This is a genomic window from Flavobacterium notoginsengisoli, from assembly GCF_042686225.1.
GTDB lineage: Bacteria > Bacteroidota > Bacteroidia > Flavobacteriales > Flavobacteriaceae > Flavobacterium > Flavobacterium notoginsengisoli.
In genome coordinates, this window is the sequence record NZ_JBHUOT010000006.1 from 315,727 (window position 1) to 373,397 (window position 57,671).

Sequence of the window (57,671 nt, forward strand, 5' to 3'; positions counted from 1 at the left end):
GAGATTCTAATAAATTTACTACGTAAATTTATTACCTGCAAGTCTGCAAATAAAAAAAGCCTCTTCAAAAGAAGAGGCTTTAGTACTCAGAGCGGGACTTGAACCCGCACGAACATTGCTGTTCACTGGATTTTAAGTCCAGCGTGTCTACCAATTTCACCATCCGAGCATTATATGGTTTTGAGCGAAAAACGGGGCTCGAACCCGCGACCTCGACCTTGGCAAGGTCGCGCTCTACCAACTGAGCTATTTTCGCATTTCAAGTTTTATTAAGAACTCTACAACACTTGATTTGTTTTGTATTGCGAGTGCAAATTTAGGACATTTATTCAATTAAACAAGTGTTTTTCTAAAAAAAATCCACTTATTTTTATAACATTCTGATAACCTAAACTTTAAACTTGAAAAAATTTTGAAATTTATTTTTTGACCAGCATTCTTTTGATTTCATTGAGTTTCATCAATGCTTCAACTGGTGTAATAGCATTAATATCCAGATTTAAAATCTCTTCTTTTATCTCTTCCAACAAAGGATCATCCAAATTAAAGAAACTCATCTGCATTTCATCATTTGCCGATTTAATTCCATTTAGAGCATCACTGGAATGATTCTTCTCCAGCTTCTTTAAAAGTTTCTGCGCTTTAGAAATTACCAATTGAGGCATTCCCGCCATTTTTGCTACGTGAATTCCAAAACTGTGTGCACTTCCGCCTTTTACCAGCTTTCTAACAAAAAGAACCGTATCTTTTAACTCTTTTACCGCCACATTGAAATTCTGAATTCTCGGCATCGATTCTGTCATTTCATTCAGCTCATGATAATGCGTTGCAAAAAGTGTTTTCGCTCTTCCCGGATGCTCATGAATAAATTCAGCAATTGCCCAGGCAATCGAGATTCCATCATACGTACTGGTTCCTCTTCCAATCTCGTCTAACAACACCAAACTTCTGTCTGAAATGTTATTCAAAATTGAAGCTGTTTCATTCATTTCTACCATAAAAGTAGATTCGCCCATCGAAATATTATCTGAAGCTCCTACTCTGGTAAAAATTTTATCTACAATTCCCATCCTAACACTATCAGCAGGAACAAAACTTCCCATTTGAGCCAAAAGTACAATCAAAGCCGTTTGTCTTAAAATAGCCGACTTACCCGACATGTTTGGCCCGGTAATCATAATAATCTGCTGCGCTTCTCTATCCAGAAAAACATCATTGGCAATATAAGGAGTTCCAACCGGTAATTGTTTTTCGATTACAGGATGTCTTCCATTTTTAATATCTAATTCAAAAGTATCATCAATTTCAGGGCATACATATTGATTTTCTACTGCCATTTGTGTAAACGAACACAAACAATCCAATTGCGCAACCAAATATGCATTCATTTGAACAGGCTTGATATAGGTAGAAATCCAGGCTACTAATTGTTCAAAAAGTTCGCTTTCTATTTTATAAATCTTTTCTTCAGCACCCAGAATTTTGGTTTCATATTCTTTCAATTCTTCCGTAATGTATCGCTCAGCATTTACCAAAGTCTGCTTACGAATCCATTCTTCCGGAACTTTATCTTTATGCGTATTTCGAACTTCAATATAATACCCAAAAACATTATTAAATGAAATTTTCAAAGAAGAAATTCCCGTTCTTTCCGACTCTCTTTTTTCAATTCCTTCTAAAAATTCTTTTCCTGAAGTTGAAATCGCACGCAGTTCGTCCAATTCTTCATTTACTCCTGCTGCTATTGCATTTCCTTTAGAGATCGCAACAGGCGCATCCTGATTTAAAGTGTTTTTTATTTTTTCACGAAGTAACTCACATGCATGTAAACTATCCCCAATCACCTTCACTGCTTCCTGCGGACTTTCGAGTGCAATTGTTTTAATTGGAATAATTGCATCCAGAGATTCTTTTAAATAAACCACTTCACGTGGCGATACTTTTCCTGCTGCAATTTTAGAAATCAAACGCTCCAAGTCTGAAATCTGCTTAATCTGATATTGAATATTATGCAGAATTTCAGGATTTGATTTTAGATACGAAACTACTTCATGTCGGCTTTTTACTTTGTTAGCATCTTTTAAAGGCAAAGCCAGCCAGCGTTTTAGCAAACGTCCTCCCATTGGAGAAAGTGTTTTATCTATAACATCTAAAAGCGTAACTGCATTTGGATTATAGCTGTGATACAATTCCAGATTTCGAATCGTAAAACGATCCATCCACACATACGCATCTTCTGCGATACGTTGAATTGCTGTAATATGCTGTACACGATTATGCTGAGTTTCCGACAAGTAATACAAAATAGCTCCGGAAGCAACAATTCCTTCTTTCAATTCCTCAACTCCAAATCCTTTTAATGAATTCGTCTGAAAATGCTTCGTCAGCGTTTCTAATGCATAATCTTCTTTATAAATCCAGTCTTCTAAATAAAAACTATGAAAATCTTCCCCAAAAGCATTTTTAAAATCACTTTTATTATGCTTTGGTACCAAAACCTCACTCGGATTAAAATTCTGCAATAATTTATCAATATATTCAGCGTTTCCTTGTGCAGTCAAAAACTCTCCTGTTGAAACATCTAAAAAAGAAATCCCTATATTTTTATTGGAAAAATAAACAGAAGCCAAAAAGTTGTTTGACTTCGAATGCAACACCTCGTCATTCAAAGAAACTCCCGGAGTCACAAGTTCCGTAACCCCTCTTTTTACAATTGTTTTAGTCATTTTTGGATCTTCAAGCTGATCACAAATCGCCACTCGAAGTCCGGCTTTGACTAATTTTGGCAGATAAGTGTTAACAGAATGATGTGGAAAACCTGCAAGTGCAGTTTCTGTATCAGATCCCGCACCTCTTTTAGTCAATGTTATCCCTAAAATTTTAGAAGCTCTAATGGCGTCTTCTCCAAAGGTTTCATAAAAATCTCCTACTCTGAAAAGCAGACATGCATCAGGATATTTAGCCTTGATTTCGTTGTACTGTTTCATTAAAGGTGTTTCTTTCACCACTTTCTCTTTAGCTGCCAAATTATTATATTTTAAATGAAAAATTAAGACAGCGAATTTAGGATTTTTTGGCGGCATATTGAAAACTTCAAAAATTAAAATATTTTAAGATTTTTTTAGTTTGCAGTTGAAGTTTTTTATATAGCTTTGTTTATCATTTAAAAAAAGACCCTTAAGATGAAAAAAATAATTTTATTCGCTATGTTAGCTGTAGCTGGTATTACAGCTACTAATGCACAAACAACTAAAAAAGCTAAGGCTGCTAAAGTTGCTAAAGTTGAAGGAGCAGGAATGGCTTTTGAAACTGAAACTATTGATTACGGAACTATCGCTCACAACGCTGATGGAAAACGTGAATTTGTTTTTGTAAACAACGGAACTAAACCATTAATCATTACTAACACTCAAGGATCTTGCGGATGTACTGTTCCAACTACTCCAAAAGAGCCAATTGCACCAGGTGCTAAAGGTGTTATCGGCGTAAAATATGCTACTGACAGAGTTGGTGCTTTTACAAAAACGGTAACTGTTACTTCTAATGCTGAAGGACAGCCTACAAAAATCCTTACAATTAAAGGTACTGTTTTACCAGATCCAGTAAAAAGCTAATCTGAAAAAACATTTAAAATAAATCGAAAAAGCTTCCTTATCTTTGGAAGCTTTTTTTATGACTACAATTTAACAACAATGAGAAAACTCGAAAACAGCGAACTGGACCGTAAATCTATTGAAGATTTTAAGAAATCTGAAAAAACACCTTTAATATTAGTTTTAGACGATATTCGAAGTCTTCACAATATTGGTTCTGTTTTTAGAACCGCAGACGCGTTTTTGATTGAAAAGATAATTTTATGCGGTATTACTGCAACTCCTCCAAACAAAGAAATTCATAAAACTGCCTTAGGAGCAACTGAAACTGTAGCCTGGGAGCATCACGAAAATGTACTTGAAGTTATTGAAAACTTAAAGAAGGAAAATGTACTTACCATGGCAATTGAGCAGGTTGAAAGTTCTGTATTTCTTCAGGATTTTAAAATTAAAAAAGACCAAAAATATGCTTTGGTTTTCGGAAATGAAGTATATGGAGTAGCACAAGAAGCCGTAGCAATATGTGATGGCTGTATTGAGATTCCACAGCTTGGAACCAAACACTCCCTCAACATTGCAGTTAGCGCCGGAATTGTAGTTTGGGATTTATTTCAAAAAATAAATTGGCCAAATAATAACTAAAAGGCATTTTCCTTAAAAAATTGTGATTTTAAGATTATTTTTGCGCTTAAAATGTTATAAGTGTAAATATATTTTTTTATTATTATAAAATTGATACTTTTATAAAATGAAAAGTATTAATTTCTTAAAAATATCAATTTTATCTTTTTTCCTGCTTTCGAGTTTTTTGGGAGTCGCCCAACAATATACTACAATTCCGGATCCGAAATTTGAACAGGCTTTAATTGATTTTGGAATTGACACAAACCCTGTTATTGATGGCAGGGTCTTAACGTCAAATGTTACTGGAGTAATTTCTTTAAATGTTTCCAGCAAAGGATGTACAAATTTAACCGGCTTACAAGATTTTACTTCCTTACAAGAATTATACTGTCTTCAGAATGCTTTAACTACTTTAGATATCTCACAAAATACAGCTCTTGTTAAATTAAGCTGTGGCCTTAATATGCTTACCGGTTTAAATACTTCCAGCAACACCGCCTTAAAAGAACTGGATTGCCAAAAGAATAGAATAACCAGTTTGGATCTTTCTAACAATACTGCTTTAACAATACTGTATTGCAATGAAAACCAATTAACCAATTTAGATGTTTCTAAAAGTCCACAACTTAATTTTTTAGAGTGTGAACAAAATCAAATTGTAAACCTGAATGTTTCTGTGAATCCCGCTTTAATTCATTTAAGCTGCAACAATAATCAAATTACAAGTCTCAATATTCGTTCGAGTACACTTCTAACTAATTTAGAAGCTAACCACAATAATTTATCGAGTTTAGATGTTTCTAACAACCCTGCTTTAATCAATATTTATTGTAACAACAATCAAATAACCGAACTAGATTTTACCAAAAATCCAGCAATTCAACGTTTATACTGCGATAATAATCAGCTTACTAAATTAGATTTAAGAAACGGAAAAAACACTTCTCTTTCTATTGGTGCTTTTCAAAGAAATTCTTCCCTTAAATGTATTGACGTTGATAACGAGATTTATTCTATGACGAATTGGTCTACCTACAAAGACGCCACTAGTTCCTACTCAAATGATTGCAATAAAGTCATTTACAGCATACCAGAATTAAACGCAACAGGAGATCAAACCTATTGTCCTGGCTCTGAAATCAAGATAGTGGAAACATTTTCAATTACCCACGACCTAAATGAAACAGGAACATCAGCTGGTTATATTCAAATTTCTTCTGGCTACTCTAGCGGAGATCAGCTTATGCTTTCAAATCCAACCTTGTATCCAACAATTACTACACAATGGGATGCTATTGCTGGAAAACTAACAATTACAAAATCAGACGGAAGCGAGATTTTATACTCAGACTTAGAATTAATTATAAAAGACATTGTGTTTTCAAATTCTTCTCCAACAATATCTGGTGTAAAAACTTTTTCAATAACAATTGGAAAAGCTAATTATTTAGCTTCTACAGGACACTTTTATGTATACATTCCCACGGTTGGTATTAGATGGACAACTGCAAAAGCGGAAGCAGAGACCCTTACATATTATGGGCTTAAAGGGTATTTAGCTACCATCTTATCTGCAGACGAAGCGAAATTAATTGGAGAACAAGCCTCGGGAACAGGATGGATTGGCGGAAGTGATGCCGAAACTGAAGGTGTTTGGAAGTGGGTAACTGGTCCCGAAGCAGGAACAATTTTCTGGAATGGAGGACCAAATGGTTCAACTCCAAATTTTGCTTTTTGGAATACCGGAGAACCCAACAACCAAGGCGATGAAGATTATGCTCATATCACACAGCCCGGCGTAGGAATTAGAGGTTCCTGGAATGATTTATCAAATACAGGATCAACAGTTTCCGGAGATAACTATCAACCAAAAGGATATGTTGTGGAGTTCGGAGGAATGCCTGGAGAAGCTCCGATTAAAATTGCGGCCAGTACTCAAATCACAATTCCGGTTGCAACACCTGCCGCAGACCCAAGTCCGCTTTGTGATTCCGGAAGTTTTACTCTTAGTGCAACAGCAACAGCCGGCGCCACAATTAGGTGGTTTGATGCTCCAACAGGAGGAAATTTACTTGGAACAGGAACTACTTACACTACACCAATCATCAATACAACCACTATATATTATGTTGATGCCGGTTGTGAAGCAAATAGAAAATCTCTAACTGCCATTATTAATATTACTCCAAATACACCAGTTGCTGAAAAAAACACTTATTCTAACTGTGGCCCCGGAACCGTAACCATTAGAGCAACCTCAAATATTGGAAACATTAACTGGTTTTTAACTGAAACTGGTGGAAACAGTATATTTGCAGGAAATACTTTTACAACTCCCACAATTTCATCCAATACAATTTATTATGCTGAAGCTTCAAACAATGGCTGTATTGCCCCAAACAGAACTCCGATAAACATTATTATCTATACCCCTCCTGTTGTTACTGATGAGAATTTAACGCTATGTCAATCTCAGGACCTAATCTTAGATGCCGGAATTTCAGGAATGAATTATGTTTGGTCAAATGGAGCCACAACTCAAACTACCACAGTCAATTCTGCAGGAACTTATACTGTAAAAGTAACAAGCCCGGATCCTCAAAACTGCTCAAGTACAAAGACAATTGTCGTTGAAGAACATAAAATCCCTCAAATCGACCGTATCGTTGTGGAAGGAACAAGAGCTATTGTTTATCCTGTAAAAGAAGAAGACTATTATGAATATTCTGTAGATGGCATAAACTACCAGGATTCTTTTGTTTTTCATGACTTACCGGCTGGACTTCAAACTGCATATGCACGCGAAAAAAGTGGATGCGGACAAGTTAGCAAACCGTTTGTAGTACTTGTTTTTCCTCCATTTTTTACTCCGAACAACGATACATTTAATGATGTCTGGGAAGTAAGCGGCATGGAGAATTACCCTCAGGCAGAAGTCACTATTTTTGACCGTTACGGAAAATTAATTGCGCAATTAAGCAGATCAAAAATGAGCTGGGACGGAACTTTAAATCAAGTTCCACTTCCTGCTTCGGATTATTGGTATGCATTAAAAGTTGATGATACAATGCCTGTTTTAAGAGGACATTTTACTTTAAAACGATAATTTTAATTTGAGAATGTGATAATATGGAAATTAGATAATTCCTTAAAATGGAAAAATTCTAATTAACATATTATCTCATTTTGCTTTTAATTTCATTTAAGATAAAAATATAATCTTCGTGTCTTTTCACAAAATCACGATCAGAGACATCAATGATCAAAACATTTAAATCTGCCTGCGATTTGATGTATTCCAAATAACCATTATTGATTTTTTCTAAATATGAGGCTTCAATGTTTTGCTCGTAATTACGACCGCGTTTTTTAATGTTTTGTAAAAGCCGTTCTGTGTTTTGATATAAATACACATACAAATCAGGCTTTGGCATTTCTTTGTAGATAATATCAAACAGATTTCTGTACAAACGATATTCATCTTCCTGCAAAGTTATCTTAGCAAAAATCAGCGATTTAAAAATATGATAATCGGCTACAATAAAATCTTTAAATAAATCAAACTGAGCCAAATCATCAGATAATTGTTGATAACGATCGGCCAGAAAAGACATTTCCAACGGAAAAGCATACCTGTTCTGATCTTTATAAAACTTAGGCAGAAACGGATTATCTGCAAATCGTTCCAGTACTGTTTTAGCATTAAAATCTTCTGCAATTTTATGTACTAAAGTCGTTTTTCCTGCGCCAATATTCCCTTCAAAAGAAATATAATTAAATTGGTTTAAAGGAATTTCGTCAAGCGGATTTTCTAAATCCTGAATTATACTACAAACACTTTCGTCTGGAGTAACCGCAATTAATTCTGGTATTGTTTTATGCAAAACAGGATGTTTCCAATTTAATTTTAAATCCTGCATTGGAAGCAAAACGAAATTTCTGTTCTGCATTAAGGGATGTGGTACCTGAAGTTTCTCCGAATTGATAATTTCATCATCAAAGGCAATTAAATCAACGTCTATAATTCTGGATTGATACCCTGTTTGATTAGAGCGGATTCGTCCTAATTCTTTTTCAACCTTTAAAACCTGATTGAGTATTTTTTGCGCTGAAGAATTGGTATGCAACAATAATGCACAATTATAAAAAGCATCACTCTCAAAACCCCAGGCAGGAGTTTCGTAAAGTTTGGAAACCTGAATGACAGTACCTACATTTTGATGAATTAAATCAATACAATTTTGGATATTTTCTAGTCTGCTGCCCTGGTTGCTGCCTATCGATAAAACGACTTGATGCTGTAATTTCATAATTAATGCAAATTAACTAAAACTATTTTAGAATTAACCAATATATTTGTGAAACGACGTCTCGGATTGAATTACAACTCCAGAAGTCTATTTTGTAACATTTTGTCCTTTTTTGATACTTATAAAAAAAATATACAAATGAAATTTTTAGGAAATGTACTTGCCACAGTAATTGGAATTTTTGTATTTATGATGCTTTTCTTTTTTGGAGTCGTCTTTATTGCAGCACTTTTTGGTGGAGACGACAAGGTTTCTGTCAAATCAGATTCAGTGATTGAATTGAATTTAAAAGAAATCAAAAACGATTATGCCGGAAAATATAAAGATCCCTGGGTTACTGCTTTCTCTGATAAAAAAGGAATTGGTTTAACAGATGTTATCAATGCTATTGAAGCAGCAAAAAAAGACGACAACATCAAAGGAATTTCGATCTTAAACGATGAATCTTCTCTTGGTCTTGCTCAATACAAAGATTTAAGAAACGCACTTGAAAACTTTAAAAAATCAGGAAAATTTGTCTGGGCTTATGCCAATACTTATTCGCAAAAAGAATATTATTTAACTTCTGTTGCCAACACAATTTATATCAATCCAGCAGGAGATCTGGATTTTAAAGGTCTTTCTTCTGAAGTGATGTTCTTTAAAGATTTTCAGGATAAATCGGGAATTCGAATGGAAGTAATCCGCCACGGAAAATATAAAAGTGCTGTTGAGCCTTTCTTGGAAAACAAAATGAGTGATGCCAACAGAGAGCAAGTTACCGCACTTTTAAACTCCATTTGGACTACGGTTTCTACAGACATTTCAAAAAGCAGAAATATTCCGCTTCCAAAACTAAACGAAATTGCAAATGGTCTTTTAGCCCGAACTCCTGAAATGGCAAAACAACAACACTTAGTTGATATTATTGCTTATGAAGATGTTTATCACGATGCCATCAGGAAAGCTTTAAAAGTAGAAAAAGACGAAGACTATAACAAAATTTCAATTTTAGATTATACACAAAATAACGTTACAACAGCTTTAACAAATACAGCAAGTGACCAAATAGCAATTATTTATGCTCAGGGTCAAATTACAGGTGGCGAAGGTGATGTGAATACGATTGGAGAAGGCTCTATGCGTCGTTCTTTGCAGGAAGCGAGAAAAAATGATGATGTAAAAGCTATTGTTCTGAGAATTGATAGTCCTGGAGGAAGTGCCCTAACTTCTGATTTAATATGGAGAGAAATTGAAATCACTAAAAAAGTAAAACCAATCGTAGTTTCTATGGGAAATTACGCTGCATCGGGAGGTTATTATATTGCCTGCAATGCAAACAAAATATTCGCTGAAAACAATACTATCACAGGATCTATTGGAGTTTTTGGAATTCTTCCAAATTTCAGCCCTTTAGCTAATAAATTAGGAATCAATTCTGAGCAGGTTAAAACCCATGAGAATTCCGCAAATTATAGTCCGTTTGTACCAATTGACGAAAAGTTTAAAGCCTTTACTTTAGAGGGAGTTGAGAAAATTTACAACACTTTTGTAAGCCATGTTGCAGAAGGACGTAAAATGACTTTCGAACAAGTTGACGCTATTGCACAAGGTAGGGTTTGGTCTGGAACTGAAGCTTTAAAATTAGGGTTAGTGGATAAAATTGGCGGTTTAAACGATGCTATTGCAGAAGCTGCTAAGATTGCTAAAATCAAAAAATACAGTACTCAGAATTATCCGGAATACGAAAAAACTTTTAACGATTTAATTTCTGGTCTTCCTTTTGCAAAATCTAAAGAAACTTTTATAAAAGAAGAAATTGGAGAAGAAAACTACATGCTTATCGAGCAGGTTAAGAAATTTCAAAAACAAAAAGGAGTTCAGGCAATAATTCCTTACGGAATCAATATTTATTAATTGAAAGATGAACAAAATAATCCTTTTTTTAACGGTTTTGTTTTTGAGTGTTTTAAATGCTCAAACTAAAAAAGAACTTCCTTTTAAAGAAGCTCCGGCAATTTTAAAAATAAATAATGACCAAATATTTGGTACACTGACGACTCCGGATTTGACCAAAAAATATCCGGTTGCCTTAATCATTGCGGGTTCAGGACCAACAGACAGAAATGGCAATAATGCCATTATGAAAAACAATTCCCTGAAAATGCTGGCAGAAGCTCTTGCAAAAAATGGAATTGCATCACTGCGATACGATAAAAGAGGAATTGGAGAAAGTAAACCTGCAGGAGGAGATTCTGAAAGCAGTCTGGTATTTGAAAACTATATTCAGGATGCCAAAAGCTGGATTAATTTTTTAAGACAAGACAAACGTTTCTCAAAAGTAATTGTAATTGGACACAGCGAAGGTTCTTTAATTGGAATGATTGCCGGTGCTAAAGCGGATAAATTTGTTTCGATTGCCGGCGTGGGTGACACAGCCGATAAAATCATAAAAACTCAAATTGGCGCAAGATCAATGAAACAACTGGAAGATATGACATTTCCGATTATCGACAGTTTAAAAAACGGATTTACAGTAAAAAAAGTTGACCCAATGCTGAATTCACTTTTCAGACCAAGCATTCAGCCTTATTTAATTTCCTGGTTTAAATACAATCCACAAACGGAAATAAAAAAACTCACTATTCCGATTTTGATTTTACAGGGAAATAATGATTTACAGGTTTCTGTTAAAGATGCTGAAAATTTAGCCGAAGCCAATAAAAATGCAGAAAAGATGATTATTGAGAAAATGAATCACATCATGAAAATTGTTGAAGGTGATCAAAGTGCTAATATGGCAAGTTATAACAATGATACACTTCCGATATCGGAAACACTTATTGAAAAGATCGTTTCATTTATTCACAAGTAATAAAATAAAAAAGACTTTAAATCCGTTTGAAACTATTTCAGGCGGATTTTTTTATTCAACAAAACAAGTATTATTCTTACATTTTAAGAAAACTTTATCTTCGCACTCTCCCAAAAAAAACTATTTTTGCATGAGTCGATTTTAAAAAATTAAACCCTCAAATCTAATTATATGCTAAAGAAAGTTTTAAAAATAAGTGCCATTGTAATTGTGGTATTTGTTGCTGCATTATTTGCCATTCCGTATTTCTTTAAAGATCAGATAAAAGCCAAAATTGCCGAAGCGATTAATGAAAGTGTTGATGCTAAAGTAAGTTTTAAAGATGCTGATTTAAGTTTATTTAAGAATTTTCCAAATGCAACTGTCGGAATCGAGAAACTTGTGATTATAAACAAGGCTCCTTTTGAAGGTGATACATTGGTTTCTTTGGGAGAATTAAATTTAAAAATGAGTGTTAAAGAACTTTTCAAAGGAAAAGAAGAGCCTTTAAGTATTCAGGGAATTAGTTCTACAAACGGATTAGTTAATATCATTTTTAATAAAGATGGTGTTGGAAACTTCGACATTGCATTAAAAGACAAAAAAGAAGAAAAGAAAGACGAAGAGAGTAAACCGCTTTCTTTAAAAATTCAAAATTATAAAATCGAAAATTTTACTTTCAGATATATCGATCAGGGTTCTAAAATCAAAATGGTCATTGACAGTTTAAATCACGAAGGAACCGGAGATTTTACCAATTCCAAATTAGATTTGACTACAAAGTCTACGGCTAAAGTTTCTTTGGATATGGATAAAATGAATTACATGAAAAATGTAAAACTGACTTTAGATGCTGTTCTTGGAATTGATTTGGACCAAAGCAAATATACTTTTAAAGAAAACAAAGCTTTAATCAATCAACTTCCTTTAGAATTTGACGGATTTATCCAAATGGCTGAAAACAAACAAATTTATGATTTGAAGTTTAAGACTCCTACTTCATCGTTTACAAATTTCCTAGGCTTAATTCCATCTGCTTATGCTTCAAGTCTAGATGGCGTAAAAACTACCGGAGACTTTACTGTAAATGGTTTTGCAAAAGGAGAATTGACGGAAACAACTGTTCCAAAATTTAATATCGAAATTGCATCCAACAATGCTTCTTTCCAATATCCTAACCTACCAAAATCGGTTCAGAATATTGTAATTGATACTAAAATCATCAACGAGACAGGAATCCTAAATGATACTTACGTCAACTTAGATAAACTTTCATTCAGAATTGACCAAGATGTTTTTAATGCTAAAGCGAATATCAAAAACATCACTGTAAATCCTATTGTAGATGCGGCTTTGAAAGGAACAATCAATTTGGCTAATCTTTCAAAAGCCTATCCAATTAAAATGGATAAACCGCTTGCTGGTATTTTGAAAGCAGATGTAACGACTAATTTTGATATGGCTTCTGTAGAAAAAAGTCAATACCAAAACATCAAAAATGCCGGTACAATGAGTTTATCAGGATTTAAATATACAGATGAAAACAATAAATCTATGAACATCAGCACCGCATTGGTGGAGTTTAATCCGAGCAAAATCAACCTAAAACAGTTTGATGCTACAACCGGAAAAAGCGACATCAGCATTAATGGAGTTTTGGAGAATTTCTATGGTTTTTTGTTTAAAAAACAAGAATTAAGAGGGAATTTCAATATGAGTTCGAATCAATTGGCTGTTGATGATTTTATGACTGCCGGAGAACCTGCAAAAGAAGAAACCAAAACCGCAGCAAAACCAGCTGAAGCAATGAAGATTCCTGCATTCTTAAACTGTACTTTAAATGCAAAAGCAACAACGGTTTTATACGACAATTTAAAACTAAAAGATGTTTCCGGAAGATTGTTGATTAAAGATGAAAAAGCAACTTTAGAAAACTTTAAAACCAATATTTTCGGAGGATCGATAGGTCTTAACGGAGCGGTTTCTACCAAAGAAAAAGTACCGACTTTTGACATGAATCTTGGATTTAATCAGGTTGATATTGCACAGACTTTTACGCAATTGGATATGATGAAAAAGATTGCTCCAATTGCTGGAATTATCAATGGAAAACTAAATTCAACTATTAAGTTAAACGGAAATTTAGATGCCAAAGAATTAACTCCAGATTTAAAATCGATTTCCGGAGATTTGATTGGGCAATTACTTTCAACTACTGTAAATTCGAGCAACTCTACTTTACTTACTGCACTAAGCTCAAACGTTAAGTTTATTGATCTGAATAAAGTAAATCTAAATGATATCAAAGCAGCATTAACTTTTGACAATGGAAAGGTTAATGTAAAACCTTTTGATATCAAATATCAGGATATAAAAGTAACTGTTGGCGGTACTCATGGCTTTGATCAAACTATGAATTACAGTCTAAAATTTGATGTTCCTGCTAAATATTTAGGAACAGAAGCCAACAATTTAATTGCTAAATTATCTCCTGCAGATGCAGCCAAACTGGATAATATTCCGATTAATGCTTCTTTGACAGGGAATTTTTCAAATCCAAAAATCAGTACTGATATGAAAACTGCTGTTAGCAATCTAACAACACAATTGGTTAATCAGCAGAAAGAAAAACTGACACAAAAAGGGACTGCAGCGCTTACGGATTTAATCAACAAAAATACAAAAGCTAAAGACACAACTCAGGCTGCTAAAACAGAAAAAGAACAAAAGACGCAAGAAGTTACTAAGAAAGCCAGTGATTTGCTGAATGGTCTTTTTAAGAAAAAGAATCCTTAAATTTATAAGATGCTATCCCGATAACTATCGGGACTAAGATACTGAGACACTAAGTTTTTTAGAACTAACTTCAATAAAAAATCCTGTTCTTGATTTCTCTTGAACAGGATTTTTCTTTTATTTTATTTTAAAATTCTATTTATCCAGAATGTTACTTATGGCTTTAATAAAATCTGAAATACCTAAAATATTTGTATCCAAAGCCTTGCTACCGTTTCCGTAAGGTTCGTATTTTTTAATATTTGAACCTGAAAACAAACCTAAAGTTGGTGCTTTAGACGCACTTGCCAAATGCATAATTCCACTGTCTGCACCTATAAAAACATCTACGTTTGCCAGAACAGAACCAATTTCGCGAACATCCTTACTGTAAAAAGTGGGGGCCTGAAAATTGATTTGAGAAACATTTTCTACGGGCAAAACTTCAAAAATATTTTCGTTTGGAAATTCTTTTTTTAATTCCGCATAAAAGGGTTCCCACCAATCCGGATTATAGCATTTTTCGCCCGTTGCATAGGTAAAGATTGCGATTGATCTTTTATTAGAATCAATTATATTGTTCAGGATGTTTTTTCCATTTTCAATTTCTTTTCCTGATAATTTTAAATCTATTAAAGCTACAGGTTCTTTTTTTTCTTCTATTCCGAATTGACTTAAATAATGCCTAAAATTATAAACAGGGTATTTTGCAATATGTTCATAATCTGCATGTTCGACAATAACATTTTCAGGCAAATCTCCAAAGAATTTATATTTAGCACTTGAAAACTTAACTCCAAGTCTTCCTGATGACGAATTCTGATCAACATTTATTGCAATGTCGTAGTTCTGTTTTTTGATTAAAGTCCAGACTTTAAAGTATTTGATTAATTCTTTAAAAGGTTTTTTAGGCAGTGGGATAATTTTATCGATATTATCATAATTTTCAAAAACAATTGGAGCAACAAACCCTTTTACAAACACATCAATTTTACAATCCGGGAAAGTTTTAGTCACTTCTTCAATCAAAGGAGTAATTAAAAGCATATTTCCTAAGCGACCATTTGGTCTACAAATTAAAACTTTTTTAATTCTGGTTTTATCAATGGGCTCACTATTATTAATGCCTGAATTGCCAACATTCCTGGTTAATTTCTGCATTAGTGAACGCCTAAAAGCATTAACTTTTTTTTTGCTGCTCATGTGGTATTTGTTTGAGGTATTTGTTTTTTGAAAATTAAACTTGCTTCAACACATCAAAGCTATAATTATTCATCAACTAATTAACACAAAACCACAAAATAAATTGTAAATTTTAAATTAAAATAACTTTATAGCAAAAAAACATAACAATTTGCTAATAAAACCTTACACGTTTATTTCAACAACATATCCTTCTGAGCCTCTTACATTAAATACTGTCCCACTTTCAAATAACAAATATTGTCCTTTAATTCCAGTTAATTTACCGCTAAAAGAAGGCGTTTTATCAAGATTTAAGCTATTTACTTTTGTAGGATAACTTAAAACAGGATATTGCAAATCAAACAAATCATTTTTTTGAGAGTAAAAATATTCTTTAACCTCATCCGGAATTAAACTTTCGATTTTTACTTTTTCTGCAACCAGATCAAAAACCTCAACCGAATTCTGCAACATTTTTCTCCAATTGGTTTTATCAGTATAGTGGTCTTTTAAAGCGACTTCAGTAATTCCTGCCAAATATCGATTAGGAACTTCAACAACAGCAATTGCCTGAGAAGCGCCCTGATCTATCCAGCGCGTTGGAACCTGCGTTTTACGGGTTACACCTACTTTTATTTCACAAGCTGATGCTAAATAAACAATATGTGGCTGAAGCTGTACTTTTGATTCGTAATCTAAATCTCGGTCTGCAATTCCCAGGTGCGCTGTACTTAATTCTGGTCTCATAATCCAATCCCCAACTGCCGGACTAGAGTAAAAACAATCGTAACAAAAACCTTGTCTATATATTTTTTTCTTTTTACCGCAATTCAAACATTGAAATCCAACAAAATTGATTTCGATTTCTTTATCCAGTAATTGATTCACGTTTAGAAAACTATCTTCAAAAACTAAATAATATTGAATTGGACTTCCCAATTCGGTTTGCATTTTTGTCAGGACACCTTGATATTGCATTGCTCTTTTTATTTATATTGCTGATTTAGATGAATCAAAAGAATTAAAGTTTTTAGTGTTAAAATTCGACCTTATTAGTAGAATCTTTGTCTCAAATCGAATTGTTTTTTACAAAAAAATACTATTTTTGATATGACGGCAAAGTTACTATTTGTCGCTCGATATTCAAATTTTAAGTTTTTTGTTTTACATGGATTGTGAGATTTAAAACCTGAAATCAGTAATCTAAAAATCAAATTCATGCCTTTATCCATAATCAATTCGTTTGCCTCCTGGGTTCTTAAACAAAGGATTCATCAAATAGAGCTTTTTTTAAAATACCCAAATGAAGTTCAGGAAGAATTATTGCACAATTTATTGACGGCATCCGAAAATACGATTATTGGAAAAAAATATGAATTTTCGACAATTAGCTCTTATCAGACCTTTGCCGAAAGAGTACCTATTGCTACTTACGAAGAATTACAACCTCTTATCGAGCGTACCCGTTTAGGCGAGCAAAACGTTTTTTGGGAAACTCCTATTAAATGGTTTGCCAAATCCAGCGGTACAACAAACGCTAAGAGTAAATTTATTCCTGTTAGTAATGAAGCTTTGGAAGATTGTCATTATAAAGGAAGTAAAGATTTATTATGTCTTTATTTGAACAATAACGAAGATTCTGAGTTGTTTTTAGGAAAAAGTCTTCGCTTAGGCGGAAGTTCTCAGATTTATGAAAATAACAATACTTTCTTTGGAGATTTATCGGCAATTTTAATTGAAAACATGCCAATCTGGGCGGAATTCAGCAGTACGCCAAGCAGTAAAACTTCGTTAATGAGCGAATGGGAAACTAAAATGACGGCGATTATTAATGAAACTAAAAATGAAAATGTAACCAGTTTTGCAGGAGTTCCGTCCTGGATGCTGGTTTTAATGAATAAAGTTTTAGAAAACACAGGCAAACAAAGTCTATTGGAAATTTGGCCAAATCTTGAAGTTTATTTTCATGGAGGCGTGAGTTTTTCTCCTTACAAAGAGCAATACAAGAAAATTTTACCAAGTAAAGATTTCAAATACTATGAAATTTATAATGCTTCTGAAGGCTTTTTCGCTATTCAGGATTTGAATAATTCCAGTGATTTATTATTGATGCTGGATTACGGAATTTTCTACGAATTTATTCCAATGGATACTTTTGGAACTCCAAATCAAAAAGTAATTCGTTTAGCCGATGTTGAACTGAATAAAAACTACGCGATTGTCATTACGACAAATTCTGGTTTGTGGCGTTATTTAATTGGCGATACCGTTCGTTTTACTTCGTTGAATCCTTATCGAATTAGAGTTACGGGAAGAACCAAACATCATATTAATGTTTTTGGCGAAGAATTAATGGTCGAAAATACTGATCAGGCCATTGCAAAAGCGTGTCAGGTAACTCAAACGGAAGTTATTGATTATACGGTTGCTCCAATTTTTATGCAGGACAAAGAAAAAGGCGCTCACGAATGGATGATCGAATTCAAGAAAAAACCGGCTGATGTTGGTCTTTTCCAAAAAGTTCTGGACGAAACATTACAGACTTTAAACTCCGATTACGAAGCGAAACGCTACAATAATATGACTTTGAATCCGCTGGTAATTAACGTAGCCAGAGAAAATCTTTTTTATGACTGGCTAAAAGAAAGAGATAAATTAGGCGGACAGCATAAAATTCCTAGACTTTCTAACCAAAGAGATTATTTGGAACAGTTGAAAGAAATGCAACCAACCAAAATATAAATTTTATCCAAATCCGAACAAAACCAACCAAAATGAAAAAGAAGTTCAACGAAATGACTAGCGAAGAACTAGTTAAAACACAGAAATCATTAAAGACTGTCACCTATTTATTTGGTGTTATTTTACTTCTTTTATTTGGTCTTAACATCTTTCTTATTGCCAATAAAGGTTTCAGCGCCTCCAATGTAATTCCGATTGCATTGCTTCCTATTTTTATTTTGAATATGAATACTTTGAAGGAAATTAAAAAGGAATTGGAGTCTAGAAATTAGCAGTAACAACTTCTTAAAAAATAATATTCTTGAATTGCCACTAGCTTTAGTTAGTGATTAAAAGAGTATCAAATATTTATGGGCTTTAGTCGAATTTTTACCCTGTGTGTTCATTTTGGCTAAAGCCTATTTTTATCTTTATTATTTTATTCCTCAAGCTAAGGCAGGAGGCTATTCAATGAAAAATTATTTGCCATTCTTTTTTTAAGCTTTAAAAAGAAATTCAATCATTTTTTCTGCAATGTTTAAATGACAACAGCCCTACTCTATTTAGTTAAGTCCGCAATAAACAATTTACCTGGAAATCCTATCTCAAGATTTTTATAGTTTTCTTTCTCCATTTCGCAATAGAAATTAAAGCCTAATTCCAACATTAGGTTTTGCATATAAGTATTTTCATTGTATGCATGTCCTGTCGCATATTGTATATTGTTTTTTTTACAAATGTCCAATGCTAATGATACAAAATCATATTGCAGTCTTTTAAAGCGAAAGTTGATATTCCGAACTCCTCTGCCTATTAAGGAAAAATTTGAGATTGGGAATTGTCCTTTTTTATCAATTCCAACATAAGGATAATTATTCAAGCTATCAAAAAATGTTACTCTGCAGGCACTCATAATTTTGTTACTATCAGCATATGTTGCGATTAGATGTATACTATCGTTGTCAAATTCATCTGTAAATCCTTCAGGATATTTTTGATGGTTTATAATATTTGAACTCAAAGATGCTTCCCAAGCTTCTACACGCAATTTGTAAATTTCATTAAGTCTTGACTTGTCTGTCAAAATTGAAATAGAATAATTGTTTTGGTGTTTCATGTTATCAGATATCAACTTTCTATTATTAATCTAGTTATGTGTTTTTTATTTCATCTGTGCCTTAAAAAGAAACTCAATCATTTTTTTCTGAAATGTTCATTCCTGTCGGTATTTCTGCAATTATAAAATTGAGCGTGAAATTGACCTCTAAAACATAATGTTTATTAAAAGATGCAAACACTCAATTTTAAAATTGAGTGCCTTGAACTTTATTAACTTTTTTTGAGAATCAACAATTATCTATTATTACAACAATAATCTTCTAAAGATAAAATGAGTAATTAATCCCTAATACCCTAAAAATGTTTTAATTGCATCAAAATAAGACACAAAACATTCCTACTTATTAGTTTTCTCGCTAAGATTGATTGGATAGGATGATTTCTAACCTGTTTATTAATTTTGGCTAAAGCCACATTAGCAACTTAATACTTTATTACTTTAGCCAAAGCAGGAAGCTGTTCTATGAAAGTTACTTGTCTTATTTTTTTGTAATATTCAATATTACAAACTTTCATTAGGAAGCTAAAAATAATATCGAGAGTCTTTCTTGTATTAAGTAAAACTTTTTTAAAATGTTAAGATTTAACTTTTCAAAATATCTAGAAAATTCTTCAAGATAAAGTTTGTGCACCTATTGGGTTATACTTCAAAGTTCCATCACCATGTATTTTAGCCAACATTGATAATGGCTGTATAGGATCAATCTTTTTTCCATTTACTTCACTCCATGCTTCATCATAAAACCCTTCACTACTATATACAGCATGAGGCGGATTCCATAAAATTAAATTTTTAATGGTTGATAAATTTTCAATTGAAATATCTTTAATATCATTTGCATTGAGCCCAAGATATTCATGAATATAATAAGTCGATTCTCCTTTGTTTAAATCGTCTACAGCTCTTCTATAGCTGCGATTAATCCTATACTCATTGCGCTTAATTTCTGCCATTACAGCAAAACAGAACTTTGCAAACTCCAAAATATTTTTCGAACTTCCATCCGTCCCAAATTGCTCAAAATCACACATTTCGGCAGCACGTTTATAATTTTTGAAAGAAAGAGAATAAACTGTTTTTTTTCTATCTCTCAAGTCAACTAAAAAACGTTGATTAATGTCATCAATCACGATAGATTTGAAAACATTTTCGAATCCAAAAGTGCCGATTGCTGCTTTGATTATTGCAACAGAAGCACAATTTCCACCTCCTCCAATTTTTTTCAATAATGGTAGTTTAACTCTGCCTTGCTTAAACGAATTCATTACTTGCTCTACATTGAACATATTTGGATTATCTGTTCCAAAATTTAACGATCTGATTATTTCTTTTATTGGTTCCATAGCTTATAATTAATTATGATTTTTTGTTACAAATAATAATTCACAAATTGGCTTTAGATACTATATCTTACGATCCCAAATAAGGAGGATATTTCACAAAAACAGTTTATAAAGCAATTGTTCTATAAATTTCTTCAATTTTAATTCCTGTTAACTCCTTTTGAAAATCTACTATGATTTACTAATACAGTAATAACCTCCTAAAGATAAAATGAGTAATTAATTCCTAATACCCTAAAAATGTTTTAATTATATCAAAATAAGACACAAAACATTCCTACTTATTAGTTCTCTAGATAAGATTGATTGACTTAAAAAATGCTAATTCCACTAAACTCGCATGAGGGATAGCAGTGGAAATCCTTTTTGTCTCGTTTTTTTAACGAGACAAAAAGATTGGAACGGATAGCCCGACCCGCCTTTTTCTGGCGGGGCATGCCCACATAAAAAAACCTCAGCTCTTATTAGAAAGACTGAGGTTTTGTTTTATTTTGATTGTCGAGTTACTTGCGAAGATTTCTCCTTACGTCGAAATGACAAAAATGACGTTAAATTTTATTTTCTACATCATATCAATATATCTATCGTGGTATCCTAAAAGATATAAAACACCATCCAATCCTAAACTTGAGATTGAGGTTGAGGCGCTTTCTTTTACTTTTGGTTTGGCATGAAAAGCAATTCCTAAACCGGCTAAATTTAGCATAGGCAAATCGTTTGCACCGTCACCAACTGCGATTGTCTGATTGATATGAATCCCTTCTTTTTCGGCAATTGCTCTAAGGTGCTCCGCTTTCTTTTGTCCATCAACGATATCTCCGATATATTTACCCGTTAGTTTTCCGTCTTTTATTTCTAATTGATTCGCGTGAACGTAATCTATTCCTAACTCTTTTTGCAGATATTCTCCGAAATAAGTAAATCCTCCCGAAAGAATGGCTGTTTTATAACCGTAATATTTTAAGGCTTTCATTAAACGATGTGCTCCTTGTGTGATTGGCAGATTTACAGCCACTTTTTGTAAAACTTCTTCACTCAAACCTTCTAAAAGAGCCATACGCTTTTTGAAACTTTCGTTGAAATCAATTTCTCCATTCATAGCCGATTCTGTAATTGCTCTTACCTGATCGCCTACTCCGTTCAATTCTGCCAATTCGTCGATTACTTCAGTTTGGATTAATGTAGAATCCATATCGAAGCAAACTAAACGACGGTTTCTTCTGTAAATATTATCTTCCTGAAATGAAATATCGACATTAAGTGTTCTGGAAATTTCCATAAAACTTGCTGTCATAATAATCTTGTTTACAATTTCGCCTGTTACAGACAATTGGATACAAGAACGTGGATACTGCTCTTTTTCGACAATAGAAGTTCTTCCTGTTAATCGTATAATCGAATCGATATTCAGGTTTTGATCTGACATGATTTTGGTTACGGCCGCCAATTGTGAAGCAGCTAGTTTTTCACCCAAAATATTGATAATATAACGTTGTTTCGATTGTGATTTTACCCACTTTTCGTAGTCGTCTATAGAAATTGGAATAAATTTTACTTTAATTTCCAGTTCGTAGGCTTTAAATAAAAGATCTTTTAAAACTGGTGCAGACGAAGATCCTGCAGCAATTTCAAATAAAATTCCTAAAGAAAGTGTATCGTGAATATCAGCCTGGCCAATATCTAAAATATTCGCATCATACGCCGCCAATACAGCTGTTAAACCTGCTGTAACTCCAATTTTATCGTGTCCTGAAACTTTTAATAAAATTATCTCTTTATCTTCTGTCGCCATTTTATCTTTATTGATTTTGAAGCGACAAAAATCGACAATCTCTTGTTGATAAAAAAGAATAATCTTTGTTTTTTTGAAACGAAAAAGCACATTTTAATGTGCTTTTTCAAGTAATTTAACAATTATGTTCTACTATTAAAATAACGTAACTTTAGAATTCTCCCACTGGCGGATTTTTATCAAAACTTACCATCCAGTTTACGCCGAATTTGTCTTTAAACATTCCGAAATAAGATCCCCAGAAAGTGTCATCCATAGCCATTTCTACTTTTCCACCAGCCGAAAGTCCGTTAAAGATTTTATCTGCCTCTTCTCTACTTTCTGTATTTATAGAAATGGAAAAATTATCTCCAAAACCTACATCTCCGTATTTCGGATGACTATCACTTCCCATTAAAATAGTATTTCCAATTGGAAGCGAAACGTGCATGATACGGTTTAAAGCTTCTTCTGAAAGTGGTGCATCTCCTTCTTCTGTCGGAGCATCTTTATATTTTCCTATATAGGGAAAATCCCCGCCAAAAACTGATTTATAAAACAGGAATGCTGCTTCGCAAGTTCCGTTAAACATTAAATATGGATTAATTGCTGCCATGATGTTTTTTTTATTAATTGTTAATTATTAATTTTCCCTTAAACATAGTTCAAGGCCTATTCTCTTTCTTCTATACTAGATGTTCTGCTATTCAGATAATTCCTTGACAATTTTTAAGCTTTTTGGAAAAGCATCTTTGAAATAATCAATATGTTTTTCGATTACATCAACCTCTACATGAAGATCTACAACATCGCCTTTTTGATCCAATCTATAAGTTTCCATTGCACCGCTCCATTTCTCTGTTTCTTCATTTGGCGGAACTTCCTTATGATTTTTAATTTCGCCAAGATGTTTAAAAGCCATATATTCATTTGGAATTTTTCTTTCAATAAGACTATTCATTCCATCTGCTCCGCCTGGTCCTAAAAAATATATTTTATCCCCTTCGTTCCAATTCGATTCCGCGTGACTTCCTTCTGCAAAAGCACTTGTCCACTTTCTGTAAGTCTCGTCATCCCATAAAATCCTCCAAATCTTTTCCTTAGAAGCTTTTATATCAATATTAAAAATTAATTTCTCCATCTCAATTTGGCAATTTATTAAAGTCCATAAATAAAACATTCCAGCGATGACCGTCTAAATCGGCAAAACCACAGCCGTACATCCAGCCTTGACTTTCGGCTGGAGGAGCAAAAACAGTTCCGCCTGCTTCTTCTGCTTTTTTAGCAAGCTCATCTACTTCTTCCCTGCTTTCTGCATCAATCGAAATCAAAACTTCAGAACCGGAGTTCGTGTCAATAATTCCATTTTGAGAAAAACTGGAAAACAACATTTCTTCAAAAAGCATTACCACGAAATTATTTTCGCCCACAACCATACAAGTTGAACTTGGCGTATCGTGTTGTTCATTAAACGAAAATCCAATTTTCCAGAAAAAATCTTTCGCTTTTGCTACATCCTTAACAGGCAGGTTTAACCAAATTTGTTTTGTCATCTTTTTTGTTTTTTTTTTTGAGTTAGTTAGATAGTTATTCTTTTTTTAAACCATAGAATATAAATAAGTTATTTTAAGTTACTCTGCACCTTTGAGACTTTATCACTTTGAACCTGTAAAAAATCAATTGTTTTCTGCATAATTCTTAAAATTATCCAAAATAGCCTGCCAGCCAGCGCGTTGCATTTCTTCCGGATTTTGTGTTTCCGGATCAAAACTTTCTACGATTTCAACTCCGTCTGCTGTTTCGGCAAAAGTAATTTCGACCTTTCTTCCGTCTCCCATCACATACGAAAGTGCTTCGTTTGGTTTTACCAAAGTAAATTCACCACCAAAATCAAAACTCATACTTCCATCTTTTGCAGACATAGTTGATTTGAATTTTCCTCCTTCTCTCAAATCAGCTTCTGCATAAGGAGTATGCCAATCTGGCGAAGCAAAGCTCCATTTTGTAATATGTTCAGGTGTGTTCCAGAAATTCCACACTTTATCCAGAGGCGCATTAACCGTATTTTTAATTGTTATCATATTGTATTTTAATAGTTTACTTTTATTTATTTTTTACATCTCATTTGGAATCTGACTTTCATCCATATAAAAAACTTCCCAATGATGTCCGTCTACATCCAGAAAAGTTCTCTGATACATCCATCCATAGTCTTTTGCTTCAATATAATCTGTTCCTCCTGCTTTTATTGCTTTTTGTATTGTTTCATCCACTTTTTCACGTGAGTCTAGAGAAATCGAAATCAAAACTTCGCTTGCTTTCGAAGCGTCACAAATTTGCTTCTTGGTAAAAGTTTTATAAAACTCTTCTACCAAAAGCATTACAAATATATTTTCGTCAATAACTATGCAAGCGCCCTTTTCGTTGGTGAATTTTGGATTGGTCGGAAAACCAAGTTCATTATAAAAAGCCACTGCCTTGTTTAAATCTTTTACGGCAAGATTTAAGAAGATTTTTGTTTTCATCTTTATAAAATTACGAATTAATTAAAACAAATTTAATTTTTTAAGATTAGTTTAAAATGTCAATAAAAGTCATTTTTAGGGGCATTTAAGACAAAATGCTTATTTTTGCCAGGAAGCTAATTCCTAAATACCACAAAAATCATGAGCAAGAAACTAGGATTAATAGTACCACATGACTACAAATTGTTAAGTATTGCTGCCATTCTCGAAGTGTTTGAAACAGCAAATAAACTGAGTCCTACAACAGAAAAGCCATTCGAAATCATGATTTTTCAATCCAAAGAACAACCTGATCAGGGAAGTTTATTTGGATACGAAAGCCATTCTATTGAAAGTTCAGACACTATTTTAGACCTTATTTTGATTCCGGCCTTTACGACGGACAATATGAGTGAAATGATAAAGAAGAATAAAAATTTTATTCCATGGTTGCAAAAACAGCACAAGGCAGGAGCCGAATTGGCTAGTTTTTGTACAGGAGCATTTTTGTTTGCTGCTTCCGGTTTATTAAATGAAAAACTGGCAACTACGCACGTCGACGCCTGCAGTGCTTTTACCAAAGCTTTCCCAATGGTTAAATTAAAACCCGAAGAAACATTAACCGCCGACGGTAGTCTGTACACAAGCGGCGGATCAACCTCAACTTTTCATTTATTGATTCTTTTGGTTCAGAAATTCTGCGGCAACGAAATGGCTGTCAAAATTGCGAAGATCTTTTCTATCGATTTAAATCGTTACAAACAGAGTTATTTCAGCACTTTTAGACCCAATCATTTACACAATGACACTTTGGTTGCCATGTTACAGCAAAAAATAGAAAGTCAGTACCACACTATCGAAAAACTGGAAGAAATTACCAAAGACATTCCAACAAGCGCCCGAAACATGACACGTCGTTTTAAACAAGTTACGGGAATTCCGCCAATAGAATATCTCCAAAACATACGAGTAGAAAGCTCTAAAAAATATCTGGAACAAACGCAACTGTCGATTTCAGAAATTATCGAAAAAACCGGTTACAACGATCCAAAAGCTTTTAGAAAAGTATTTTATAAAATGGTTGGTATGAAACCTATTGAATATAGAGAGAAATTTAGAGTACAATAATTTTTAGGAGCAGATTCTTATCGTTTTTAAAAGAACCTTTAGTCCTGCTCTCCACTCTATCTTTTGCTCTGAACCCCAGAGCAAAAGGATGCCGTTTCGATCAGGGCTATCAAGCAAATTTAGTTTTTCATAACAACCAAAAATTAGGATTTAATAACCCACATTAAAACTTTTTTATTTGTTTTCAAAAGTTCGTCGATTTCTTTCATGCTTTCGTTGGAAACTGCCGGACATCCCCAGCCTTCTGGCGTTCCTTCTGGGTAAACTTCACTATCCGAAACCGCTTCCCAGGAATGTAAAACAATGGCACGACTTCGGGCATTTGAATTAGTTTTGTCTTTTCCCTGTAAAATATAATTCACTTTAATTCCCCACTGACTTACACCTCGATCCAAAACCACATATTTCCCAACCGAAGAACAATGTGAATCAAATTCGTTGCTTATTTGCGGTTTCTCTTTAGAAGAAGTTCTCCCCCATTGATTATCGCCACAGCCGTGACTTACCAAATAGGATTTCGAAACTTCTTTCTTTTTAAAATCGTAAACAAAAAATCTTTTTAATCCGGAATGCAGTCCTAAATCAATCAAAATAAATTTGTTTTGATTGAGATTGTTTGTTTTGCAGTATTGTTGAGCTTCTTTATAATAATTGGTGTAGTTGATTCCGACTTGGGGTTTCTTTTCTGAAACTTTTTCTGTTTTTTGATTGCTTTCAGATACTGCTGCTTTTTTATTTTCTTTATTACAAGAAAACCCTAAGACAGAAAATAGTATCGGAAAAACTAAACAATTCTTAATTATCATTTTCATCTTGATAAATAACTTGATTATTAAAAAAAGCATTAAACATTTTAAATTCACCTAAGTAAGAATCTTGAAAACTTATATCTTCAAATTTATTATTCAATAGTGATTTAGGAAATTTCGAATACAACAACTTCTTTTCAAGAATGTCTTCTACTTCTAAAACCAAATCTTTCATTCTTCTTGGATCTAAATTTTCCTTTTCCAATTCTTCAATTCTAGCTTTTGAAATCATCATTTGTTCCTTATGAATTATAGTATCAATTACATAATATGGAACCAATATACTTAAATACAAAGTAATTGAACATAATTCCCCATTCTCAACAACATTCAAAAAAAATGTATAACACCTGTCTTGCCAATTCAGTCTCGAAAAATCCTGAAAGTCCTTTAAAACTGAATCTTCATCAAATTCTTCTTTAATACTATTTCTTATTTTCAGATTATCATCCGAATCAAAAAGATTTATTACTGTTTCTAATCTTTTATATTCCACAGTTTCTAGATATTGCTCTTTTTGAGTCCAAGGACATATATTTTTAGGATAATATAAATAAGCTATATTTTTTAAAACTTCGTTTATCATAGGTTGGCTTGAATAAATAATCAAATGTATCTCTTTAAAACAAAGAAAGAAAAATATTACTTAAATTTTATACATAAAAAACCTACTCAAATAAATGAGCAGGTTTTCTATAAATCATATTTAGTTCAAAACTTCTAGCTATTTTAGGTTATTGAGTTCTTTTTGCATTTGATCATGCGACCAACCAGTTTCACAATCAACCATAGGTCTAAGATCCATCTCTAAATAGAAATCAACCACTATTTCTTTCCTATTATAGATATCAATGTAATAAGTATCAATGGGCTTGTAAGGGTAAACTATTACCTCCATATAAAAATAACTGTCTTTAATATTTCTAGTTCTATAAGAATACTCGCCGTCAGATGTCGTCTGAAATTTAAAACAACCCGAGCTAACCGTTGCATTACTTAATGGCTTGCCAGTTTTCACATCATAAACATGTCCACGGATAGTCACACTTTCATTTTTGCTTTTAACTTCACTTTTGCCTAATTTGATTGTATATCCACCATAGTTATATGTTGGTATAATCCTTCTTTTTTCAGAAGAACATCCACCGATAAGGTACAAACAAATAATTAGTATTGAAAAAAAATGATATCCTTTCATCTAAAAATAAACTATTTTAAGTTATTGAGTTCGTTTTGCATTCGTTTTAATGTCTCAACTCCTTCACACTCAATAATTGGTCTTTCATCCATTGCTAAATAGAAATCAATTATCACCTCCTTTCTATTATAAATATCGACATAGTCTGTTTCAACAGCTCGATGAGGATAAACAACTGCAATCATAAAAAAAGCATCACCCTTCAAGTTTCTTGTTCTAAATGAATATTCACCTTCAGATGTCGTTTGAAATTTAAAACAACCCGTTATGAGAGTTGCATTATTTAATGGTTTATTTGTTTTCACATCATAAACATGCCCTCGAACAGTCACACTTTCATTTTCAGTTTTTATTTCATGTTTACCTAATTTTACAATATATCCTCCTTTATTATTTGTTGGCATCATCTTTCTTTTTATACAAGAACATCCAGCTAAAATAAACAAGCAGCTAATTACAATTATAAATTTATATTTTTTCACAATGATTATATTTGTTCTTAATTTATTTGATTATGTTCTTTTGTCATAATCATGATTTTAACTTAAATCTCACAAAGCAAAACATTCAAGACACTCAAATTTAAAACATTGACTCTTAACATCTTGAAAAAAATATCAACTTTTTCTACTATTATCACACTAAACGGAGAATCAATTAATTTAAAATAAAATTTCTAAATTTTAATTTGTTCAATATCTAATCTTAGGTATGATTACGTAATTAACAGCCTGCTTTTTTACCTTTTTGTGTTTTTTTATTTCCATAGTCATCTTCCCCTCTAAGCTCAATACTTAGTGTGTCTGATATCCTTCTCCTATCTGCTAAAGACAGCTTTGCAAACACATCAGTCTGCTCAAGTCCTCCCCAAGCCATATCTTGATAAAACTGTTTATTTAATTTATAACCTTTACTTATTCCATAAGCCTCTAAAGCGTCTCCAACTGATTTAACAAGATTTGTTGCAATTTCTTCGTGATGATTACCATTCCATTCTTTCCTGTCCATATACTTTTGAAATAATACAGGGTAGTCAGTTTCAAAACTTGGCTCGTCACGATAAAAATAAGTTATCAAATAAGCATGTATAGACTCATGCAATATTGTTTTAGCCCAAGACAGCTCTGTAGCATTTGGAAATTGATTAATATCATAAATAGTTTTTATACCTTTTGTAGCGCCATATGTTTCAGGCAAAGTTCTTCCTGAAACCCCATAATTATTAATCCCAGTTTCCATATTCCAATTATAATCAAAAGACGGGTCGTTTCCTACAAATTTAACAATCATATTTCCTGGACCTGCATATATCTTGATTAAATCATCCAATACTTTTTTTAGGCAAGGTGGCAGCTTATCAGTATAGATTTGTTTTTGGATCGAAATTGCTGTAATTGTTGGACTAGTGTTGGTACTTCCAGCACCTCCTCCACCTGCTGCATCCCAAGAATAGTACTCAACTCCACTATAATTGTTATATCCTCCATACATATCATTCCCAAATAAGCTAGTAGGTCCAAACACATCTAAGGCATATACCAAATTGTTTTGAACTACAACCTCTCTTAATCGAATAGCTTTTCCAGTCACAGCAGTAGATTTTGTATTATTATCTTCAACAAAACAACTTACAATAACTCCATCTTTTGCTCTAAACCCGCTAATAAAATTACCCTCTAAGGTATGCGAATACAACTCTCCAGAAAAACTTCCTTTATCAGAATCCTCATCGGGATACATAGTAAACACTACACTCTTAATTTCGTTGTTTACTTTTAAAAGTAATATCCTATCACTTTGAAAACTATTATTTGTTACTAAAGGAATTACGGTTAACAGCTGATCGCTTCCGTTAATTTTTTCCTGAGAAATTTTATCAAGTTCCAGATTCTCTAATCCGTTGTTGGCTGTTTTTCCAAAAGAATTAGTTTTAGAATGGGTCAGGAAATTTTTTGCTTCATCAATCGTTACAGTCTGAATTTTACTTTCTACTTGATTTGATGCATTTTCTTCCTTTTCACAATTAAACATCAATAATGCAACACAAAATAGCATTATTACTTTTACATGGCTTTTAATTTTCCTTTTCATAATCTGAGTTTTTTAATATTTAAACTCGAATATATAAGAAAAAGTTTATAAAAAACATTTTTACTGATTAAATTATAAAAAAAAACCTACACATTTAATTGTGCAGGTTTTTAAGACGCAAAGTTTGTTTTGCTATATTTTTTTTAAGAAGCAATTTCCATACGTTTCAATAAGTTTTTACTTAAAGTATGTTCTGCGTATTCTTTGTCAATTGTCAGACTTGTATCATCAGACGTTGGCAGTTCGTACATAGCATCTGTTAAGATAGCTTCACATAAAGAACGTAATCCACGAGCCCCTAATTTGTATTCTAAAGCTTTATCTACAATAAAATCTAAAGCTTCGTCTGTAATTGTAAATTCAACATCATCCATTAAAAATAATTTCTGATATTGTTTTATTAATGCATTTTTAGGCTGTGTTAAAATCGCACGTAGTGTTTCTTTATCCAAAGGATCCATATGCGTTAAAACTGGCAAACGACCAATAATCTCCGGAATCAAACCAAAGTCTTTAATGTCTTTCGGAATAATGTATTGCAATAAATTGTCTTTATCAATATTATCTACATTTTTAGAAGTTGAATAACCAACTGCCTGACGATTTAAACGTTTTGAAATAATACGCTCTACTCCATCAAAAGCTCCTCCTGCGATAAATAAGATATTCTGTGTATTTACCTCAACAAATTTCTGGTCAGGATGTTTACGTCCTCCTTTTGGTGGTACATTTACAACTGTTCCTTCTAATAATTTCAATAATGCCTGTTGCACACCTTCTCCGGAAACGTCACGTGTTATCGATGGATTATCGCTTTTGCGGGCAATTTTATCAATTTCATCAATAAAAACGATTCCTCTTTCTGCTTTAGCCACATCATAATCTGCAGCCTGAAGCAAGCGAGTTAAGATACTTTCAACATCTTCTCCAACATATCCAGCTTCTGTCAACACTGTTGCATCAACAATAGCTAAAGGAACGTCTAACATTTTTGCAATTGTTTTGGCAACCAATGTTTTTCCTGTTCCCGTTTGACCCACCATGATGATGTTACTTTTTTCGATCTCTACTTCATCGTCTAATTGCTGTTGCATTAAACGTTTGTAATGATTGTAAACCGCAACTGACATCACTTTTTTAGTCTGGTCCTGACCAATTACATATTGATCCAGGAAAGCTCTAATCTCTTTTGGTTTCTTTAAAATTAAATCACCAATATGTTTTGCGCTTCCACTAGATTTTAATTCTTCTAATACAATTCCGTGTGCCTGTTCAATACACTTATCACAAATGTGTGCATTGATTCCGGCGATCAATAAATTAGTTTCTGGCTTTTTTCTTCCACAAAACGAACATTCTAATACTACTTTTGCCATTCTTTATTTAAGTTACTAAGCTGCAAAGATACTAAGATTCTAAGTCTTTTATTTTAATTAAAACTTAAAAACTCAATTCTTTACAGCTTAATATTTATTTTTTGTTTCAGGTTTCAAGTTTTAGGTTTCAAGTTGGTACATTATTTATGGAACCTGAAACCTAAAACTTAAAACAATTTAAACCTTAAAATTATCCTCTTCTTAATACTTCGTCGATCATTCCGTATTCTTTCGCTTCGTCAGCTTTCATCCAGTAATCACGCTCACTGTCTTTGTGTACTCTTTCGAAAGACTGACCAGAATGATGAGAAATAATATTATATAACTCGTCTTTCAGTTTCAACATTTCACGTAAGTTGATTTCCATATCTGTAGCAACCCCTTGTGCTCCTCCAGATGGCTGGTGAATCATTACTCTTGAGTGAGGTAAAGCAGAACGTTTTCCTGCCGCTCCTGCACATAATAAAACTGCTCCCATAGAAGCCGCCATTCCTGTACAAATTGTCGCTACGTCTGGTTTGATGTACTGCATAGTGTCATAAATTCCTAAACCTGCATACACACTTCCTCCTGGAGAGTTTAAGTAAATTTGGATATCTTTTGAAGCATCAGCACTTTCTAAAAATAATAATTGTGCCTGAACTATATTTGCGATTTGATCGTCGATACCAGTTCCTAAAAAGATAATTCTGTCCATCATTAATCTTGAGAACACATCTAATTGAGAAATATTCAACTGACGCTCTTCAATAATATATGGTGTCATGTTTGTTGGAGTCATTGCAGCAACGATTTTATCATAATACATTGCATTTACTCCTTGATGCTTTGTAGCAAATTTTTTGAATTCTTTACCGTAGTTCATATTTTAAGTGTTCTAAGTTTTACGTTTATAATATATCCTTCCATCAAAGGTTGTACCTCTTTCTAAAGGATGTCAATTTGTCTTATTTCTAGCCCAGATAGCAGTGGAAAGCTTTTTGAAATGGCAACTATTTTTTGTTGGTAAAAAAAAGCGACCAACGGAAGCTCTTTTTTTATCTTACAAAAAAAGGCAGCCGTAAAAAAACTTGTAACGAATAGCTGGATTAGCTTCTGAAAAGTAATCAAAAATTAATTAAAACAAAAGAGCGTCAGGAAAAAAATCCTGACGCTCCAATATATATAGTTTCTCTAGAAATTATTCTCCGTAAGACGCAGCAATAAATTCTTCGTAAGTAACCTCTTTAGTCGTTGGATTTGCTTTTTCTTTGAATAAATCTAACAATTTAGCTGCTACAACCTGCTCAGAAAGTCTTTTCACTTCTTCTTGGTTAGATAAAACTCTAGCCACAATTCCTTCTACTTCTTCGTCAGTTGGGTTTGTTTGGCCAAATTGAGCCATTTGCTGTCTGATAGCACCTGAAGTAAATGATTTCAAATCTTCAAATGTAATTTGAATGTTACTTTGAGCCATTGCTTTTCCTTCGATCAATTGGAAACGTAAACCTTTTTCAGATCTTGCGTATTCTACTTCAGCTTCTTCTGCAGAAAGTTTTTTCTCTCCAACAGTTTGCAACCATTTTTTAAGGAATTCTGCTGGTAAATCGAATTTTGTGTTTTCGATCAGGAAATCCTGAACGTCTAATAATAATTTTTGATCTGCTTGCTGTGCAAATTGCGCTTCAGCATCTTCTTTAATTTTAGCTTTTAAATCTTCTAAAGAAGCTACTTTACCTTCACCAAAAAGTTTATCAAATAATTCTTGGTTTAATTCAGCTGGCTCAGAACCGTTAATTGCTTCGATAGTGAAGTTTACTTCGACATCTAAACCATGAACACCTTCGTGACCAACTTTTAGGTAATCCATCAATTGGTGATCGTCTTCAAATAAACCTTTTGTGCTTACTGTAACAACATCTCCAACTTTTTTACCTGTGAATTGTTTTTGAGCTTTTTTGCTGAATGCATCTACAGCAATTGTAGTTGTATTATTGATTCCGTTTGCTTCGCTAGAGAAAGTTCCAGTTAAATCAGATTTTGCATCAGATACTTCTTGTGGAATTGCTTTTCCAAATTGTTTTTGGATACGCTCTACTTGTCCGTCGATTAATTTATCGTCAGCAGTAACGATATATTTTACGATATTATTTTTAGCTTCAAGATCAATTTCGAAGTTTGGCACTAAACCAATTTCGTATTCGAAAGTTAATTCTTCAGCATCCCAGTTAAAATTTTCGTTTACTTTAGCAAGAGGAGTTCCTAAAAGATTTAATCTTTCAGATTGAATATAACGCTCTAAAGCCAAATCAACTACTTTTTTGATCTCTTCCTGCTTAATAGCTTTTCCGTATTGTTTTTCAACAAGATCTTTAGGCACTGCGCCTTTTCTAAATCCTTTTACTTGCGCTAAAGGCATTTTTTCGTTAATTCTTTTTGCTACTTGACCTTTATAATCCATGTGAACAACGTTCATCACAATTGTCTCGTTAACAGCGTCTATTGCTACTCTTTTAATATCCATCTTCTTCTTTAATTTACATAATAAAATTGGGTTGCAAAATTATAAAATTTTTGCAACCCAACCAAGTTTTTAATCTATTGTATTTGAAGCTGTTTTAATCTGCTCTATTTGTTTTTATTTATCGTCTCCCAGTATCTTATAAGTAATAGATTGAAGAAGAGATAAAATAATACTGAAAATTAATGCCGTCCAAAACGAATCAACTGCAAAACCACCCACAATCTTAGTAGATAACAAAATAATAACAGCATTGATTACTAACAAGAATAAGCCAAGCGTAACAAATGTTACCGGCAGTGTTAAAATAACCAAAATTGGCTTTATAAAAACATTCAGCAATCCTAAAACTACAGCAACAATTACAGCTGTACCGAAACTCGCAACGTGCACTCCGGTCAAAATGTTAGACAACAACAAAACAAGGGCAGCAGTAACAAGGAGTCTAAGTAATAATTTCATAATTATCCAGGTTTTAAATTTATTTAAAAATACTAATTTTTTATCAAAAACAGTTATTCTTTTAAAAACTCCGTTGTCAGTTCGAAAAACATTTTTGGATTTTCAGCATGCAACCAATGCCCCGCATTTGGAATGGTTTCTAATGTTAAATTTGGGAAATGCTTACGAATTCCATCTAAATCCGAATCCTGAATATACCCCGAATTTCCTCCTCTGATAAATAATGTTGATTTATCAAAAACCAGATTATCAGGAAGCGGTTTTCCAATCGCATCCAAATTGTTATTAAAGGCATCTAAATAAAACCGGAAAGCCAATTGGCCAGGTTCCTTCCAGTATAAATTTTTCAATAAAAACTGACGTGTCCCAAAATCAGTAACGTATTGCGACACTATTTCTTCAACATCGTTTCGGCTTGGTTTTATCGAAAAATCAACCGCATTTAATCCTGCCAAAATTTCCTGATGATGTTGTTTGTAAAATCTTGGACCAATATCTGCTACAATCAGTTTATCTACTATTTCCGGATGTGTTGTTGCAAAAAGCATGGCTACTTTCCCTCCCATTGAATGTCCGAGAATATCAATTCTTGTCAAATTATTTGCCTGACAATATTCATAGACATCCTGAACCATTGCTTCGTAACTCCATTCGTCTGAATGAAAACTGCGTCCGTGATTTCTTAAATCTAAAAGATGAACCTGAAATCCGGCTTCTACATATTGGCCTGCTAAAGTTTTCCAGTTATCCGACATTCCAAGAAATCCGTGCATGATGACAAAAGGTTTTCCTTCGCCTTCTATTTTTGAGTATAGCATATTTTGTTTTTTTCTAAAGAATTACTTCAATTTATTCAAATACATATTTACCACATTATCCAAACCAAGATAAAGTGCTTCTGAAATCAAAGCATGTCCAATTGAAACTTCCAATAAGCCAGGAATATTTTGTTTAAAAAACTGAATATTATCCAAGCTCAAATCATGTCCTGCATTAATTCCTAAACCTAATTCGTTTGCCAGCTCAGCTGCTTTCACATAAGGATCGATTCCATTCTTGTTTCCTAAATCGTATTGGTGCGCAAAAGCTTCAGTGTATAATTCAATTCTGTCTGTTCCGGTTTTCTTTGCTCCTTCAATCATTTCCAAAATTGGATCAACAAAAATCGAAGTTCTGATTCCGTTTCTTTGAAATTCCCGAATCACTTCTGTCAAATAGGATTGATTATTAATTGTATCCCAACCTGCAGAAGAAGTAATTGCACCTATTGCGTCTGGAACCAATGTAACCTGATCGGGCTTACATTCTAAAACCAAATCAATAAAATTATGCTGTGGATTTCCCTCAATATTATATTCTGTAGTTACAACTGATTTCAAATCACGAGCATCCTGATAACGAATATGACGCTCATCCGGACGCGGATGAATCGTAATTCCCTGCCCTCCAAAACGCTGAATATCTGTCGCAACTTTTAATAAATCAGGAACATTTCCGCCTCTTGCATTTCGAAGCGTTGCAATTTTATTGATATTTACACTTAACTTTGTCATATAAATAGATAATTAATTCTAGTAACACTATATTTGTTAAGACAAAAATACAAAGTAAAACGCAGCAGTTTTCGGTATTTTTTGATTATTTTGCATCAAATATCTTCAATGATTTATGACAGAAATTACAAACTATATCACAAACGATTTCAGAGCGATTGATAGTCAGGAAACGATAGCATCGATTCAGGACTTTTTTATCGATGTAAATTTTTCTCATTTCCCAATTTTAGAGGACGGGATATTTATCGGGAGTATATCTTCTGAAGATGTAGAAACATTTGACACAGATAAAAAAGCAATTGACTACAAATATACTTTAGAACGTTTTTTTGCCAGAAAATCTATGATCTGGCTGGATGTTCTGGAAGTTTTTGCTAAAAACCATACCAACATACTTCCTATTCTTGACGAAAACAATGCTTATATTGGGTATTATGAAATGGAAGATATTATGAAGTTTTTTCAGGAAACACCATTTTTAAAAGAGCCGGGCGCTATTATTATCGTTCAAAAAGGATTACTTGATTATTCTATGAGTGAAGTAACGCAAATTGTAGAAAGTAATAATGGTAAAATTTTAGGTTGTTTTGTATCTGAAGCAGATTTGGAAAATGTTCAGATTACCGTCAAAATAGGTTTGGGAGCCATCAATGAAATTATTCAAACTTACAGAAGATATGGCTATGAAATCATTTCAGAACATCAGGAAGACACTTATATTAATAGTTTAAAAGAACGCTCAGATTACTTAGACAAATATCTCAACATTTAAATTACGAATGTGCCAATGAGAAAATTTGTTAATTAGATAATTTTCACATTTTCAGTTATCTATTTGACACATTGACCAATTATCTAATTTAACAAAGAATGAAAATAGCCATTTACGGACAATATTATCAAAATAGCACAGAACCTATTATAAAAGACATTTTCTCTTTTTTCAATTCCAATAATGTTGAGATGGTAATTGAAGAAAATTTCCTGAAAATGCTTTACGAAAAACAGCTGATAAAGAAAGAATACAAAACATTTCCTTCTAATACTGCTCTGGATAATAGTTTTGAAATGCTAATAAGTATTGGAGGAGACGGAACTATTTTGAGAGCTGCCGCTTTTGTACGTAATTCAGGTGTCCCTTTACTAGGTATAAATGCCGGAAGATTAGGTTTTCTTGCCAAAGTTCAAAAAGAAAACATTGACATTCTTTTACAATATGTTATCGATCAAAACTATACCACTTCTGAGCGCACTTTATTAGGATTAACTTCTGAACCAAAGAATGAAGCTTTTGAAGAACTTAATTTCGCGATGAACGAAGTTACGGTTAGTAGAAAAGATACTACTTCGATGATAACTGTTGAAACGTATTTGAATAATGAATATTTAAACTCATACTGGGCAGACGGATTAATCATTTCTACTCCAACCGGTTCTACAGGATATTCATTAAGCTGTGGCGGACCAATATTAACACCAGATGTAAAAAGTCTGGTAATTACACCTATAGCACCACACAATTTAACCGCCAGACCACTTGTAATTCCTGATGACACCGAAATCACTTTAAGAGTTACAGGAAGGGAAGATCAATATTTGGTTTCTTTAGATTCGAGGATTTCCTCAGTGAAAAACGAATCTATTTTAAAAATAAAAAAAACAGATTACAAAATTAAAATGGTTGAAATTCCAGGCGAAACTTTCCTAAAAACCTTAAGAAATAAATTGCTCTGGGGAGAGGATAAAAGAAATTAAACCCTTTTCTAATTCTTTACTATACGATAATACCGCATTTTCTCGTTCTGCATATAGTGAATCATCATTAAATGGCTCAAAATCATAACGTAAATTGAAAAAAAAGCACATTTAACCAAAGGAACTTTGATTCGTATTGATAATTATTATATTTGCACGCAATTTTGAATTAAATGAAGAAAATTTTTAATTTATTGTTATGTTTTTTCCCCCTTATTACACTAAATGCTCAAATCAATGAGCTTGGTGTTTTTCTTGGCGGAAGCAACTTTGTTGGTGATGTAGGCAAAACAACTTATATCGCCCCGGAAAAACTAGCTTTCGGTGTTCTTTACAAATGGAACAGAAGCCCGAGACATTCATGGCGCTTCTCTTATACACAGTCAGAAGTTAGCGGAAACGATTTTAAATCGGATGAAACAGGACGAAACCAAAGAGGTTATCGTTTTGATAATAATGTTAAAGAACTTTCTGCCGGGCTGGAATTCAATTTTTTTGATTTTAATCTGCATGATTATCGTACAAAAATCACCCCTTATGTATATTCAGGACTAAATTTCTTTATCTTCGACAACTTATATAGGTATACTACAAGCCCAAATATAATTTATTCTGAAAAATCAAGCTCATTTGCTATACCTATAATATTAGGTATAAAATCGAACATAACGCCTCGTTTCGTTTTAGGACTTGAAACAGGTGTACGTTATACCTTTACAGACAATATTGACGGAAGTAATCCTAACACAAGTAGTTCAAACATTTTAAAGTTTGGAAATTTAAATAATAATGACTGGTATGTTTTTTCAGGTGTTACCTTAACATATACCTTTGGAAAAAAACCTTGCTATTGCGCAGAATAAAATGAATTTAATAGAATCAATAGATCACACTAACTTACCAAAACACCTTGCCATTATTATGGACGGTAACGGACGCTGGGCAAAACAACAAGGCTTTTTGCGTGCGTTTGGACATGAAAATGGAACAAAATCTGTAAAAGAAATAATCAAAACTTCGGCTAAACTCGGAATTGAGTATTTAACCCTATATGCTTTTTCTACAGAAAACTGGAACCGCCCAAAACTTGAGGTTCAGGCATTGATGAAAATATTGATTAATTCATTAAAGAAAGAACTTATTACCCTTCAGGAAAACAATATTCGCCTTAACGCAATTGGAAATCTTGACAAATTACCCAAAACAGCCCAAAAAGAACTTTTGGATGTTATGGAAAAAACAAAAAACAATTCCCGATTAACACTGACTCTTGCTTTAAGCTATGGTTCCAGAGAGGAGCTGGTAAATGCCGTAAAGGCAATTAGTGATAAAGTTAAAAATAATATAATTTCAATCGACACTATTGACGATTCAATTATAAATGAGCATCTTTACACGCAAAATTTACCAGACGTAGATTTATTAATACGAACCAGTGGAGAACATAGAATAAGTAATTTTTTGCTGTGGCAGATTGCCTATGCAGAATTGTATTTTACTAATGTCTTGTGGCCAGACTTTAAAGACCAGGATTTATATGAGGCTATTATTAGTTATCAAAAAAGAGAACGTAGATTTGGAAAGACCAGTGAACAAATTAAATAATTTTTTAGTGTTGCAAAAAAAAATACAAATAGTCCTTACCCTTTTACTTTTGGGTAGTTTTTCACAAATTAAAGCACAAGAAAGAGTTCCTTTTGATCAAGGGAAAAAATATATTCTAGCCAAAGTTTCCGTAGTTGGTAAAATAAGTTTCAATGAACAAACTGTTGTAACCTTTTCAGGTCTTCAAAAAGGTCAGGAAATTACTGTTCCCGGAGAAGAAATTAGTAGTGCAATTAAAAAATTAGGTAAACTGGGACTATTTGATGAAATCGCTTTCTACGTAAATAAAGTAGAAAATGACAGTATTTACCTTGATTTAGATATTATTGAACTCCCTAAATTAAACGAAGTAAAGATCGTTGGGGTAAAGAAGGGTAAAATCGAAGGACTTATTAAGGATAATAATCTGACTAAAAACAAAATAGTCAATGAAAACTTAATCACAACAACTAAAAATTATATTGAAAATAAATATAAAAAAGACGGTTTTTACAACACAAAAGTTACCATTACCACTACTCCTGATACTATAGCAGGAAACCAGGTAAATATGCTTGTAAGAGTAGATAAAGGAGATAAAGTTAAAATCAGCAACATTGACTTTATCGGCAACAAACAACTCACAAGCAGTCAATTGCGCGCTGCAATGAAAGACACTAAACAAAAGAACTTTATCCGTGTTTTTAAAGCCTCTAAGTTTATTCCGGAAAAATACAAAACAGATTTAGAAAAAGTAGTCGCAGCCTATAAAGAAAAAGGATACCGTGATGCCCGTATTATTTACGATTCTGTCAAATACAACAAGCAAAAAAACATGCTTGCCATTAAGATTAATGTAGAAGAAGGTAATAAATATTACTTTGGTAACATTAAATTCTTAGGTAATACGGTTTATTCAGACCGCCTTTTAAACAGCTATTTAGGAATCAAAAAAGGAGAAACCTATAATGGCGTTTTATTAGAAAAAAGAATTGCCGACAAATCTAAACCTGACGCAGAAGACATCACCAATTTATACCAAAACAATGGGTATTTATTCTCAAATATTAATGCTGTAGAGGTTAGAACTGTAAATGACACAATTGATTTTGAAATCAGAGTTACAGAAGGCCCAATTGCATACTTCAACAAAATTACTGTTGTTGGAAATGACAAAACAAATGATCATGTTATTTATCGTGAGTTAAGAACAAAACCAGGAGAAAAATACAGTAAAGAGCAGCTAGTAAGAACAATTCGTGAGATTGGACAGTTAGGATTCTTTGATCCTGAAGCAATTGATCCAAAATTCAAAAATGTTGATGCTGCAGCGGGAACTGTTGATATCGAATATAATGTTGTAGAAAAAGGATCCAGCCAGGTTGAACTTCAGGGAGGTTACGGTGGTGGAGGTTTCATCGGAACGTTGGGACTTTCTTTTAACAACTTCTCAGCCAGAAAACTATTTGATAAAGAAGCATACAAGCCTTTACCAATGGGAGATGGACAAAAAGTTTCCTTACGTTTACAAGGAAGTACTTATTTCCAAACCTATAGTTTATCGTTCTCAGAACCTTGGTTCGGAGGGAAAAAACCGGTACAATTTAGTTCATCTATTTCATATAGTAAGCAATTTCTCAATAATTTCGTCACCAGAACTGTTGATAGAAGCAGAAGTTTTAATATTTTTACAGTACAAGTTGGTTTAGCAAAAAGATTAACTGTACCTGATGATTACTTTGTGCTTTCACAATCTGTAAGTTATCAGCATTATGATTTGAACAATTACAACACAGGATTATTTACTTTTGGTAATGGTGCGTCAAGAAACTTAGCATATACTATTGGAATTTCAAGAAGTAATAAAGGAGTTAACCCGATATTCCCGACTTATGGTTCTGAATTCAGTATTTCTGCGAAAATTACACCTCCTTACTCTTTGTTCAATGGAATTGATTATGCTGATTTAGGTAATCAGGAAGAATATAAATTAAGAGCTACTGCTGATGCAACAAATGGTGATGCAAATGGCCAAATGATTAAAAAGGGAGATTATCTTGATTCAAATGGAAACAAAGTAAGCACTTATCAGGAAGCTGCTGCTGATCCGGCAAAAGTGGATCAAAAGAAATACAACTGGTTAGAATATTATAAAATTAAATTTAAGGGAGACTGGTATACTAAAGTTTATGGAAAATTAGTATTAAGAACCCTGACAGAATTTGGTTTCTTAGGAGCTTATAATCAAGATAGAGGTGTAATTCCATTTGAGCGTTTTTACTTAGGTGGAGATGGTATGGCAAACTACTCAATGGATGGTAGAGAGACTATTCAGTTGAGAGGTTATCCTAACAACTCATTAACTCCGGTAAACACAAATGGAGATCCAATTGGAGCAACAATTTATAATAAATTCTCTATGGAATTACGTTATCCAATTACATTAAAACAATCAGCATCTATTTTTGTATTATCATTCTTAGAAGCAGGTTCATCATATCCAACGTTCAAAGACTACAATCCATTTGACCTGAGTCGTTCTGCCGGTATAGGAGTTCGTGTATTTATGCCTGCCTTTGGAATGTTAGGATTTGATTATGGATACGGCTTTGATGCGCTTCCTGGACAAACAAAAGCTAATGGATGGGAGCCTCACTTTATTATTGGACAACAATTTTAGAGAAATAACGTTTGGTTAAAAATCATCAAATAAAGTTATGTTATGAGAAAACAATTTTTATTTATATTTTTAGCCTTGATTGTAGCAAATACAAGTCAGGCACAAGGTAAGACGACTAGAATTGGCTACATCGATATGGAATATATTTTAGAAAATGTTTCCGATTACAAAGAAGCTAAATCACAATTAGAGCAAAAAGCTCAAAAGTGGAAACAAGAAGTTGAAGCAAAAAAATTAAATATAAATTCACTGAAGGAAAGCTTAAAAACAGAAAAAGCTTTGCTAACTAAAGAATTAATTGAGGAAAGAGAAACTGAAATTAAGTTTCAAGAACAGGAAATGATGGATTACCAGCAGAAACAATTTGGTGCTGATGGTAATTTAATGAGACAAAAAGCAGCTTTAGCAAAGCCAATTCAGGATCAGGTTTTTACTGCCGTTCAGGATATCGCAGAAGCTAAAAATTATGATTTTATTTTTGACAAATCATCCGATTTAACGATGCTTTTCAGTAATAAAAGATTTGACATCAGTGATCAGGTTTTAAGAGTTTTAAATCGTACAGAAAAACGTGAACAACTGACGAAAAAACAATTAAAAGAGCAGGAAGCGAAAGAAAATCTTGAAAATGCTATAGACGAAAATCCGGCAATGGCAGATCGTCAAAAAGCTCTTGATGAGAAAAAAGCGGCCAGAGAAAAATTAATTCAGGATCGAAAATTAGAACAAGAGGCCAAAAGAAAGGAATATGATGACAGGAGAAATGCCCTAGCAGCCGAAAGAGAAGCTAAAAAAAATGGCACGGTTTCTGGAACAGCTAAAGCAACAACAGAAACTCCGGCACCAACTGAGGCAGCAAAAACAAGCACAACAGCTAAACCTGCTGCAACCGGAACAGAACAAACTCCAACTGCTGAGCCAACGATGACAAAAGCAGAGGAAAGACAAATGCTTTATGAGCAGCGTAAAAAAGAGTTAGAAGAAAAAAGAAAGAAAATTTTAGAAGAAAGAGAAGCGGCTAAAAAAGCAAAAGAAGCCGAAACGCAAAAAACAAATACGACCAATAATTAATTAATATTTTAAAAATGATGAAACAAATCAAAACTTTACTAATTGCTGCAATTCTAATTTTAGGAGCAAGTAACACAATGAACGCACAAGCGAAGGTAGCTCATGTTGATGTAAGCGAGATCATGTCGAAAATGCCTGCTATGCTGGATGCTCAAAATCAACTGCAAAAATTAAGTGGTACATATGATGCTGAATACAAAAAAATGGTTGATGAATATCAGGTAAAAATCAAAAAGTATGAAACAGAAGCTGCTACAGTAACTGATGCTGTTAACGGTGAGCGTTCTAAAGAAGTTCAGGATATGCAAAAAAGAATTGTTGATTACAGAGACAATGCACAAAAAGAACTACAACAAAAAGAAACAGATATCGTAAAACCTTTAATGGAAAAAGTTAGAGCTTCTATCCAAAAAGTTGGAAAAGCTAAAGGTTTCCAATATATCTTAGATGGTTCTACTTTATTATTAGCTGATGGTCCAAACATCACTGCTGACGTTAAAAAAGATTTAGGATTCTAAGAAATTCAAAACTTAAAAAGAAAGCTGTTCAATTCTACAAATTGAGCAGTTTTTTTTTACAAAAAATTAAAACTAATCCTTGGTATAATTTCAGGAATTGAATTAACTTAGAGTATCAAATTTTATCTAAAAAATAGTAATTTTGCTTTATGACAAACAATAATCCTATAGGCGTTTTTGATTCTGGTATTGGCGGAACATCCATCTGGAGCGCTATTCATGACTTACTTCCAAATGAAAAAACTATTTATCTGGCCGACAGCAAAAATGCTCCGTATGGTCAGAAAACCAAGGATGAAATTGTTGCATTAAGCAAAAAAAATGTAGAGTTTTTACTGGAGAATAATTGCAAGTTAATTGTTGTTGCCTGCAATACCGCTACAACAAATGCTATACGAGAACTTCGTGTAGATTATGACATCCCATTTGTAGGGATAGAACCTGCTATTAAACCTGCTGCCAATAATTCTCAAACACAAGTAATCGGAATTTTGGCTACAAAAGGAACTTTAAACAGTGAATTATTTAACAAGACTGCCGAAATGTTTCAAAACACCAAAATAATTGAACAAGTTGGTTATGGATTGGTACAACTGATCGAAGATGGAAATCTATATTCACCGGAAATGACACAACTTTTGGAGTCTTATCTAAAGCCAATGGTTGAAGCCAATATCGATTATCTTGTTTTAGGGTGTAGTCATTATCCGTATTTAATTCCTCAAATAAAAAAAATTATTCCGGATCATATTAAGATTATTGATTCTGGTGAAGCTGTAGCCAGACAAACAAAAAACCTACTTCAGGACAAAGTAGGCTTTTCAGAAATCACGCAAAATGATCCAATATTTTATGTCAACTCAGATCCAAAAGTACTTGAGTCCATCTTAGAATATAAATATCCTGTTATTAAAAAAGACTTTTAAGACTTATTCAAATTTTCGTTTCACGAACCAAATTCCGTCCAACGATAAGTTGAGTGATATTTTATGATAGTTTTCTTTTATTAAATCACTTGCGATTCTTCCTTTCTGACCGTAAGAATACGAAATATTCAGAGACGAAAAAGTATTATCTATCGGCAGATTTAATCCAATAGAAAATGATGCATTATTAACACGATGAGCATCAACTTCAAGATAGCCTGTATCATAACTTAGTCCTGCAGCGTAACCTACCCTATCCCAATATTTTCGGGGATTCTTTTTGGAACTATAAGTAAGTCCAAATGCAAAACGATCCTGATTGACAAAATCACCATATAACTCAGATTGTTTTGTATTATCCCACAAACTTCTTTCATAATCTAAAGTCAGATTCAGATTATTCCTGAATCTTTTACTTATTCCAATCCCCATCTCCAGAGGCATGTAATAATCATCTGTATCCGAAGATTTCTCAGATTCAATAGAAGACTGAACCTCATCTGCAATTGCTGTCACAGATTGTATTTTAGAGGCATTAATTCTTGAAGGAACCTTAAACGTTGTTCCGATTGTAAAAGTAGAATCGATTCTATATTGAGCCCCTAATGTTGCACGCACTCCGTTATAATCTGTTTTTTTATGAATTGTTGTAATAGAGTTTCCAATTAAAAAGGAACGATCGTCAACCGTATTTCCAAACAACACTGTTGCAGTAGCTCCTACAGTAAGTTTTTTTCCTATTAAGTACCCATATGAAAAGTCTAAACTATTTAGTCCTCCGGATCCCTCCGCTGTTACATAATAATATTCCTGACCATCTTGTATTGGCAGTTTTAAGTTTGAGATTTTAAATGTCGAGCTGGAATACGGTCGCAGCGAAAGGCTAAATGCTGATTTTTTAGTAACCGGAAATGCAAATGCCAGGTGTGAAAACTGAAAATTATTTCGACTCTCTTTACGGGAACTACTCTGATATGTCGTAGAAATTGCCTTTCCACCTATATCAAATAAAAAATGATTTTGATACATAAATCCTAATGAAGCCGGATTTAAATTATTTATAAAAGTATCTGAAGGAAGAGCAATTCCTGAAGAACCAATTGAAGACAGATAACCAAAATCTGAATCATATAAACTTCCAACGCCATATAAAGAATACGGCGAACTTGAAATACTTTGAGAAAACGAAGTCAACGACATCAAAATGAAGCAGCTCCATAAAACAATTTTATTTTTCATTAATATGAGATGTAATAAATTTTAAGCTGAATTTTATTGTTTAAGTGCTTTTGATCACCTAAAACTAATCTGTTTACTGATTGAGCAATTCCCGGTAAAGTCAATATTAAAGAAGATCTGGAATCTGATTGTTTCAGCATTTCTTTTTGAAGAAAACTTCCAATCGGAATTGAGTATCCAACATTTTCATTGAATTCATCACTTTTTTGACTCAATTTTCCATAAACCGACGAACCGGCAGAGTTTAAAAGTGATCCGCTAATCCTGTTTAAATTATCTCCTACGTATACGGTGAGGGAATCTGCTAAAGGATATTTTTCAGAATAAGAATTATTTACCGGTTTTAAGATTAATTCCGCATCTACAATCGCGCCATTCGTCGCTATATTCTTAAATTGCTTTATGTTAGGAAAATCAATCCGACAAGCCACTCCGGTCCCTGACTGAATAAATCCCTGATTGCTAGTTAGTAAACTGGATAATCTCTCGGTCGAAGCAGGAAGACTTTGCAAAATAGTACCTGTTTTATCCAGTGAAATAGAATTAAACTGCTTGGAAGTATCTAAAATGGAAAAATCTACTATTAATGATGCCGCCTCATTATCTGCCTGATATTTGGAATAATACAATCTAACCTTACTGGACGAAACACTAAACCCAATTACATTGGAAGAGGTTGAATTCTCCGGAACTAAAACAAATCCTTTTAAATATTCTGTAAAACTATCAAAGTCGGTAACTTCTCTTTTTTTGATTTTTTGAAAAAGAGCCTCACCAAAGACTTTATCCATCTGAATATTTATCGAATCTTTTTGTTTAGGTCTTGGCTGAAAAGATATTGATCCCAGACTCTCCGGACTATATGTCAGAGTCGAATTATTATAAAAATTATTATCCTCTTTGTTCGGCTTAACTTTTTGAGTCAATCTATGAATATTAAATGTCTGAACCCTTGTGGTATCCCCATAGTAATATCTGTCATACTTCAGAATCATAGAGATTGAATCAAAAACATAATTAATAGATTCTGTATCAGACCCAACACTATTCAAAGCATAAGTATCTGCTGAAAGCTGAAAATAACTATCCGATTTTACTTTTCCGAAAACAGGGTCATCATAATTTCCAATAAGAATTCTTCCGCGGCTTGAAGTTGCAAGTGAATCAAAATTAATAGTTGACATAGTAACAGTAGCCGTATCAATCAAAATCACCTTATTACTTAAAGCCAGATAATCTGAACCTACATTAAATTCTCCGGTATCCGTATCCGTACCACATGAAAACAGGCTTAATACAAAAAGCAAGATCAATATATACTTGTGCATAATTTATTTTTTGAACAAATATAAAATGCAAGCTATCGCGCTACACTATAACATATACTATCGCGCTTTTTTAAGCTACAAATTCAACAAAATGATCTATAACACCAATTGCATACTTAAAATTGATTTCAGCCTTAAAAATGGCAATTTAGTCTATCAAAACACGTCATATATATATCTTCTTTTTTTTAAGAGAGCTATCCAATTACTTTTGGAACCAATAAAATAAATAATGATAGTACGGTTTTTAATTTGTTCTCTTTTTTCGGTTTCGCTTTTAAGTATCAGAGCACAGGAAAATTTTGCTGCTTCTGCAAATATTAAAACAGAGCCAACTGATAAAGTAAATTTTAATGAAACTGAAATTGCTGTTTCTTATAAAAAAAATCTGGGGAATAAATATAAAATAGCCAACACATTAGAGTACTCAAACCTGAAAGTGAATTACGAACTGAATCAATTTGATTTTTATCAGGATCAGGACAAATTCAATCAGATTCAGAACAGATTTGAATTTTCGCATCAGGTTTTAGAAAAAACAAAATGGCAGTTTTCTATTATTCCAACAGCAAATTTTCAACAAAATTTGGGTTTATCAGACATTACTGTTTTAGGAGATCTAACAATTAGCCAACAATTGAATTCAAAAATAAACATTGTTATCGGAGCGGGAAGAACATCCGTTTTTGGCGCCCCAAAATTTACTCCCGTAGCAGCTTTTGATTATAAATTCAGTGACAAGACAAATTTAAGAATCGGGTTTCCTTATTCTAAAATTACGTATTCGAACAATGAAAGAAATGAATTTAAACTAACCAATAGTTTTAATGGAAATTTTTATCATTTAGACATGTCAACAACCGCTGAAAAAGCAGTTTTATCGCAAATGACATCTGCATTTGAATATGAACGTAATGTCAGCAGTAATTGGTTTTTAAATTTCAAAGCAGGTTATGACTTTGATAAGAAATACAAATTAGTAAACAGCGCTAATCATGAACTATATGACTATAACACAGGAAATGGTTACGTATTAGGAATAGGGATCAAATACAAACAATAAATAAATTAAATACACTATGATTAATCTAAAAAAAGGAATTTTATTCACAGCGCTTTTTTCGAGCCTTTTTTTTCTAAGCTGTAGCAATGATGAAGATGATGAATTAATGGGGAACTGGATTAAAAAATCAGCCTTTGATGGCCCGGCAAGATCTAGTGCTACAAGTTTCGTTATTGGAGATTTCGCATATGTTGTTGGCGGTTACACAGGCGACGAATATTTAAAAGATTTATGGATTTATAATTCTACCGGAGATTATTGGGAACAAAAAGCCGATTTTACAGGTGTAGGAAGAAGTTCTGCTTCTAGCTTTGCATTAAACGAAAAAGGATATGTTGGTCTTGGTTATGACGGAACAAATAAACTGAAAGATTTTTATCAGTATGATCCTTCAGGCAACAGCTGGACACAAAAAGCAGATTTCGGAGGAACTGCACGCTACGCAGCAGTAGGTTTTCAGGTTGGAGGTAAAGCTTATTTTGGTACCGGATATGATGGGAATTATTTAAAAGATTTTTATCAATACGATGATCAGGCCAATACCTGGACTCTTGTAAATGGTTTTAGTGGAAACAAAAGACGTAATGCTACTGTTTTCGTAATCGCAGACAAAGCTTATTTAGTAACAGGTATCAATAATGGTACTTATCAGGAAGATTTCTGGGAGTTTGACCCTTCAACAGATACCTGGACAAGAAAAAGAGATATCGATAAAGATACTGATGATGATTACTCATATAATGATGATTATGCAATTGTACGTTCAAATGCTTCCAGTTTCTCTATGAATGGATTAGGATATGTTGTAGGAGGTGAAAGTACAAAAACCGTTTGGGAATATAATCCTTCAACTGATTTATGGGAAGAAAGAACCCCAATGGAAGGCGCAACAAGAACTGATGCTGTTGCTTTTTCAATCAATAACAGAGGTTTTTATATGTTAGGCCGAATTGGTTCTTCTTACTTTGATGATGCGTGGGAGTTTAGACCATTAGAAGAACAAAGTGATGATGATAATTAATATCCAAAAACACTTTCGGAATAACATCCGGAAGTGTTTCCTGCTTTTTATATTCCTTATATTTTTTATTTCCTGCACCAAAAAAGAAGCTCTGACATCGACTTCTTTTAAAACAAATTCAGGATGGGGATATACAATCGCTTACAAAGAAAAAATCTTAATTAAGCAAACCATTATTCCCGTAATAAGCGAAAACAAAAGTTTTGCTACAGAAGGAGATGCTTTAAAAGTAGCCGAACTTGTAAAAGAGAAACTCAAACAAAACTTATCTCCAACGGTAACCAAAAAAGATTTAATTTTATTAAAAATAAAATTATAAATGCAGTTAGACACCTTAAAAAATACCGGCTACAACAAAATTCTGTTTCATTGCGCAATATGGGTTTTCTTTATTTTAACTTCTTTAATTCAGTTTTATGAAAGCCCTTTTAAAATGAGTAATGATTTTTATATCCAGTGGGTTACAGGAATTGTATTGTTTTATCTGAATTATTTTTATCTGGTTCCTAACTATCTTTTACAAAAAAAATACTGGTTGTATTTTTTGTTTGCTTTTGGTCTTATCGCCATTTTTATGGTTGTCAGAATAAATTTTTTTATTCCTGAATTTAGACATTTAAGACCCGAAAATATAATGCCTCAGCGAATGATCCCGCAAGGGCCGCATTTTTTTCCGGGGGAGCATCACACGCCTCAAAGAATTGAAATGAGACAGCCAATTTTCTTTAAACTTGGTCCATCATTTTTCTATATTCTTATAATAACAATTAGCGCTATTATAAGAACATTGACTGAGTTTTATAATAATCAACAGAATAAACTGATTGCCGAAACACACAGAACAAATACAGAATTAATATACCTGCGAAAACAAACCAATCCGCATTTTTTATTCAATTCTTTAAATAGTATTTATTCTTTAGCACATAAAAAATCTGATTTGGTCCCTGATGCCATCGTAACGTTATCTGAGCTCATGCGCTATATGCTTTATGAGACCGATAACAAAACGGTGGCTTTAGAAAAAGAGGTAAACTATATTCAGAATTATATTGAGCTTCAAAAACTGCGATTAAACAATATCGAAGACATTGTAATCAATGTACATGGCGACACAAAAAACAAATTTATTGAGCCTTTGTTATTGATTTCTTTTGTTGAAAATGCCTTTAAATACGGAACCGATTATAAAGGCGCTGCTCATGTAAAAATTAAAATCCTGATTACCGACAACAACCTTGATTTTTGGATTGAAAATACTATCGAAAATTACGTAAAAGACCCTGAAAACTCCGGAATCGGATTGGTAAATATTCAAAGCCGTCTTGATTTACTGTACCCAAATGCACACGAATTAGCCATTACTCAGGATAATAAATATTACAAAGTTCATTTAAATTTAAAATTGGATGAGATTAAAACCGGCACACATTAACTACAATATCATTTTTTAAAGCACAATTTTATTTTATGAACTAGTATTTTATGATAATTTTAAAACATAATTCACTGGTTTAAAATTACTTTTGAACACCAAAACAAATTATAAAACTTAATTCTCAAAAAATGAAATGTGTAATTATTGACGACGAACCTTTAGCAGTAGAATTATTGCAGGATTTTGTCAAGAAAGTGGAATCGCTGGAATTAATAAGTTCTTTTAACAATGCGATTGATGCTGTTTCGTTTATTAATCAGAATAATGTTGATTTAATTTTTCTGGATATTGAGATGCCACATTTTTCCGGAATTGATTTTATAAATACTATAGAAAAGAAGCCTTTGGTTATTTTCACAACTGCTTATTCAGATTATGCTGTAGAAGGTTTTAATCTTGGTGCCGTAGATTATTTGGTAAAACCGATACCATTTCATCGTTTTTTGAAAGCCGTGGTAAGAGCGCAACAAGTTTTACAACCTGCAATAGCAAATCAGCCCGTTTCTGAAAATACAACTACTCCGGAAATTCAACAAGATTTTATGTTTGTAAGGGCAGAATATGAAAATGTGAAGTTAAACTTTGCCGACATTCTCTTTATTGAAGGTTTAAAAGATTATGTAAAAATTTACACTACCGATAATAAATTTACCCTAACATTGATTAGTTTGATCAAATTAGAAAACCTGCTTTCCAGCAAAGGTTTTGCAAGAATTCACAGATCATATATCATTAATATCAAACATGTAAAATCTATTCAAAAAAATAAGGTTTTAATAAGTGATAAAAGAATTCCAATCAGCGAAAGCTATAAAAACACTTTTTTTGAGAAAATCAACCTGTAATTTTTTCAAATTTCAAAAAAATAAAATTCCAAATTCCAAAAGTGTCAAACCCTGGAATTTGGAATTTTATTTTTGTTCTTCTTCTTCTTTAAACCAACTCGAATACATTACGTAATTATTCGAAATACGTTCAATTTCGCCTGCAAAATCAGACTGATCAATATCTTTTACTTTTTTGGCAGGAACGCCCGCATAAATGCTTCCGGAAGTTACAACTGTATTTTGAGTTACCACTGCTCCGGCAGCTATAATAGCATTACTTTCTACTACACAATTATCCATTACAATTGATCCCATTCCAATAAGAACATTATCGTGAATCGTACAACCATGCACAATTGCGTTGTGTCCTATTGAGACATTATTTCCAATGATTGTTGGATGTTTTTGATAAGTACAGTGAATAATTGCACCATCCTGGATGTTTACTTTGTTCCCTATTTTAATAAAATGTACATCTCCTCTAATCACTGTATTAAACCAGACACTACAAGAATCACCAAAAGTAACATCTCCTACAATGGTAGCATTTTCAGCAACATAACAATCCTCTGGAATCAAAGGTGTTTTTCCGTTTACAGACTTAATAAGCATAAAAATAAAATTTTAGTTAACCGCAGGACAATTACAGTCGTAACGTTCTTTTCTACAGAATAAATCAATCCCCAACGTAATCTGATGGTAACCGCCAGTATCAAATTTCACATCTCCCATTACCTGAGAATAAGTATAAGCAAACATAAAGTTCTTGAAATTAACACCTACTATTGGAGTAAAAAATTGCAGTTTTTGAGAAGCGACACCACTTCCTGCAAGATACTGTGCTCCGTCAAAACCTCTTCTGTATGACAAAGCTGCCCAAAGTCTTCCAAAATCCATGCTTTTGTAAGCTTTCAAATTCAAATCGATTGTTTTCTCTTTGGTTTTATCAAAATATTGAAAAAGTATAGAAGGTTCCCAGGTAATATTTTCTCTTTTTCCAAAAACATATCCAACACTCAATAAAAACTTTCGCAGGTTATCACTCTCATATTCTGTATATAACTCTCTTCTTGTCTCTAATAAACCCTGTACTGTTGCATGGGCATAAAAGTCCATAAAGTTATAAGAAGCTCCAATATCCATATTAAAATAAGAGTCTTTCTGAATAGAGCCGAAAACAATAGGATCAAAAGTTCCTCCAAATTTTGTCTCATCCAACTGACTTTGAATCAAACCACCGCTAATACCAAAAGAAAGCTGATTTAAATCAATTTCATCTCTTGAAAACATAATATGATGTGCATAGGTAAGTTTAACGCCCTTTTGAGAATGGTATCCGTTTTTATCATTAAAAACAATAATACCTGCTCCGGAGCGCTCTCCTACTCTTCCATTAAAACTTAATGTTTGTAATGTTGGTGCATCTTCTTGTCCAAACCATTGCTTTCTTGCAGTCAGCCTAATTTTGGCACAATTGGCCGCACCAGCCATTGAGGGGTGAATTAAATAGTAATTATCTGATAAATAATCTGAATAAACAGGTATTCCCTCTTGTGAATAAGAAAAAAAAGAAGAAATAAGAAAAAATAATAAAACCCTGATTTTTAATTTCATAAAGACAATTTTGTATCTATATAATTTTCACTCCTGCAATTTAATACGATTTCTTTGAAAAGAGTCTTAATTATTTTATTAAAAAATCAAATATAGTTATTAGTAGAAAATAACTTTAGTAAATTTGCAAAAAATATACTGTCATGACAAAAATCACTATAAAAGAAACTCAAAACCCAACAATTTTAAAGTTCGAGTTTGAGGATTTTATTACTCAAAATCAAAACTTTGAGTTTAAAAATATCGACGAGGCACAAGCTTCTCCGCTGGCTCAGCAACTATTCTATTTACCTTTTGTTAAGACCGTTTATATATCCGGAAATTTTATTGCGATTGAAAGATACAGCATTGTAGACTGGGATGATGTTAAAGATGCTGTTGCAGAACAAATTAGTTCTTTTGTTGAAAAAGGAGGCGTTATCATTAAAGTTGACGAAACTAAAGCAAAAAAACAGCCTATTACAGTTTATGGAGAAACTACTCCAAATCCTTCTGCCCTAAAATTTGTTGTTAGCAGAATGTTGACTCGTAATGCTGTTGAGTACAAAAATATCGATCAGACAGCTTCTTCTCCATTAGCACAGGAATTATTTAAGTTCCCTTATGTAAAAGAAATCTTTATCGACGAAAACTACATTTCGGTAACAAAATATGAAATTAATGACTGGTCTGAAATTACTTTAGAGTTAAGAACTTTCATTAAGCAATTTATTGAAAATGGGGGTACAGTTTTAGACGAAAGCCTGATCCAGACCACAACAAAAAATGAAGTGACAAAAGACGAAGCATTTGACAAATTAGATGTTACTTCACAACAAATCATTAATATTTTAGAAGAATATGTAAAACCCGCAGTAGCTGCTGACGGAGGAAACATTGCTTTTGAATCTTATAATGAAGAAGATAAAACGGTAAAAGTACTTTTACAAGGAGCTTGCAGCGGATGTCCTTCTTCTACATTTACTTTAAAAAGCGGTATCGAGAACATGCTGAAAAGTATGCTGAACGATGAAGCCATAAAAGTAGAAGCTTCTAATGCATAATTATCACGATTAAAGAATAAGTAAAGCGTCTCTTTTGAGGCGCTTTTTTATTGTTAAATATTAATTGTCAATTATTTACCATCAAAAAAACTAGTAATTCTATAAAATTAGTTAATATTGTATTATTAACCAATTAATTAAAAACCATGGGATTATCTTCATTTTTTAAAAATTTATTTGGCTCGACCAAAGAATCCGTAACTGAATTGGCAAATAATGCCGAAAGCACTTTTGAACAAGCAAAAGAAGCCGCTGCTCCATATATCGAAAAAGCAGAAACTTTTGCAGAAGAAACTATTGATAAAGTAAAAGAAGTTTCGGAACCTTATATTGACAAGGCTGCAGATTATGCCAACCAGGCAAAAGAAACAGTAAGCGAATATGCAGACAAAGCATCTGACGCAATAAGCGACGTAATTGATACCGTTAAAGAAAAAACAGCTTCTCTAACAAATGATACTGATACTCCGAAAACTATTTCTGAAACGGTTGCTGACGTAAGCGAAAAATCTGCCGCAGCAGTAGAAGAATTTGGCGATGAAGCTGCTGACAAGGCATAATGTATATTTTCTCATAAAGTAAATATTTTTATATTTGCAGTACCAATACACCTTCTCTTTTGAGAAGGTTTTTTTATCTTTAAAATACAAATATGAGCCCAGAACAATTAAGCAGTTATGCCAATGCAATTATAAACATATTAGTAGACTATTCACCCAAATTAATATCTGCTTTTATTGTTTTATTTGTTGGTCTGTATGCAATAAGATTAATAAACAGATCAATCAGAAAAATAATGGTGAAACGAAATTTAGATCCTACATTGACTAAATTTCTTGCCGATATTTTATTATGGGCACTCCGAATTTTATTATTTGTAACCTTTATTTCAAATCTCGGAATTCCAACTACTTCTTTTGTAACTATTTTAGGAGCAATGGGACTTGCAATTGGTCTATCCTTACAAGGTTCACTTTCTAATTTTGCCGGGGGTATGCTGATAATTGTTTTTAAACCTTTTAAAGTTGGCGATACAATCGAAGCACAAGGCGTTGTTGCTACAGTTTTAGAAATCCAGATTTTTGTTACTAAAATGTTGACAGGAAATAATCAGACTGTTTTTGTACCGAATGGCGCTTTATCAAACGGGACAATCATCAATTATTCTATGCAGGGAGAAAGAAGAGCCGATTTGACTTTTTCTGTTTCCTATGACTCTGATATCAAAAAAGCAAAAGAAGTTCTTTTGGACGTTTTGCATAAAAACCCAAAAGTGCTTGAAAATCCTGCACCTGAGGTTTTTGTAAAAAATTTATCGGCAAGTTCTGTAGATTTTGCGGTTCGTCCCTGGGCAAAAAATGCCCATTATGGATCCGTTTTTTCTGAAACGCTGGAGAATTGTAAAGCTGCACTGGACGAAGCCGGAATTGACGTGCAGCCGTATACTATACAAAAATAATATTACTCCTTTTTAGAAGGAGCAGTTATCATAAAATCTTTTAAATAATAAGGCTCAAAATAAGCGACATCTACAGTGTCGCTTTTTTGGTACTTGTCAAAACTAATTTTGCTCATAGCTTGTGCCGAAGGATATTTTACATCTTCTAAAAACACAAAATTTTCTTTTGTTAAAACAGCTTTACATTTGTCGGCACAATCACCAACAAAGTAAAGTTTATCATTGTATTCCTGAAATGAATTTTCGTCTATAATTTCAGCTTTAATAGCTCTTTCTATCGTCAAATCTGAATTAAAAACTTCACTGTAAACTTCCATACGGCGGGCATCTAACATCGGAATAATTTTTCCATCTGAAACTCCTGCCTGAGAAGCCAAAGTTTGAAGTGTATCAATTGCTATTAAAGGAATATTTAAAGCATAACATAACCCTTTTGCGGCAGAAACACCAATTCTCAAACCTGTGTAGGATCCTGGTCCCTGACTAACTGCAATTGCATTTAAATCCTGAACAGAAATACCTGAATCAGCGATTACTTCTTCAATAAAAACATGAAGTTTTTCGGCATGTGAATATCCTTCCTCTGCAAGTTCTCTGCAAACAACGGTTTTACCGTCTTTTGCAACAGATACTGAACAATTTTTAGTAGCCGTTTCGATATTGAGAATAAAAGACAAAATATTTGGTTTTAAATTTAGTATTGCGTTACATTATTTCTTAGGAGATTCTGCTTTTTTAAGCTTTACCTGATCTCCCGAATTAAGTTCTTTAGAAACTGTTGTATAAGGCCCTGTAATTACTACATCGCCCGGTTTTAAACCTGACATCACTTCAATGTTCGTATCGTCCTGAATTCCTGTTTTAATCACTCTTATTTTAGCTTTATCTCCCACTTTCACAAAAACACATTCGAATTTTTTATCGCTTTTAGGAGCTGCCTTTTTATCTTCATTCGGATCTTCAACTTTAAATTCTTTTACAGCAGTAGTATCTGATTTTACTACAACAGAACTAATTGGCACAGCCAAAACGTTTGTTTTTGTTGTTGTAATAATATCTACAGTAGCTGTCATTCCCGGTCTGAAAGGAGAATATGTACTTGGTTTTCCTTCCAGTAAATCCTGATAAGATTCTTTTAAAATACGAACTTTAACTTTAAAATTTGTTACCTGATCTGATGTTAAAGTTGTACTCGCTGAATTTGAAATACTGGTTACAACTCCTTTGAATTTCTTTTTCAGATAAGCATCAACTTCAACGTTTGCTTCATCACCAATTTTAATTTTTACGATGTCATTTTCATTTACATCAACTTCAACTTCCATATTGTTAAGGTTAGCAACACGCAAAAGCTCTGTTCCGGCCATTTGTTGTGTTCCTAAAACTCTTTCTCCTAATTCTACATTCAAAACAGAAATGGTTCCATCAGCCGGCGAATATATTGTTGTTCTGCCCAGATTGTCTCTTGCTTCTGTAACCGACGCCGAAGCACTCTGAACATTATAATAAGCACTTTGCTTTGTAGCTTTTGCAACTTCGTATGTCGAAATAGCTTTATCCCAGTCCGATTTTGAAATTACACCCTTATCAAACAAGGTTTTGTTACGCTCATAATTTGCTTTTGCTTCTTTAAAACTAGCATCAGATTGTGTTAAACTGGCTTTTGTACCAGCAAGATTCGCAACAGATCTTTCTAGTCCGGAAGTGTATAAATCAGGATTTATTTTTACCAACAAATCACCTTTTTTAACTACTTGTCCTTCTTTTACATTTAAAGCAATAATCTCTCCTGAAACCATTGAAGCAATTTTAACTTCAATTTCCGGTTGAATTTTACCTGTCGCTGAAACTGTTTCAACAATCGTTGAAGCTTCTACTTTTGTAATTTCTACTTCTTTTCCTTCGTCTTTGTTTCCTATTACCCCTTTTTTAATCACAACTAAAGCTATGATAATAAATGTGGCTATACCAAGTAAGAGATAAACTGTTTTTTTCTTCATAATGAATTATTTTGTAATAATTGGAACGATTGGAATTCCGAAATAAAACTCAAGTATTTTAATTTTAAACATGTAATCGTATTTTGTTGTAATAACATTAGACTGTGCAGTAGTCAACAACGTCTGCGCCTGCGTGAAATCAAATGAATTCATTAAACCAACATCATATTTTTCTTTTGCATAATTATAAGCCTGTTGTCTTGCTT

At 33.0% G+C, this 57,671-nt stretch carries 55 protein-coding genes and 2 tRNA genes (1 of these 57 running past the window's edge); 25 read left to right on the forward strand and 32 right to left on the reverse strand.

Annotation, left to right across the window (positions count from 1 at the left end; all coding sequences use genetic code 11):
* Positions 1 to 83: 83 nt before the first annotated feature.
* The 3 genes from ACFS3A_RS15705 to mutS all read right to left on the reverse strand — a co-directional run bounded on the left by ACFS3A_RS15705 (position 84) and on the right by mutS (position 3,026).
* Positions 84 to 169: transfer RNA gene (locus tag ACFS3A_RS15705), tRNA-Leu, on the reverse strand.
* A gap of 14 nt (positions 170 to 183) precedes the next feature.
* Positions 184 to 256: transfer RNA gene (locus ACFS3A_RS15710), tRNA-Gly, on the reverse strand.
* Positions 257 to 419: 163 nt separating this feature from the next.
* A complete protein-coding gene (mutS, locus tag ACFS3A_RS15715) occupies positions 420 to 3,026 on the reverse strand; it encodes a DNA mismatch repair protein MutS (RefSeq protein WP_379826510.1) in 2,607 nt (868 codons plus the stop codon).
* Positions 3,027 to 3,182: 156 nt separating this feature from the next.
* Here mutS and ACFS3A_RS15720 point away from each other — a divergent pair, with 156 nt between their 5' ends.
* The 3 genes from ACFS3A_RS15720 to ACFS3A_RS15730 all read left to right on the forward strand — a co-directional run bounded on the left by ACFS3A_RS15720 (position 3,183) and on the right by ACFS3A_RS15730 (position 7,323).
* On the forward strand, positions 3,183 to 3,614 hold the full coding sequence (locus tag ACFS3A_RS15720; RefSeq protein WP_294780077.1) for a DUF1573 domain-containing protein: 432 nt from the start codon (positions 3,183 to 3,185) through the stop codon (positions 3,612 to 3,614).
* Positions 3,615 to 3,692: 78 nt separating this feature from the next.
* The gene (locus ACFS3A_RS15725; RefSeq protein ID WP_379826511.1) at positions 3,693 to 4,235 is read left to right on the forward strand and encodes an RNA methyltransferase; all 543 of its coding nucleotides are present in this window, start codon (positions 3,693 to 3,695) and stop codon (positions 4,233 to 4,235) included.
* A gap of 106 nt (positions 4,236 to 4,341) precedes the next feature.
* Positions 4,342 to 7,323 carry an Ig-like domain-containing protein gene (locus tag ACFS3A_RS15730; RefSeq protein WP_379826512.1) on the forward strand — a complete coding sequence of 994 codons (2,982 nt, stop codon included), beginning with the start codon at positions 4,342 to 4,344 and terminating at the stop codon, positions 7,321 to 7,323.
* Positions 7,324 to 7,393: 70 nt separating this feature from the next.
* Here the strand turns inward: ACFS3A_RS15730 and folK are convergent, their stop codons facing one another.
* Positions 7,394 to 8,527, reverse strand: coding sequence for a 2-amino-4-hydroxy-6-hydroxymethyldihydropteridine diphosphokinase (gene folK, locus ACFS3A_RS15735; RefSeq protein WP_379826513.1), 1,134 nt, complete (start codon positions 8,525 to 8,527; stop codon positions 7,394 to 7,396).
* 138 nt (positions 8,528 to 8,665) lie between these two features.
* Between folK and sppA the strand changes: the two genes are divergently transcribed.
* The 3 genes from sppA (at position 8,666) to ACFS3A_RS15750 (ending at position 14,156) form a co-directional block, all read left to right on the forward strand.
* Positions 8,666 to 10,423: a signal peptide peptidase SppA gene (gene sppA, locus ACFS3A_RS15740; protein WP_379826514.1), complete on the forward strand. Its 1,758-nt coding sequence runs from the start codon at positions 8,666 to 8,668 to the stop codon at positions 10,421 to 10,423.
* A gap of 7 nt (positions 10,424 to 10,430) precedes the next feature.
* Entirely contained in the window at positions 10,431 to 11,381 is a 951-nt protein-coding gene (locus ACFS3A_RS15745; protein ID WP_379826515.1) for an alpha/beta hydrolase family protein, read from the forward strand.
* A gap of 171 nt (positions 11,382 to 11,552) precedes the next feature.
* Complete coding sequence (locus tag ACFS3A_RS15750; protein ID WP_379826516.1) at positions 11,553 to 14,156, forward strand: AsmA-like C-terminal region-containing protein; 2,604 nt, start codon at positions 11,553 to 11,555, stop codon at positions 14,154 to 14,156.
* 135 nt (positions 14,157 to 14,291) lie between these two features.
* Here the strand turns inward: ACFS3A_RS15750 and ACFS3A_RS15755 are convergent, their stop codons facing one another.
* Together ACFS3A_RS15755 and ACFS3A_RS15760 are read right to left on the reverse strand one after the other, a co-directional pair.
* Positions 14,292 to 15,338, reverse strand: a complete 1,047-nt coding sequence (locus ACFS3A_RS15755) for a glycosyltransferase family 9 protein (RefSeq protein ID WP_379826517.1) — start codon at positions 15,336 to 15,338, stop codon at positions 14,292 to 14,294.
* Positions 15,339 to 15,503: 165 nt separating this feature from the next.
* Positions 15,504 to 16,298 (reverse strand): DUF2797 domain-containing protein, encoded by a 795-nt coding sequence (locus ACFS3A_RS15760; RefSeq protein WP_379826518.1) that lies wholly within the window; start codon positions 16,296 to 16,298, stop codon positions 15,504 to 15,506.
* A 240-nt stretch (positions 16,299 to 16,538) separates the two neighbouring features.
* Here ACFS3A_RS15760 and ACFS3A_RS15765 point away from each other — a divergent pair, with 240 nt between their 5' ends.
* Together ACFS3A_RS15765 and ACFS3A_RS15770 are read left to right on the forward strand one after the other, a co-directional pair.
* The gene (locus tag ACFS3A_RS15765; protein ID WP_379826519.1) at positions 16,539 to 18,062 is read left to right on the forward strand and encodes a GH3 auxin-responsive promoter family protein; all 1,524 of its coding nucleotides are present in this window, start codon (positions 16,539 to 16,541) and stop codon (positions 18,060 to 18,062) included.
* Between the two features lie 32 nt (positions 18,063 to 18,094).
* The gene (locus ACFS3A_RS15770) at positions 18,095 to 18,334 is read left to right on the forward strand and encodes a redox-active disulfide protein 2 (RefSeq protein WP_179001517.1); all 240 of its coding nucleotides are present in this window, start codon (positions 18,095 to 18,097) and stop codon (positions 18,332 to 18,334) included.
* 266 nt (positions 18,335 to 18,600) lie between these two features.
* On the opposite strand, the gene ACFS3A_RS15775 is transcribed toward ACFS3A_RS15770, so the two are convergent.
* From ACFS3A_RS15775 to ACFS3A_RS15810, 8 genes are all read right to left on the reverse strand, one after another.
* A complete protein-coding gene (locus ACFS3A_RS15775) occupies positions 18,601 to 19,158 on the reverse strand; it encodes a hypothetical protein (RefSeq protein WP_379826520.1) in 558 nt (185 codons plus the stop codon).
* Between the two features lie 614 nt (positions 19,159 to 19,772).
* Positions 19,773 to 20,504 carry a hypothetical protein gene (locus ACFS3A_RS15780; protein WP_379826521.1) on the reverse strand — a complete coding sequence of 244 codons (732 nt, stop codon included), beginning with the start codon at positions 20,502 to 20,504 and terminating at the stop codon, positions 19,773 to 19,775.
* A 562-nt stretch (positions 20,505 to 21,066) separates the two neighbouring features.
* Positions 21,067 to 22,296, reverse strand: a complete 1,230-nt coding sequence (gene serB, locus ACFS3A_RS15785; RefSeq protein WP_289665019.1) for a phosphoserine phosphatase SerB — start codon at positions 22,294 to 22,296, stop codon at positions 21,067 to 21,069.
* A gap of 151 nt (positions 22,297 to 22,447) precedes the next feature.
* On the reverse strand, positions 22,448 to 22,891 hold the full coding sequence (locus ACFS3A_RS15790) for a VOC family protein (RefSeq protein ID WP_379826522.1): 444 nt from the start codon (positions 22,889 to 22,891) through the stop codon (positions 22,448 to 22,450).
* Positions 22,892 to 22,978: 87 nt separating this feature from the next.
* Positions 22,979 to 23,416 (reverse strand): SRPBCC domain-containing protein, encoded by a 438-nt coding sequence (locus ACFS3A_RS15795; protein WP_379826523.1) that lies wholly within the window; start codon positions 23,414 to 23,416, stop codon positions 22,979 to 22,981.
* Position 23,417: 1 nt separating this feature from the next.
* A complete protein-coding gene (locus ACFS3A_RS15800) occupies positions 23,418 to 23,828 on the reverse strand; it encodes a VOC family protein (protein ID WP_379826524.1) in 411 nt (136 codons plus the stop codon).
* 123 nt (positions 23,829 to 23,951) lie between these two features.
* Positions 23,952 to 24,356 (reverse strand): SRPBCC family protein, encoded by a 405-nt coding sequence (locus ACFS3A_RS15805; protein ID WP_379826525.1) that lies wholly within the window; start codon positions 24,354 to 24,356, stop codon positions 23,952 to 23,954.
* 33 nt (positions 24,357 to 24,389) lie between these two features.
* Positions 24,390 to 24,800, reverse strand: a complete 411-nt coding sequence (locus ACFS3A_RS15810; protein ID WP_379826526.1) for a VOC family protein — start codon at positions 24,798 to 24,800, stop codon at positions 24,390 to 24,392.
* A gap of 141 nt (positions 24,801 to 24,941) precedes the next feature.
* Between ACFS3A_RS15810 and ACFS3A_RS15815 the strand changes: the two genes are divergently transcribed.
* Positions 24,942 to 25,907: a GlxA family transcriptional regulator gene (locus ACFS3A_RS15815; RefSeq protein WP_379826527.1), complete on the forward strand. Its 966-nt coding sequence runs from the start codon at positions 24,942 to 24,944 to the stop codon at positions 25,905 to 25,907.
* Between the two features lie 143 nt (positions 25,908 to 26,050).
* Here the strand turns inward: ACFS3A_RS15815 and ACFS3A_RS15820 are convergent, their stop codons facing one another.
* The 11 genes from ACFS3A_RS15820 to ACFS3A_RS15870 all read right to left on the reverse strand — a co-directional run bounded on the left by ACFS3A_RS15820 (position 26,051) and on the right by ACFS3A_RS15870 (position 35,896).
* Positions 26,051 to 26,713, reverse strand: a complete 663-nt coding sequence (locus ACFS3A_RS15820; protein WP_379826528.1) for a murein L,D-transpeptidase catalytic domain-containing protein — start codon at positions 26,711 to 26,713, stop codon at positions 26,051 to 26,053.
* The gene (locus ACFS3A_RS15825) at positions 26,703 to 27,302 is read right to left on the reverse strand and encodes a hypothetical protein (protein WP_379826529.1); all 600 of its coding nucleotides are present in this window, start codon (positions 27,300 to 27,302) and stop codon (positions 26,703 to 26,705) included. Before ACFS3A_RS15825 ends, ACFS3A_RS15820 begins: the two co-directional genes overlap by 11 nt.
* Positions 27,303 to 27,440: 138 nt before the next feature.
* Positions 27,441 to 27,914, reverse strand: a complete 474-nt coding sequence (locus ACFS3A_RS15830; RefSeq protein ID WP_379826530.1) for a hypothetical protein — start codon at positions 27,912 to 27,914, stop codon at positions 27,441 to 27,443.
* An 11-nt stretch (positions 27,915 to 27,925) separates the two neighbouring features.
* Positions 27,926 to 28,396: a hypothetical protein gene (locus ACFS3A_RS15835; protein ID WP_379826531.1), complete on the reverse strand. Its 471-nt coding sequence runs from the start codon at positions 28,394 to 28,396 to the stop codon at positions 27,926 to 27,928.
* Positions 28,397 to 28,637: 241 nt separating this feature from the next.
* Positions 28,638 to 30,005 carry a hypothetical protein gene (locus tag ACFS3A_RS15840; RefSeq protein WP_379826532.1) on the reverse strand — a complete coding sequence of 456 codons (1,368 nt, stop codon included), beginning with the start codon at positions 30,003 to 30,005 and terminating at the stop codon, positions 28,638 to 28,640.
* A gap of 143 nt (positions 30,006 to 30,148) precedes the next feature.
* A complete protein-coding gene (clpX, locus tag ACFS3A_RS15845) occupies positions 30,149 to 31,381 on the reverse strand; it encodes an ATP-dependent Clp protease ATP-binding subunit ClpX (protein ID WP_379826533.1) in 1,233 nt (410 codons plus the stop codon).
* A gap of 190 nt (positions 31,382 to 31,571) precedes the next feature.
* Positions 31,572 to 32,246: an ATP-dependent Clp endopeptidase proteolytic subunit ClpP gene (clpP, locus tag ACFS3A_RS15850; protein WP_144215417.1), complete on the reverse strand. Its 675-nt coding sequence runs from the start codon at positions 32,244 to 32,246 to the stop codon at positions 31,572 to 31,574.
* 315 nt (positions 32,247 to 32,561) lie between these two features.
* Positions 32,562 to 33,884: a trigger factor gene (locus ACFS3A_RS15855; RefSeq protein ID WP_379826534.1), complete on the reverse strand. Its 1,323-nt coding sequence runs from the start codon at positions 33,882 to 33,884 to the stop codon at positions 32,562 to 32,564.
* 114 nt (positions 33,885 to 33,998) lie between these two features.
* Complete coding sequence (locus ACFS3A_RS15860) at positions 33,999 to 34,343, reverse strand: phage holin family protein (RefSeq protein ID WP_379826535.1); 345 nt, start codon at positions 34,341 to 34,343, stop codon at positions 33,999 to 34,001.
* 53 nt (positions 34,344 to 34,396) lie between these two features.
* The gene (locus tag ACFS3A_RS15865) at positions 34,397 to 35,161 is read right to left on the reverse strand and encodes an alpha/beta fold hydrolase (protein ID WP_379826536.1); all 765 of its coding nucleotides are present in this window, start codon (positions 35,159 to 35,161) and stop codon (positions 34,397 to 34,399) included.
* Between the two features lie 21 nt (positions 35,162 to 35,182).
* Positions 35,183 to 35,896, reverse strand: coding sequence for a pyridoxine 5'-phosphate synthase (locus tag ACFS3A_RS15870; protein ID WP_379826537.1), 714 nt, complete (start codon positions 35,894 to 35,896; stop codon positions 35,183 to 35,185).
* 115 nt (positions 35,897 to 36,011) lie between these two features.
* Here ACFS3A_RS15870 and ACFS3A_RS15875 point away from each other — a divergent pair, with 115 nt between their 5' ends.
* From ACFS3A_RS15875 to murI, 8 genes are all read left to right on the forward strand, one after another.
* Positions 36,012 to 36,671, forward strand: coding sequence for a CBS domain-containing protein (locus ACFS3A_RS15875; RefSeq protein WP_379826538.1), 660 nt, complete (start codon positions 36,012 to 36,014; stop codon positions 36,669 to 36,671).
* Positions 36,672 to 36,769: 98 nt separating this feature from the next.
* The gene (locus ACFS3A_RS15880; RefSeq protein ID WP_379826539.1) at positions 36,770 to 37,654 is read left to right on the forward strand and encodes an NAD kinase; all 885 of its coding nucleotides are present in this window, start codon (positions 36,770 to 36,772) and stop codon (positions 37,652 to 37,654) included.
* A gap of 173 nt (positions 37,655 to 37,827) precedes the next feature.
* The gene (porG, locus tag ACFS3A_RS15885) at positions 37,828 to 38,517 is read left to right on the forward strand and encodes a type IX secretion system protein PorG (protein ID WP_379826540.1); all 690 of its coding nucleotides are present in this window, start codon (positions 37,828 to 37,830) and stop codon (positions 38,515 to 38,517) included.
* Position 38,518: 1 nt separating this feature from the next.
* On the forward strand, positions 38,519 to 39,259 hold the full coding sequence (locus ACFS3A_RS15890) for an isoprenyl transferase (protein WP_379826584.1): 741 nt from the start codon (positions 38,519 to 38,521) through the stop codon (positions 39,257 to 39,259).
* Complete coding sequence (gene bamA, locus ACFS3A_RS15895; RefSeq protein WP_379826541.1) at positions 39,192 to 41,918, forward strand: outer membrane protein assembly factor BamA; 2,727 nt, start codon at positions 39,192 to 39,194, stop codon at positions 41,916 to 41,918. Before ACFS3A_RS15890 ends, bamA begins: the two co-directional genes overlap by 68 nt.
* Positions 41,919 to 41,960: 42 nt before the next feature.
* Entirely contained in the window at positions 41,961 to 42,989 is a 1,029-nt protein-coding gene (locus ACFS3A_RS15900; protein ID WP_379826542.1) for an OmpH family outer membrane protein, read from the forward strand.
* A gap of 14 nt (positions 42,990 to 43,003) precedes the next feature.
* Entirely contained in the window at positions 43,004 to 43,507 is a 504-nt protein-coding gene (locus ACFS3A_RS15905; protein WP_205727651.1) for an OmpH family outer membrane protein, read from the forward strand.
* Between the two features lie 149 nt (positions 43,508 to 43,656).
* Positions 43,657 to 44,433 (forward strand): glutamate racemase, encoded by a 777-nt coding sequence (murI, locus tag ACFS3A_RS15910; RefSeq protein WP_379826543.1) that lies wholly within the window; start codon positions 43,657 to 43,659, stop codon positions 44,431 to 44,433.
* Between the two features lie 3 nt (positions 44,434 to 44,436).
* On the opposite strand, the gene ACFS3A_RS15915 is transcribed toward murI, so the two are convergent.
* The gene (locus tag ACFS3A_RS15915; RefSeq protein ID WP_379826544.1) at positions 44,437 to 45,672 is read right to left on the reverse strand and encodes an aromatic hydrocarbon degradation protein; all 1,236 of its coding nucleotides are present in this window, start codon (positions 45,670 to 45,672) and stop codon (positions 44,437 to 44,439) included.
* Positions 45,672 to 47,000 (reverse strand): DUF4270 family protein, encoded by a 1,329-nt coding sequence (locus ACFS3A_RS15920; RefSeq protein ID WP_379826545.1) that lies wholly within the window; start codon positions 46,998 to 47,000, stop codon positions 45,672 to 45,674. The genes ACFS3A_RS15915 and ACFS3A_RS15920 overlap by 1 nt, the downstream gene beginning before the upstream one ends.
* Positions 47,001 to 47,232: 232 nt before the next feature.
* Between ACFS3A_RS15920 and ACFS3A_RS15925 the strand changes: the two genes are divergently transcribed.
* The 5 genes from ACFS3A_RS15925 (at position 47,233) to ACFS3A_RS15945 (ending at position 51,367) form a co-directional block, all read left to right on the forward strand.
* Complete coding sequence (locus tag ACFS3A_RS15925) at positions 47,233 to 48,063, forward strand: DUF6268 family outer membrane beta-barrel protein (RefSeq protein ID WP_379826546.1); 831 nt, start codon at positions 47,233 to 47,235, stop codon at positions 48,061 to 48,063.
* A 16-nt stretch (positions 48,064 to 48,079) separates the two neighbouring features.
* Positions 48,080 to 49,084, forward strand: coding sequence for a Kelch repeat-containing protein (locus ACFS3A_RS15930; protein WP_379826547.1), 1,005 nt, complete (start codon positions 48,080 to 48,082; stop codon positions 49,082 to 49,084).
* Entirely contained in the window at positions 49,071 to 49,403 is a 333-nt protein-coding gene (locus tag ACFS3A_RS15935; RefSeq protein WP_379826548.1) for a DUF4907 domain-containing protein, read from the forward strand. Before ACFS3A_RS15930 ends, ACFS3A_RS15935 begins: the two co-directional genes overlap by 14 nt.
* Positions 49,404 to 50,519 carry a sensor histidine kinase gene (locus ACFS3A_RS15940; RefSeq protein WP_379826549.1) on the forward strand — a complete coding sequence of 372 codons (1,116 nt, stop codon included), beginning with the start codon at positions 49,404 to 49,406 and terminating at the stop codon, positions 50,517 to 50,519.
* Between the two features lie 131 nt (positions 50,520 to 50,650).
* Entirely contained in the window at positions 50,651 to 51,367 is a 717-nt protein-coding gene (locus ACFS3A_RS15945) for a LytR/AlgR family response regulator transcription factor (protein WP_379826550.1), read from the forward strand.
* 66 nt (positions 51,368 to 51,433) lie between these two features.
* Here ACFS3A_RS15945 and ACFS3A_RS15950 read toward each other — a convergent pair whose 3' ends face one another.
* Together ACFS3A_RS15950 and ACFS3A_RS15955 are read right to left on the reverse strand one after the other, a co-directional pair.
* Positions 51,434 to 51,961: a gamma carbonic anhydrase family protein gene (locus tag ACFS3A_RS15950; RefSeq protein WP_379826551.1), complete on the reverse strand. Its 528-nt coding sequence runs from the start codon at positions 51,959 to 51,961 to the stop codon at positions 51,434 to 51,436.
* A 12-nt stretch (positions 51,962 to 51,973) separates the two neighbouring features.
* Positions 51,974 to 52,963 carry a PorP/SprF family type IX secretion system membrane protein gene (locus ACFS3A_RS15955; RefSeq protein ID WP_379826552.1) on the reverse strand — a complete coding sequence of 330 codons (990 nt, stop codon included), beginning with the start codon at positions 52,961 to 52,963 and terminating at the stop codon, positions 51,974 to 51,976.
* Positions 52,964 to 53,106: 143 nt separating this feature from the next.
* On the opposite strand from ACFS3A_RS15955, the gene ACFS3A_RS15960 reads away from it, so the two are divergent.
* The 3 genes from ACFS3A_RS15960 (at position 53,107) to ACFS3A_RS15970 (ending at position 55,465) form a co-directional block, all read left to right on the forward strand.
* A complete protein-coding gene (locus ACFS3A_RS15960) occupies positions 53,107 to 54,006 on the forward strand; it encodes a NifU family protein (RefSeq protein ID WP_379826553.1) in 900 nt (299 codons plus the stop codon).
* Between the two features lie 146 nt (positions 54,007 to 54,152).
* Complete coding sequence (locus ACFS3A_RS15965; RefSeq protein ID WP_379826554.1) at positions 54,153 to 54,566, forward strand: YtxH domain-containing protein; 414 nt, start codon at positions 54,153 to 54,155, stop codon at positions 54,564 to 54,566.
* Positions 54,567 to 54,658: 92 nt separating this feature from the next.
* Positions 54,659 to 55,465 (forward strand): mechanosensitive ion channel family protein, encoded by an 807-nt coding sequence (locus ACFS3A_RS15970; protein ID WP_379826555.1) that lies wholly within the window; start codon positions 54,659 to 54,661, stop codon positions 55,463 to 55,465.
* A gap of 2 nt (positions 55,466 to 55,467) precedes the next feature.
* Here the strand turns inward: ACFS3A_RS15970 and tsaB are convergent, their stop codons facing one another.
* The 3 genes in view from tsaB to ACFS3A_RS15985 are tightly spaced (at most 33 nt apart) and all read right to left on the reverse strand, a layout consistent with a single transcriptional unit that may run on beyond the window.
* Positions 55,468 to 56,142, reverse strand: coding sequence for a tRNA (adenosine(37)-N6)-threonylcarbamoyltransferase complex dimerization subunit type 1 TsaB (tsaB, locus tag ACFS3A_RS15975; RefSeq protein ID WP_379826556.1), 675 nt, complete (start codon positions 56,140 to 56,142; stop codon positions 55,468 to 55,470).
* Between the two features lie 33 nt (positions 56,143 to 56,175).
* On the reverse strand, positions 56,176 to 57,465 hold the full coding sequence (locus tag ACFS3A_RS15980; RefSeq protein ID WP_379826557.1) for an efflux RND transporter periplasmic adaptor subunit: 1,290 nt from the start codon (positions 57,463 to 57,465) through the stop codon (positions 56,176 to 56,178).
* 6 nt (positions 57,466 to 57,471) lie between these two features.
* Positions 57,472 to 57,671, reverse strand: the final stretch of a protein-coding gene (locus ACFS3A_RS15985; protein ID WP_379826558.1) for a TolC family protein. Its footprint extends 1,252 nt past the window's final position; only the last 200 of its 1,452 coding nucleotides appear in the window; the start codon falls outside the window, past its right edge; it ends in the stop codon at positions 57,472 to 57,474.

Excerpts from the sequence above, each read along its gene's own strand:
- ACFS3A_RS15720 (WP_294780077.1), top strand. The coding sequence starts at position 3,183 with ATGAAAAAAATAATTTTATTCGCTATGTTAGCTGTAGCTGGTATTACA.
- ACFS3A_RS15725 (WP_379826511.1), top strand. The coding sequence starts at position 3,693 with ATGAGAAAACTCGAAAACAGCGAACTGGACCGTAAATCTATTGAAGAT.
- ACFS3A_RS15730 (WP_379826512.1), top strand. The coding sequence starts at position 4,342 with ATGAAAAGTATTAATTTCTTAAAAATATCAATTTTATCTTTTTTCCTG.
- folK (WP_379826513.1), bottom strand. The coding sequence starts at position 8,527 with ATGAAATTACAGCATCAAGTCGTTTTATCGATAGGCAGCAACCAGGGC.
- sppA (WP_379826514.1), top strand. The coding sequence starts at position 8,666 with ATGAAATTTTTAGGAAATGTACTTGCCACAGTAATTGGAATTTTTGTA.
- ACFS3A_RS15745 (WP_379826515.1), top strand. The coding sequence starts at position 10,431 with ATGAACAAAATAATCCTTTTTTTAACGGTTTTGTTTTTGAGTGTTTTA.
- ACFS3A_RS15750 (WP_379826516.1), top strand. The coding sequence starts at position 11,553 with ATGCTAAAGAAAGTTTTAAAAATAAGTGCCATTGTAATTGTGGTATTT.
- ACFS3A_RS15755 (WP_379826517.1), bottom strand. The coding sequence starts at position 15,338 with ATGAGCAGCAAAAAAAAAGTTAATGCTTTTAGGCGTTCACTAATGCAG.
- ACFS3A_RS15760 (WP_379826518.1), bottom strand. The coding sequence starts at position 16,298 with ATGCAATATCAAGGTGTCCTGACAAAAATGCAAACCGAATTGGGAAGT.
- ACFS3A_RS15765 (WP_379826519.1), top strand. The coding sequence starts at position 16,539 with ATGCCTTTATCCATAATCAATTCGTTTGCCTCCTGGGTTCTTAAACAA.
- ACFS3A_RS15770 (WP_179001517.1), top strand. The coding sequence starts at position 18,095 with ATGAAAAAGAAGTTCAACGAAATGACTAGCGAAGAACTAGTTAAAACA.
- ACFS3A_RS15775 (WP_379826520.1), bottom strand. The coding sequence starts at position 19,158 with ATGAAACACCAAAACAATTATTCTATTTCAATTTTGACAGACAAGTCA.
- ACFS3A_RS15780 (WP_379826521.1), bottom strand. The coding sequence starts at position 20,504 with ATGGAACCAATAAAAGAAATAATCAGATCGTTAAATTTTGGAACAGAT.
- serB (WP_289665019.1), bottom strand. The coding sequence starts at position 22,296 with ATGGCGACAGAAGATAAAGAGATAATTTTATTAAAAGTTTCAGGACAC.
- ACFS3A_RS15790 (WP_379826522.1), bottom strand. The coding sequence starts at position 22,891 with ATGGCAGCAATTAATCCATATTTAATGTTTAACGGAACTTGCGAAGCA.
- ACFS3A_RS15795 (WP_379826523.1), bottom strand. The coding sequence starts at position 23,416 with ATGGAGAAATTAATTTTTAATATTGATATAAAAGCTTCTAAGGAAAAG.
- ACFS3A_RS15800 (WP_379826524.1), bottom strand. The coding sequence starts at position 23,828 with ATGACAAAACAAATTTGGTTAAACCTGCCTGTTAAGGATGTAGCAAAA.
- ACFS3A_RS15805 (WP_379826525.1), bottom strand. The coding sequence starts at position 24,356 with ATGATAACAATTAAAAATACGGTTAATGCGCCTCTGGATAAAGTGTGG.
- ACFS3A_RS15810 (WP_379826526.1), bottom strand. The coding sequence starts at position 24,800 with ATGAAAACAAAAATCTTCTTAAATCTTGCCGTAAAAGATTTAAACAAG.
- ACFS3A_RS15815 (WP_379826527.1), top strand. The coding sequence starts at position 24,942 with ATGAGCAAGAAACTAGGATTAATAGTACCACATGACTACAAATTGTTA.
- ACFS3A_RS15820 (WP_379826528.1), bottom strand. The coding sequence starts at position 26,713 with ATGATAATTAAGAATTGTTTAGTTTTTCCGATACTATTTTCTGTCTTA.
- ACFS3A_RS15825 (WP_379826529.1), bottom strand. The coding sequence starts at position 27,302 with ATGATAAACGAAGTTTTAAAAAATATAGCTTATTTATATTATCCTAAA.
- ACFS3A_RS15830 (WP_379826530.1), bottom strand. The coding sequence starts at position 27,914 with ATGAAAGGATATCATTTTTTTTCAATACTAATTATTTGTTTGTACCTT.
- ACFS3A_RS15840 (WP_379826532.1), bottom strand. The coding sequence starts at position 30,005 with ATGAAAAGGAAAATTAAAAGCCATGTAAAAGTAATAATGCTATTTTGT.
- clpX (WP_379826533.1), bottom strand. The coding sequence starts at position 31,381 with ATGGCAAAAGTAGTATTAGAATGTTCGTTTTGTGGAAGAAAAAAGCCA.
- clpP (WP_144215417.1), bottom strand. The coding sequence starts at position 32,246 with ATGAACTACGGTAAAGAATTCAAAAAATTTGCTACAAAGCATCAAGGA.
- ACFS3A_RS15855 (WP_379826534.1), bottom strand. The coding sequence starts at position 33,884 with ATGGATATTAAAAGAGTAGCAATAGACGCTGTTAACGAGACAATTGTG.
- ACFS3A_RS15860 (WP_379826535.1), bottom strand. The coding sequence starts at position 34,343 with ATGAAATTATTACTTAGACTCCTTGTTACTGCTGCCCTTGTTTTGTTG.
- ACFS3A_RS15865 (WP_379826536.1), bottom strand. The coding sequence starts at position 35,161 with ATGCTATACTCAAAAATAGAAGGCGAAGGAAAACCTTTTGTCATCATG.
- ACFS3A_RS15870 (WP_379826537.1), bottom strand. The coding sequence starts at position 35,896 with ATGACAAAGTTAAGTGTAAATATCAATAAAATTGCAACGCTTCGAAAT.
- ACFS3A_RS15875 (WP_379826538.1), top strand. The coding sequence starts at position 36,012 with ATGACAGAAATTACAAACTATATCACAAACGATTTCAGAGCGATTGAT.
- ACFS3A_RS15880 (WP_379826539.1), top strand. The coding sequence starts at position 36,770 with ATGAAAATAGCCATTTACGGACAATATTATCAAAATAGCACAGAACCT.
- porG (WP_379826540.1), top strand. The coding sequence starts at position 37,828 with ATGAAGAAAATTTTTAATTTATTGTTATGTTTTTTCCCCCTTATTACA.
- ACFS3A_RS15890 (WP_379826584.1), top strand. The coding sequence starts at position 38,519 with ATGAATTTAATAGAATCAATAGATCACACTAACTTACCAAAACACCTT.
- bamA (WP_379826541.1), top strand. The coding sequence starts at position 39,192 with ATGAGGCTATTATTAGTTATCAAAAAAGAGAACGTAGATTTGGAAAGA.
- ACFS3A_RS15900 (WP_379826542.1), top strand. The coding sequence starts at position 41,961 with ATGAGAAAACAATTTTTATTTATATTTTTAGCCTTGATTGTAGCAAAT.
- ACFS3A_RS15905 (WP_205727651.1), top strand. The coding sequence starts at position 43,004 with ATGATGAAACAAATCAAAACTTTACTAATTGCTGCAATTCTAATTTTA.
- murI (WP_379826543.1), top strand. The coding sequence starts at position 43,657 with ATGACAAACAATAATCCTATAGGCGTTTTTGATTCTGGTATTGGCGGA.
- ACFS3A_RS15915 (WP_379826544.1), bottom strand. The coding sequence starts at position 45,672 with ATGAAAAATAAAATTGTTTTATGGAGCTGCTTCATTTTGATGTCGTTG.
- ACFS3A_RS15920 (WP_379826545.1), bottom strand. The coding sequence starts at position 47,000 with ATGCACAAGTATATATTGATCTTGCTTTTTGTATTAAGCCTGTTTTCA.
- ACFS3A_RS15925 (WP_379826546.1), top strand. The coding sequence starts at position 47,233 with ATGATAGTACGGTTTTTAATTTGTTCTCTTTTTTCGGTTTCGCTTTTA.
- ACFS3A_RS15930 (WP_379826547.1), top strand. The coding sequence starts at position 48,080 with ATGATTAATCTAAAAAAAGGAATTTTATTCACAGCGCTTTTTTCGAGC.
- ACFS3A_RS15935 (WP_379826548.1), top strand. The coding sequence starts at position 49,071 with ATGATGATAATTAATATCCAAAAACACTTTCGGAATAACATCCGGAAG.
- ACFS3A_RS15940 (WP_379826549.1), top strand. The coding sequence starts at position 49,404 with ATGCAGTTAGACACCTTAAAAAATACCGGCTACAACAAAATTCTGTTT.
- ACFS3A_RS15945 (WP_379826550.1), top strand. The coding sequence starts at position 50,651 with ATGAAATGTGTAATTATTGACGACGAACCTTTAGCAGTAGAATTATTG.
- ACFS3A_RS15950 (WP_379826551.1), bottom strand. The coding sequence starts at position 51,961 with ATGCTTATTAAGTCTGTAAACGGAAAAACACCTTTGATTCCAGAGGAT.
- ACFS3A_RS15955 (WP_379826552.1), bottom strand. The coding sequence starts at position 52,963 with ATGAAATTAAAAATCAGGGTTTTATTATTTTTTCTTATTTCTTCTTTT.
- ACFS3A_RS15960 (WP_379826553.1), top strand. The coding sequence starts at position 53,107 with ATGACAAAAATCACTATAAAAGAAACTCAAAACCCAACAATTTTAAAG.
- ACFS3A_RS15965 (WP_379826554.1), top strand. The coding sequence starts at position 54,153 with ATGGGATTATCTTCATTTTTTAAAAATTTATTTGGCTCGACCAAAGAA.
- ACFS3A_RS15970 (WP_379826555.1), top strand. The coding sequence starts at position 54,659 with ATGAGCCCAGAACAATTAAGCAGTTATGCCAATGCAATTATAAACATA.
- ACFS3A_RS15980 (WP_379826557.1), bottom strand. The coding sequence starts at position 57,465 with ATGAAGAAAAAAACAGTTTATCTCTTACTTGGTATAGCCACATTTATT.